Consider the following 56942-nt stretch of genomic DNA (forward strand, 5'->3'; position numbering starts at 1 on the left):
TGGTATAATCAGCACCGTATAAAAATCTCACTGGGCGGCGTAAGTCCCACGGAATACCGCCGGAACCTTGGAATTGCAGCATAAACAGTCCAAGATTTTGTCCGCACCTCCAAGGGGTCAATGTTCGGTGCTGATTGACATGTTCCATGACAATACGCCAACCTCGAAGAATATTGGCGACTACATCGACATAATCCAGGAAACCCTCAAGAAGGCAGGATGCATCGCAGTCTATCCTGAGACCAGGGACGGGGTTGAGCGTGGTTTGCTCGCAGTGCTGGGCAAAGGGCAATTTGGAACCTGCACTTGCGTAGAGAAACCGGCGCCTTAATCGCATTGGTCAGAGGCGATCTTGCAATTGACTGATCGTGTGATGACGACCGGCGCGGAAGCTCATTTAACGTCTCTCGCGAGGAGGCGGGTCCGGTACGATCTCCATTTACGGGATTTGAGAGCATGTTAGCTTGTATGTCATGATCAACGTCCATACCCTCATCGCGCGGGAAGAGACGCTGTCCTATCCGGATATTGTTGAGATCATCCGCCGCCGCATGTCGAGATCGAATAATGGTAGCCCTAAGAAATCAGCCAGTTTATCCGGTGTGGAGCGACGTGCCGTTGAACTCGATACGATCGCATCTGTCCTGCCGATCGACCGTCGCGACGAACTCGCGGAGCTGCTGGCCGACCGGGATATCGAGACGCTACGCCACCTAGTCAACCAGGGCATGGGCGCCAACACGCTGAGAGCACTGACCTCGGATCTCGCCTATCTCGAAGCCTGGGGATTGGGCGCGATCGACCACTCTCTGCCCTGGCCGGCGACCGAAGCACTGCTCCTGAAATTTGTCGCGCAGCATCTGTGGGATCAGCAGCAGAGGGAAACTGATCCCGACCATGGTATGCCGGCGAATGTCTCTCGTTGGAGGCCTTTGACACGGCGTGAGCTTTTGTGAGGGGAAATGGCCATCATTATAATCGTACTAGCCGCTATTGGGGTCATGATGAATACCGACCTCGGGCAAGAAGCTTTACTTGTGAGCGCCTCCACGGGGGCGGGTGCCCTATCCACTATCACTGGCGTCGTTCTTCTCGCAGCGGTTGCCTTTGTGTGTCTGGAAGCGCTGGCGAAGGCAGAATGGAATTCATTGGCAAGCAGGATAGTAACAAGTGGCTTTCTTGCCCTTGTGATTGTTGCGTGTTTTCAGACGGGCGGAGAGTGGCAATTCTTGGCGGGGCTGGCGTTGATCTTCGGCGCACTCGTTCCGTGGTTTCGGAACTTGCGGCCATTTCCTCTGCCCGCGCTTCTTGGTCGTTTCCGAAGTTCTCCGCTCAAAATTTTAGCAGCCGCGGCGTCAGTCTATCTAATCGTAGGCATATTCGCCTTTCCAATCGGAAGAACTTTGGGCCCAATATCCTCGTTGATGGTGGTCGGCATGATTCTGGCCGTTGTCACCACCGCTATCGCTAGCATATCGCACCGGAAAACTATTACGTGGGCGATCGCTCTCTTCACCGTAGTTGGTTTCGTCTTCTATCGTTCTTCACCTATCCGGGAACTCCCCGACAAAACTCTATATTCTAGTCCCGTAGCCATAGATTGCGTCGATGCCGCTGCACCTGCTGGCCTAATGCTGGTGGAACGGACCTTCAAATGCTGGCTGGATGCGAACAAGGACAAAGGTGGCCGAGCGACGATGTATTTGGTTGGAGCGGCAGGAGGGGGCGTCCGCGCGGCAGAATGGACGGCAACGGTGCTCTCCGAGCTTGACCGACAAGTCCCGGACTTTTCGAAGAAACTTTTTGCAATCTCGGCTGTCTCGGGTGGATCGTTGGGAGCATCTGTCTATCTGGGTGAAATAACGGAGCGCCAGCGAAGAGGAGATTGCCGTCCAAGCCAAGAAGGCGGATTGTCACCATGCGCGCGGGATATGTTGGACGGAGAGATTCTTGGGCCGGTCATCCTGTCTGCGCTGACCTCCGATGTAATCAGTTCCGTCGCTTTCCCTATCACCGGATACCTTGATGACCGGGGTGTTGCGCTTGAACGGAGCCTCGAACGCAACTGGGAAAATGCCTACGGTTCAAACCTTTTCGGAACCTCCCTCAGCGGATTATGGCCGAAAGAACCTTGGCCCGCTCTAATACTCAATGCGACAATGGTCTATAGGGGCCGAATTGCATCTACATCAAACTTGGGCGACATCGACGGTGACGGTCAGATTTTCAATGTTGGGCAGCCAACCACGAGGGTAAGTACGGCAGTCGTGAATTCAGCAAGGTTTCCCGGCATTACGCCAGGCGGCCGATATGTCCTGCCGTGGACAAAATATGAGGGGCGCGACGTCCCTGTATCGCCAAGTGAGGCAGCGAAGTCGGACAAGAAATTTGACTACAGGTATTTCGACACGCTGGTGGATGGTGGGTATATTGATAACTATGGAGCGGCTTCGCTCTTGGCCCTTATCGGTCAGCTAGATGAGATCCAGTGCGATATGCTTCAGGATCAAGATTCGGAACTGCATAAGCAGCCGTGCTGGCAGATCCTGCAAACGAAGAGGTTTGTCAGATACGCGGTGGTCCAGATAACGTCCGATCCACTTATTCCAGGCAAATGTGACATGCCGCTGGAGATAGATCCAGGAATCGACAGCGTAATATCGGACGCACCCGACCTCGTCTCTCCTCTGTTGACACTCATGAACACCCGTTCTCTCGCCGGAATTGATCTAGCTAAAAGGCTTAAGGAACATGTGCATTCCATCGACCTGAACGACAGGCAGTCGCGTACACATGGAATATTCGCGAAGGGTGACCATCCGCTGAATTTCAGCTATTTCCATTTCGGTTTGGGACCACTCCTCGAGCTTCCTCAATTTGGTTCAGAGGACACCTTCGCGGAGCTGAGAAAGTACATCGAGTTGCAACAGAGCGGCGCGTCAGAAGAAGAGCTCAGCAAGCTCTCAAGGCAACAAATGGAGGCTTCGTTCAAGAAGGAAGCGACACGTTTGATTAAGAAACCGACCTTTGACGGGCGCATGCCTCCGCTGAGCTGGGGCCTTTCAGAGGACTCGAAGTCAGCCATCGCCAAGCACTTCAAACTTTGCGGCTCATGGGCGGTGAAACATCTCCGCCGAATTTCTCAGGAAGGACTTTTTTACGCGCGCGACGAGGCGAGATGACGGCTCGCAAGCTGGCGCCTTCATTGTGGCGGCAGTTCTCGGGTCTGCTTCTGGTGGAGAGGGATAGAGCTTAAAGCTTACGCGAACTTTGAACCGATCATAAGAGCGTGGATTAATTCAACGGACGAATATTTTCGTAGGAGAGCAGGGATCTGCGGATCGTAGGCCGGACGTGCCTGACAGAAAGACTGGAGGTTCACGCGCTTACGCATCAACGGGCGAAGATCTGTCTGAATGATAAGTCCGTATGTCCTTCTTCGTGGCTGAGGTGGCTCGCCCTACACTGGTCTTCCGAGGGTTGCTCGGATAGGCCGAGCCGATCCTCACGACAGGAGGACGAGCCGTGGCAGATTATAGAGAAGCTTTTGTCGGAATCGATGTTGCCAAGCTGAAGAATGCGTTTGCGATTGCGAATCTGGCCGGAACGTAGAGATCCGTTATATCTGCGAGGTGGAGGGTGGAGGCAGGCAACGGATGCCAGCATGCGCCGCATTATCGAGCGTATAGCCGGAAAGTTTGATCACGTGCATTTCTGTTACGAGGCCGGCCCCACGGGTTACGGCCTCCACCGGCTCATCAAGTCGCTGGGCCATGACTGTAAGGTTGTCGCTCCGTCGCTAATCCCGAGAAAGCCTGGTGACCGCGTCAGACGAACAGTGTGAACATTACTCGCAGGCACTTGAGGGACAGTTTCTGGTTTCTGGGGCGGGCGTCGGTGCGATATCCGTCGGATCGAACACACGATCGCGGTGCGGTTCACGATGAGCGTCGAAACATTCGACATCAGAGTAGACACCGGGACTCCCGTTGATCTTAGCTACGATAAGCCGGACCAGTTCGCAGGAACGATCAAGAAGGTTGCCATCGATATAAAGCCGCACTGATCATCACCGTAGTTCATGACGTCTACTTGTCGTCCGTGGCAGCGCATGCGAGATGCCGCAGCTCCGCTTCGATCCGTTCAGGAGGTGATAAAACAGCGAAGCGAAAGGACTGTCTTCAGGAGCTTCAACGGCTGTTGCGAACGACCGAATTGAAGGCGCAAAGCTGACGCTCAGCCAGCTAATGTTCCCTCTGTGATTGAGTGCCTTTGTGAAATTTGAGCGATGGTCGCCTTAAAAAGATCTGAACCTACGGCCATACGATCTCAAAATGTGCTGCGTTGGTGTGAGTACTTCGGGAAGTGGACATCACGGTGCCCTCGCTTGATTTCATTCTTGCCACGGGTCAAGGACGATCGCACCGGTATCATAGAAGTCTTGAATGTTATGAGTGACCACAGTTAAGCCGTGGACCAGCGCGGTGGCGGCGATCAAGGCATCAGCCTCGTTGCGGCGGTCTGGAATATGTAAGTGGGCACAACGCGTCGCTACCGCGTCATCGACTGGTAAAATTCGCTCGGCGAATTCGGGGCGAACGCGGCTATCCATCCAACCTCGCAAACGAGACCCTTGGGCAGCATCGCGTCGCTGGATGCTTAATATTCCGCGCTCTATTTCCAGGATCGTAATCGCGGAAATGAACAAATCATTAGAATTTTGGCCACTAACCCACTTCGTCACATTGGCATCTGCTTTACCGTCTCCAACTTTGCGAAGCTCGGAGACAACGTTCGTGTCTAGCAGGTACTTCAAGATAGATCGACCTCGCGGGATGCAATTTCGGCTCTCGGTGGATCCAATTCGATCCCCGACAAACCAGGCATTGAAAGAGCATCCACGAGATTCCCGCGCCTGCCGGTGAGGCGCTCAAATTCGCTATACGTCATCAAAACATGGGATGGCTTCCCGCGATCTGTGATGACGACGGGTCCTTTCTGGGCAGCCTTCTTTGCTCTACCGACGTCATGGTTCAACTCCCGACTGGACAAACTTGTCACACTCATAGAATGCCTCCTTGTAGAAAAGTACCTACATATACGACATTGTGCTCTTTGGAGCAATGTCCAAGGTGGCTTTCGCCTTGACGGGAATCGAACTAATTCTCATCTGAATGCCGAATTGCAGAGTGATTGGACTCGCTGCAATTCGTGTTTAATGACAGCGAATCAAGCTCAGCCTAGTAAGCCTTCCGGTCGGCGAGGCTGGATATTCCCATTCGCTGATGTGGACCTGGCATTGCAGCCGCCAGGCAACGACGGCTGCGTAAAAAGCATGTCGAACTCGTCCACCTGGGAACGATTACAGAACCCATCCTCCATCGATCGTCAGGCTCGACCCGGTCATGTAGGAAGATCGTGGGCCAGCGAGATAAGACACGAGTTCGGCGATCTCTGCCGGATCGGCGACCCTCTTCAAGGGACTGCGGTCGCTGAGAAATTCGATCGTCCCGGCGTTCATATCTGTATTCGTCGGTCCGGGCTGGACGTTGTTGACGGTGATCTGTCTCGGAGCGAGATCGAGCGCCAGTCCCTTTACCATGGCGGCGACCGCAGCCTTCGTGAACTGATAGACGCTGCTGCCCTGGAAGCCGGTTCTCTCAGCCGTATTGGAACCGATCGTGATCACGCGGCCACCGTCTTTCATCTGTGCAACCGCAGCCTGGATCGCAAGGAAGACCCCGCGGATATTAACGTCGATCATGAGATCGAGTTCTTCAAGAGCAACCGCCTCCACTTTATTGATGCGCAGGATGCCGGCGTTCACCACGACGACGTCGAGTGCGCCGAGTTCATCCACCGCGTTGCGGACGGCCTCAGTAATGGCCTCGGGATCAGCACTGTCAGCCTGGATCGGGAGAACCTTGCGTCCTACCTTCTGGATCGAGGAAGCCAGCTCGGACGCGCTATCGGGCCGTGACACGTAAGTAAACGCAACGTCAAAGCCGTCCTCGGCTAACCTGCGTACAGACGCCGCACCAATGCCGCGCGCGCCTCCGAATACAAGGGCGGTCTTCCGTTCATTGATCGTCATGATTATCTCCTTTTTTGACAGATCAGTCCATAATTAAACAAATGAAAACCCGCCCTGTGAGCGGGCCCTTTAGTTCTTGAGCCGTTCCGTCGCGAAGCGGGCCATCGCTTTGAGGTGCGCGCTCGACGCTCCGCCGCGCGCTGCAACTTGGAGACCGCTCATCATCATAAGCACGAATGCCGCGGCCTCGCCTGGATCAAGGGTCTGGGCTATGCTTCCCTGCTGCTGCCCTTCTCGAATCCTGGCTGTGATTCCTCGGGAAAGCAGCTCGCCGAAGACCTTTCTGCGTTCATTGAGCTCAGCATCCGTCACGCCAAACTCGCCGACGGATCCGACGCCCATGCATCCAAGCGCTCGCTCTTCATCGTCTTCCGCAACGACTCCGGCAAGCAGGCTTTCAATTCCTTCTATCGGATCACCCTCGGACAACCTCCTAAGATGTCCGGATGTCGTCCTTCGCTGGTACGTATTAAGCGCCTCAAGATATAGCTTTCGCTTGTCGCCAAATGCCCCGTAAAGGCTCTGACGGCCAATTCCCATTGCTTCTCGCAGATCGTCGGTGGATGTCGCCGCGAAACCTTTCGCCCAGAACAGCCTCAGAGCTTTTTGCAGCGCCGCATCGCGGTCGAATTCTCTCGGTCTTGCCATGAATACGATCTATCAATTATGGACCGATCAGTCAATAATATTCATAACCCGCCGAAGATTCGCCACGCATGCGGTTGCAGGACCTAGAGTTCGGAGGCGTCGATAATCATCGAGCGGGCCAAGGACACTGTAAATCAAACACAGCGATCAAAGCTGCGCGGATGGGTGCCAGCGCCTCCGGTTCTTTAGTATCTTAGCGGCTCCGCCGACAAGCGCTTCCAACGATTCGCTATAAGAGCCATTCAAGCCTGAGGTGGAACGGCCACCAGGCCGTCCCATAGTGGAATTCACCGCGGGGTCATCACGCCGACAAGCCCGGCGAGTGCCGAGGGTTCACTCGATGTCGAGTCATAAACGCAAGGGGCTGCAAATAGCGACACGCTTGTGAATAGAACCAGGAGAAACCGCATTTCGATGCTCCTAGATCGCGCGGAGTTCCACATTGATATTCCCGCGCGTCGCCTTCGAGTAAGGGCATATCTGATGGGCCTCGTCGACGATCGCCTGCGCGGTGTCCCTGTCCACGCCGGGAATGCTGACATTCAGACGGGCCTGAAGAAAGAACTGGTTTTCGGTCGTTCCGAGATCCACTTCTGCATAGACTGAAGTGTCCGCAGGCAGACGCAACTGCCGCTTCCCGGCAGCTCGGGTCATGGCGCCGATGAAGCAGGCCGACCAGCCGGCGGCGAACAACTGCTCCGGGTTCGTTCCGGCCCCTCCGCTTCCCGGAGGAGAAAGCTTTACCTCCAGTGCAGCATCGTCGCTGCGCGCAAAACCGTCTCGGCCGCCCGTGGTGTGGGTCCGCCCGGTGTAGAGAACATTGTCGATATTGGGCATGAGATGCTCCTTGTGCTAGGGCCAGCGTTATTCGCTGACAGGGAGGTTTTTCGCCCGCTGGAGTATCTCCACTGTTTCAAAAAAGCCGGTGAAGTGTATCAAAAGGTAGGAACGCTCTGGCAGACTTGGCAGGAGCGACCCCGCTATCGCCATCAACGCAATGTCAGTTCCACGGCAAGCCCGCCGCCATCACGGTTGTAGAGCCTGACCTTGCCGCCAAGAGCAGCGGCAAGCTGCTGTGCGATGGCAAGGCCCAACCCTGTGCCGCCAGTCTCGCGATTGCGGGATTGTTCCAGCCGCACGAACGGCTGCATGGCGGCCTCCAGCATCTCATCGGGGATCCCCGGACCGCGATCAAGAACGGTTAAGACCGTTTCGCCATCCTCCTTGCGCTCGACGCTCAACTCCGCCGCGCCGGCAAACTTGATCGCGTTGTCTATGGCATTTGTCAGAATGCGCCTCAGTGCATGCGGCTTCGTCGAGAGGGTGCCATGCACAGGGCCGATGACCGACACCGCCTTGCCGATATCTTGGTAATCATAGGCAATGCTGTCGATGAATGACGAGAGGTCGATGCGCGAGGTCTTCTCGCCATTGCCGTGCGAACTGCGCGCATAGGCAATCCCATCCTTCACCAACATTTCGATTTCGCGCAGGTCACTGACCAGTTTGTCGCGTTCCGGACTTTCCTCCGCCATCTCGACACGCAGCCGCATGCGCGCAATCGGTGTCTGCAGGTCATGGGAGATAGCCGCAAGGATTTGCACCCGTTCCTCAAGATGATGGGCGATGCGGTCGCGCATGGCGTTGAAGGCCCGCGCCGCATGGGCGACCTCCCGGGGACCGCTCTCGCTGATCGGCTCGCTCTTGGCATTGGGATCAAGCGCATCGGCGGCCGCGGCGAGATCGCCAAGGGGGCGAAATGCCTGCCGCACGACAAGCCAAGTGCAGGCCACAAGCAGCAGCATCTGGACCGCAAAGACATAAGGCAGCCAGCTCGCCAGCGGCATCACGCCCCGCGGAGTCACGTCGATCGTCAGCGGTGATCCATCGGAGAGTGTCAGATGCCCCTGTAATCTGCCGTTCCCGCCGGGAATGGCCTCGACCGTCAGCGGAAATTGATGCCCCACCGCCTCCTCGATCCGGGCAGCAATCTCGGGTCCGTGTCCCGACATGTCGGGAATGCCGGGAATTCCTGGCCCGAGCTCCAGACGATAATTGCCGCGACTGAGGCGATCGAGCCACGCCGGCCGCTCGGCCGCCGGCAATCGGTCGATGACCGCAATCGAGGTTGCCAAATCGCTCTCGAGGGTACCCAGCATAACGGCCTTGGCCGAGGTGTAACGCTCGAAAAACAGGATGCTGAAGGAAAGGCCGTATGCGATCACAAGGCCCAAAAACAGGATGAGAAAGAGGCGCGCGCGCAGCGTACTTGGCCAGAAACTGAAACGCTGGCTCACTCTGTGCGCTGCCAGGTTCTTCATATCCTTGGCTCCGAAATTTCCACGGGCACGGCGAAAACATAACCCTCAGCTCGAACCGTCTTGATATAGGTCGGTTCGCGTGCGTCGTCGCCAAGTCGTTGGCGCAGACGGCTAACGAGAAGATCGATCGAGCGGTCGAACACTTCGGCATCACGCCCCTGGGTCAGATTCAACAACTGGTCGCGATTGAGAACCCGCTGCGGATGATCGATGAAGACACGCAGGAGGCGATACTCCGCTCCGCTCAGAGCAATCTCAGTGCCGTCGGCGTCAAGAAGATGCCGGCCCACTGTGTCCAGCCGCCATGTTCCAAAGGAAAGGATCTGACCTGCTTCGCTGATCTGCAAATTCGGTGGCAGCATTCTGGTACGGCGCAGGACGGCCTTGATTCGGGCCAGAAGCTCGCGTGCGGCAAAAGGCTTTGCCAGATAATCGTCGGCACCCATTTCGAGCCCGATAACGCGATCCATCTCATCATCGCGTGCGGTGAGCATGAGGATGGGCGTTGCCTTGTGCTTGCCGGATCGCAATTCTCGACAGAGAACCAGACCGTCATCGCCGGGCATCATCACGTCGAGCACGATCAAATCTACCACATTGGCATCCAGAAAACTGCGCATCTGGCGGCCGTCGGCGGCGGTGCTCGTGCGAAGACCGTTCTTCTTCAGATAAGCCGACACCAGTTCGCGGATCTCGCGATCGTCATCAACGATCAGGACATGATCGATATGCTCCATGTCGGGTCCTCGCATCCTCTGTTTCTGCGTGTCGAACCATCATCGTTTAGCGCTTGATGCAATCGCCGCGAAGCCGAGAAATGCTTCGCGGCAGCCTGATACCGAATTTGGTCGCTCTTAGAATTTCGCGACGTCGAGTACGGCCCGCGCGAACTCCGCCGGCGCTTCCTGAGGCAGGTTATGGCCGATACCGCCGCCAATCGTGCGGTGCTCGTAGTGTCCCGTGAATTTGGACGCATAGGCGGACGGATCCGGATGCGGGGCGCCGTTGGCATCGCCCTCCATGGTGATGGTGGGAATGGTCACGACAGGCGCCTTGGCAAGGCGCGCCTCATATGCATCGTATTTTGCCTCGCCTTCGGCCAGTCCAAGCCTCCATCGATAATTATGGATGGTGATGTCCACATGGTCGGGATTGTCGAAGGCCGTGGCGGAGCGGTTGAACGTTTCGTCGTCGAACTTCCAGGTCGGCGATGCGGTCTGCCAGATGAGCCGCGCAAAATCATGGGTATTGGCAGCGTAACCGGCGCGGCCGCGTTCAGTCGCAAAGTAGAATTGATACCACCAGGCAAGTTCTGCCTTGGGCGGAAGCGGCGCGCGGTTTGCGGCCTGACTGCCGATCAGGTAGCCGCTGACCGACACGAGCGCCTTGAAACGCTGAGGCCAAAGCACGGCCAAGATGTCCGCCGTCCGCGCACCCCAATCGTAACCGGCCACGATCGCAGTCTCGATCTTCAACGCATCCATCAGTGCGATCATATCGACCGCCAGAGCGGCCTGCTGACCGTTACGCGGAGTCTTGGACGAGAGAAACCGCGTCGTGCCGTAGCCCCGCAGATAGGGAATGATGACCCGGTAGCCGGCATCCGCCAGGATCGGTGCTACGTCGACATAGCTGTGAATGTCGTATGGCCAGCCATGCAGAAGCAGGACGACGGGACCGTTTGCCGGGCCGGCTTCCGCATAGCCGACATTCAGGACGCCGGCGTGAATCTGCCTCAGGGCAGCAAATTGCGTATGGCCCGACTTTTTTGCCGTATCGCCGGATGATCCGGCCGCCGCAGCGGTCGATTGAGCATTGGCCAGCGAGGTGGCACCGAGCTCGACGGCGGCAGCGGTCATGGCTGCCAAGCCAAAGAAGTGGCGGCGCTGAAGTTGAAACTTTTCGCTCATTGTTTTTCTCCGGTCCGTGTTGATGACTAAACCAAGAAAACGCTGCGCTTGTATCCTCTATATGTCCTGCATCCTGTTCAATTGCATGGCGATGTAGCAGAAGTGGCTACAGATACACTCTGATACAAAAGTCACTGGTCCGCTCCCGCAAAGGCCTCCGGCCCGGCAATCGACCCGGTCCGATTGAATCTCTCTGTAGCGAGCGGGGGTTTCTCTACACTCCGTTACATTTCTCCCTGCAGCCGGACACATCCACGACACTTGCGCGCAATCAGATTGGCGCAGTTGCCGGCCGAGCCCGCGTCGGCGCACCCACTCCACATCCCGGGCTTCAGAGGACATGTTCATGACGCTTCTCGTCATTGCCTATCTCGGAGGGGCGCTCACCATCCTTAGCCCCTGCATCCTGCCGATCCTTCCGTTTGTCTTTGCCCGCGCAGGACAGCCATTCTTGCGCAGTACCCTGCCTATGCTGGCGGGGATGGCCGTTACATTTGCTTTGGTTGCCACCCTGGCTACGATCGGTGGAAGCTGGGCCATCCAGGCCAACGAATTCGGCCGGCTCGCCGCTCTGCTGCTGCTTGCGCTGTTCGGCCTTAGCCTCATTTCCCCCCGCATTGCCAACACGCTGAGCCAACCCGTGGTCGGGTTGGGCAACCGCCTGATGAATGCAGCTGGCAAGCCTGGCAGTGCCCCATCCGCCGCGGGTTCTCTCCTTCTGGGCATTGCGACCGGCCTGCTCTGGGCGCCATGTGCCGGTCCGATCCTCGGTCTCGTGCTGACCGGTGCTGCATTGCAGGGCGCCAATCTGCAGACGACAGTTTTGCTCGGTGCCTATGCTGCTGGAGCAGCAACCTCGCTTGCCCTTACACTTTGTGTCGGGGGCCGGCTCTTTACAATGATGAAGCGGTCTCTGGGGATCAGCGAACGTGTTCGTCAGTTTGCAGGCGCCACCGTCATTGCAGGTGTAGGCGTCATCGCGCTTGGCCTCGATACTGGCGCGCTCGCCCAACTTTCCTATACCAGCACCGCCTCCTTCGAACAGGCCGTTCTCGATCGCCTCAACGTCCGGCCGACTGAAGGCGGCATGGAAGTCGCAAGTGCGGACAAGTCTCTTCCCGCCGGCAGCGGCAAGCCCTATCGCGCCGATCTTCCCGTCGAAGGAACGGCGCCTTCGCTGACTGGCGCGGTGGAGTGGCTGAACTCCCCGCCCCTGGCGACCGAGCAGCTGCGCGGTAAGGTCGTGCTTGTCGACTTCTGGACCTATTCCTGCATCAACTGCATCAGGACCATTCCGTATGTCCGGGCATGGGCGGAGAAGTACAAGGATCAAGGTCTTGTCGTGATCGGCGTCCATTCGCCGGAATTCGCCTTCGAGAAGAAGATCGATAATGTCAAAAAGGCGGTCGGCGATTTCAAGATCGACTATCCCGTCGCCATCGACAACGACTACAGGATCTGGCGTGCCTTCGATAACAGCTACTGGCCTGCCAGCTACCTGATCGATGCCAAGGGCAATATCCGCTACCACCATTTCGGCGAAGGCAACTATGGCCAAACCGAACAAGCGATACAGGATCTCCTTCGTGAAGCCGGCAGCGACATAGCAGCAACCACCCTGGTCAATCCTGATGCGAAAGGTGCAGAAGCCAGTGCAGACCTGAAGGACATCGGTTCCGGCGAGACTTACGTTGGGTACAAGCAGTCGACAGGCTTCGCCTCGAAGGAAAGCCTCGGTGCCGACACGTCCCGTACCTATTCCGTCGACAAGCCCTCTTTGAATCAATGGGGTCTTAGCGGGACATGGACGGTCGGTCCGGAAGAAGCAACGCTCGACAAGAGCGATGGCAGCATCACATACCGCTTCAAAGCCCGCGACCTGCATCTCGTTCTTGGGCCGGATAGTTCCGGCAAGCCAGTCCGCTTCCAAGTAACAATTGACGGCCAATCACCCGGTCCCGATCATGGGACGGATACCGATGCCGACGGTAATGGCACGGTCACCTCCACCCGACTTTACCAGCTCGTCCGCCAGTCGGGCGGTGTCCAGGATAAGACCTTCACGATCCGCTTTTTCGATCCGGGCGTGCAGGCCTATGCCTTCACCTTCGGCTGAAACCTTAGCCCCCAAACATCCAAAACCACTAGGAGCATGACATGAACCGCTGTCTTATTTCGCTAGCAGCAATTGCCTTCGCCACCAGCACCATTGCCTTCGCCGCGCAGGCCGCGGAGGTGAAGAACATCGTCATCGTGCATGGCGCGCTCGCCGATGGCTCCGGCTGGCGCAAGGCAACCGAGATCCTCGAAGGCCGAGGATATAACGTCACCATCGTGCAGGAGCCGATCACTTCGCTTGCCGATGATGTTGCCGCCACCAATCGCGTCATCGACCTGCAGGATGGCCCGTCGCTTCTTGTCGGCCACAGCTATGGCGGGATGGTCATCACCGAGGCCGGCAACAATCCTCATGTCGCGGGCCTCGTCTATGTCGCAGCGTTTCAGCCCCAGGCGGGTGAAAGCCTGTTGGATCTTGCAAGCTCCAAGCCCGCCGGCAGCATGGACATCCGAGAGACCAAGGACGGGAAATATCTCTATCTCGACCCGGCCGCGTTCGCAAATGACTTTGCTGGCGACCTTCCGAAAGAAGAGACCCGCTTCATGGCGAGGTCGCAGGTCTTTGCCGCCAAGCAAGCCTTTGCGGCAAAGATCACCGATCCCGCATGGAAGACAAAGAAGAGCTGGGCCATCGTCGCCACTCATGACCGGTCGATCAATCCCGATCTCGAACGGGACATGGCAAAGCGCGCCAACAGCGACGTGAGCGAGATCGCCGCAAGCCACGCTGTCTTCGCCTCCCAGCCGGAGAGGGTCGCAGACGTCATAGAAAAGGCTGCAAAGGCCCTCTCACGATAGCGCGTTTCGACCGTTGATTTCGCAGAAGGCCGCGCCTGACAAGCGCGGCCTTTCGTATGTCCGGTTCTGTTCGCGCAGATCGAGACGCCGGCTGATACCGATCCCCTCCAGAAAGGCCTCGTCATGGCTGACGACGAGCATTGCGCCGTCATAGGCTCTCAGCCCGGCCTCCACGATCGCGATGGAATCAACATCGAGGTGATTGGTCGGTTCGTCGAGAATAAGAAGCTGCGGCGGATCCTGGCTTCCGAGGACGCAAGCAAGGCCCGCGCGCAGCATCTCGCCCCCCGACAGATGCTGCACCTCCCGCAAACCGGCATCGCCCCGAAACAGAAAACGCGCGAGGGCAGCCTGACAGGCATTCTCACCGGATCCAGAATTGAGGCGCATGAAATTGTCACGGATGGAAAGTTCAGGTCGAAGCAGGCTGACCTTCTGGTCGAGGAACGCGTATGCGACCTCAACCCGGACCGATCCTGAAAATGGCGCGAGGGTCCCGGTAATGACGGAGAGTAGCGTTCTTGCCCGATCCGTTCGGCCCTGCCAGCGCAATCCGTTCCGGCCCCGTTATTGTAAGCGACAGATCGGACAGGACCGGCGCATCGCGTTCGTAACCTGCTGTAATCTGTTCAAGCCGTAAAACTATCTTCGATGCCACGAGTCCGGTGGACGGCAGGGATAGCTTGAATGGTTCGAGAACCTCGATACGGCGCTGTGCCTCCGCCACGCCCGCCTTGGCCTCCTCCGTCATTCGACGTGCGGTGGCGGCATTTTCGCCGCCTGTCTGCTCGGCACGGATGGCACGCCCCCCGGCCGCGATCCGTGGCATTCCTCCCGCTGCCGCCTTCTTTTTGCCTGCGCCATCGCGACGAGCCTGCCGCTCGGCCGTCTCTTGCGCCTTGCGCCCAATCACACCCAGGCGTTTCTCCGCCTCGTCCAGATCATGCTGGGCACCGGCAAGTTCTAACGCTTTGCGTTCGCGGTAATGGCTCCAGTTGCCGCCATAGCGGCTGATACTAAGGGAGGTGAGTTCGGCAATGCTGTCCACCGTTTCCAGCAATTCGCGATCGTGGCTGACAATGATCGCGCCCTGTCGCCATCCATCAAGAAGCTCGATCACAGCAGCCCGGCCGTCGCGATCGAGGTTGTTGGTGGGTTCGTCGAGGATCAGGAACTCAGGCGCACGATAGACTTGAGCAGCAAGCGATGCGCGCGTGCGCTAGCATGCAACACGATCATTTGGGCAGCGGGCGTCAAAGCCTCAGACGCCGCTGCATGGCTAGAAACGCCTGCTGACCGCGCGGGGCGAGCCATCGTTCAGTCCGATCTAACGATCCAGGACGCGCCAAATATCTACGTCATCGGTGATACCGCATCAGTCCAGTGGAAAGATGGCACGACGGTGCCAGCTATCGCCCCGGCGGCCAAACAGCAGGGAACGTTCGTCGCGCAACGAATACGGCATCAACTTACGGGTAGAACAGTGCCGCTCTCGTTTCGATACAGACATCTAGGAAATCTCGCGACGATTGGGCGCAACGAACCTTTTCTCGGAAATTCTGTGTAAGGCGGCACAGTAGCCCTCGTAGCCAAAGCGAGTAATGTCCCAACAGTCCGGTAGGTCAGAATTCATCCATCCTAGATTGCATCCCGATGACCATCGGATAGAATGAACGTAGACTATCCTAATGCAGGAGGCCGAGACCAAATCGATAGAGGCTTATTATCGTAGCTTGGCCCGTCGCGGTGATTGTGGGATTTGTGGGTAGGCAAATCCTACAGCTGAACTCATGGTTCAACGGTGATCCTGAGCCGCGGTGCCAACTGTACCACCGACTTATGTCCCGTCAGCACTGGCCGGGCTTTTTATATGGGTGGAAAAAGAGAGACCCGTTAGTGGATCAGCGAGCCTCCCAGTATCCCGAAGCATCTAAGGGAGGGTCGAGGGAAGCGCTTCGGGCACCGGCGAACAGGTCAAGACGCTGATCGTTCCGAAATGCTCTACCGTATAGAAAGTGCGTTGTGCCGACGGCAAGAACGACATACGGTTGTTCCAGCATACGCAAGACCAACCGGAGGACACTGCTATGAGTGCAAGACAAGCCTTTACGCCTGAACAGATTGCCGCTCTATCCGCAGCGGTAAAACAGATATGTGCCGAGCGTGGCATCCAACCGACAAGTAAAGACGGTCGGGAAATCGCGATGCGTTTGGTCGAAGAGTATACGGGCGGCGAAACGATCGCGCAGATGCAGAGACGGTTGACCCTGCACTAGTAAACAACAGATTGGGTGCGACGCCTAGATTATGATCGAACCGGGTCGTAACGCCAGGGTCTACACTTCATTCCAGAGGGTCGAACAGCCAGTATCATTCGCCGAACGACAGTTCTTCGCCCGTTTCGCTGTCGCCGCCTTCCGAAGCGGCGATTTATTTTTGAACTGCATGTCGGCTGAGCAGGCCCGCATCTTCGAGCGCTTCAATGTTCGGAAGGTCGCGCAGCGTTCTCCATGCCGAAGGCCGAGAGGAAATGTGGTGTCGCCACATAGGCATAAGATTGCGCCGGGCGTCGGGCTGCTCGGTCCGGAGCCTGTAAAACCCGCCCGTCGAGGTGCGGCGATCGTGTCACGGCTAACCTCGTTTGCCAAAAATCTTCGACAGTTCGCTGCGGTTGACCGGCTGCAAGTATCCCCGCCATCAGCACCATCGCCTCGAACTCGGAGAGTGCCGCTGCCCCTCCCCTTGTCGGCGCCGAAGAGCGCGAATCGTCCCGGCGAACCGCGGTCGGGTGGGATGCTGCCAGCCGCCGGCGACCGACACCAACTCATAGGGGCGGTCTCGCAGTACGGAAATCCCTTGATGATTTGATCCGCGCCGAGCCGCCGTGGCTCGGCTACTGGCGCGATCGCCTTGCCTTTAAATCGGCCGCCGTTGCCGCCAAAATGATCGGCCGCAGTGAGGGCGAACGCGTGTTGCGTGAAGCCATCCTTCTGACGATAGCGGACGACGATCTCGGCCAGGCCGGTAAGCTGTTTTTCGCCACACGAATGCTGACGCGGCGAAGGGGGACAGTTCCCACGCCCGTCGTCAAGGAGCTTGCCGACCTATTTGGAATTCGCTGGGACGACGGCCTTGCGCCGGTCCCCGATGTGGTCGATACAGTTATTCAGTCCGGGCGAGCAGCACCCTTCGCGGTGGCGGACCTGATAACGGCGATCTCTGCCGTTCGCCCGGACGCCGAGGCGATGGCCCTAGGTCTCGCCGAGGTGGTGCTGGCGCAGAAGCTGAAATAGCCAAAACCCGTGCCGCTGCTGCCCGAGCGTTTCGGGTCTGCCTTCCGCATCATCGGTGGCCGCGGTGGGGTTCGACCGGGCGAGCCGGCTTATCCGAAAGCGATCGCCTGGCGCTGGTCGACGGCGTCGAGATGGCGCTGCGATGTGGTGAGATCGATAGGCGGGCAGCTCATCTGCTCGCCGTGGCGCCGAGACTGCGAACCATGGGCGCCGAGCCGGTGATACGTAAGCTTCTGAACGAGGATGCGATCGCAGCCTTGGCGCCGGGTTGTGATCTATCGCGCTGGGCAGCCAACCGCCTTTTCGATCGGCTCGAGAGTTTCGAGGCGGTGCGTGAGCTTGCGATACCGGCGGCAAAGGCAGCATCGGGTTTGCTGATCTCGTGAGTTCGCGGGCGCGCCCAGCTTGGCAAGCGCGGTGGCCAGACAGACGTTGTTGGTTGGCGTGGGGAGCGAATCCATTCGGTCGAGCATAATGGAGATGCGCGGTTTACGACGAGCATTTCAGCTTAAACCGCACAGCACGTCAGTCACCTAGAACGTCCGATAATCTTGCATTATCGGACGTTAGGTCCACAATAGAAAAAGCGGTGCAAACCGCGAAACAAACCCGCTCAAACGGTGGAATTTGGGCTTTCACTCGACGTGACTATATCCCTAGACAGCCTAGCCAGTTTGGAGCCAACGGATGGAACGGCAGCTGCAGGACGCAAAGAACCAGTTCTCTAAAGTGGTGCAGAAGGCGAGACACGAGGGGCCGCAGGCGATTACTGTCCGCGGCGAGCGCACCGCGGTCGTCCTGCCCGCCCGTGACTATGACCCCTTGGGCGCCGGCCGACCAACACTGGTCGACGATCTGCTCGGCGGACCAGCCTGGGACGACGCGTTTGCCGAGGCGGTCGATGCGCGCACCAATACCTCCAGCCGCGATGTAGCTTTCTGATGTGTCTCGTCGACACCAACATCGTCTCGGAGGCCCGGCGCGGCACACCGCAGGCCGCTGCCTGGTTGCTCTCGGTCGATCCGTTCAGCATGCATCTCAGCGCATTGACGCTTGGCGAAATCATGCGCGGAATCGCTCTGAAGCAAAAGTCGGATCACAAGACCGCAGCGCACCTCACCGAATGGCTGCGCAAGCTGCGCCATGACCATCGCGATCGAATTCTGCCCGTGACTGACGAGATAGCGGTGGAATGGGGCCGCATTGCCGCTGTCCGCCCGCGCATTGGCGGCTTGATCGCCGCGACCGCAATAGTCCATGACCTGATCCTGGTCACCCGCAACGTCCGCGATTTTGAAGACACGGATGCGGTAGTGGTCAATCCATGGGAGGCGTAAGCATGATCCGCGCGACGACGCAACCGGAGGCGTCGGATGTCTCCCTCCCTTCCGGTGTCGAAGCCCTCTCCCCTGCCCCGCTGCCGGCGCCCAGCCTGCCGAGCCGGCCATCTGCAGGATCTCACCGATCGCGCGCGGGGTTATGTGGAGGCTGCCACGTCCGTCAACACCCGCCGCGCCTACGAGCGGCTGGATGTTATTCCGGCGCAGTTCCGTGTTATCGTGACCGCGTTGTGCAGGCTCCCCCAGTAGCAGGTGTAGTATGCACATGCCGTGCCGTCAACGGTGGTCTCCTCCGCACGTTCTAATGGAGCACCGTGCATTTGGCCTTTGCCGATAGCCGTTCAACGTAGGGCTGAGCGAGCATGTGGAGAGAGTCGTCAGAGGGAGAGAGAACGTCATCGACGGTTTTGAATCGGTGGGGCACAACCGATTCATTTTAGTGATGTTTTGCTGCCGGGCGCGAGGCTTTCAAACCAGGCAACACGCCGCGTGGTTGGATGCCTATCCTTCGAGCTTTTCCCTGCAGATCTGCTCGACAAGGTTTTGGAGCACCTGGATCCGTTCGACCAGCCAGCGGAGCTCTTCCTCAGTAATTTCGTAGTGCGGTGAATATCGCGCATCCACATATGCGCGGTCGAGGCGCTCAAAGCAGCGGCGCGTGAACTTCGTGTCCCGTGGCCATGCCTCGATAAGGCGGGGCTCTAGTCTTTCCGCGGATGAGCGCAGTGATTTCAGCCGATGCGATTTCGGGCTGTAGAGGGTGAGCACGAGCAGGACGCAATGATAGAAACACTCCGAAGCTTGATGGAGAAGAAACGAAGCTTGATTTCGGTCGTCCTCGGCGAGGTAGAATTTCGCCCCTTTCACGAACTTCAAAGCGTTTGGAAACCACCGCTCGTAGTAGCTCATTGCCTCTTCCCGCGCCGCTTGCTCATCGAGCGGCTTCGGCGTCACAAACGGATGCCCTTCTTTCTCATAGAGCATTATGCCGTCACGGATGATGTCAATAAAGAACGGCCTTCCTCGTGCCAGCTGGTCGTTTACCTCCTGCAGCGCGTGGACAATGACATTGACCGGCGTCTCGATCGTCTTCGTCACCAGCAGTTCACGCAGGAAGTGATCGGAAACGTCATGCCACAGCTCGTTTTCCTCTCCGACACTGTGTATATTGACGACGACTAAAATATCGTAGTCGGAGCGGTAACCGCTCTTGTGATCCTCAACCCAGCCGCCGCGGCTATACGAACCGAACAAGATCACCTTAAGGATCCGGCCGGCCTTTTGTTTTTCCGATAGTTTGGACTGCTGCGCGGCATCAAACTCCTCAAAAATGATCTTCAAGGCGCGGAAAAGCTCCCGACGCTTTCGCTCCGGAAGATGGTGCAAGTCTTCGTTTTCAGTCACGCCGCCGCTCGTATCCATTCGTCGTGCCGTATCCTTGCTAAACACTGCTCGCAAACCAGTGCCTGAATGCCCGCAAATCATCATCCTCAGTTTGATCCGTTAAGGATATATAACCGGAAGACCGCGCCCGCCAGCAGGTTTACGATACGGTTGTCGACTTGGCGAAGCTTGTGGCCTGTCATGTCAGATTGGTCTAAGGCAGCCGTTCAGCTCGCATCAGCGGCTACATGAACTAAATGCGGCTAAACAGCGCGCCAATGAGTAACGACATCATGTTTCGATGCTCGGGAAGATATTAAAGCCGGCATCGCTCGATAATTAATGATTTCTCTAACCGCATCGTCAACAGCATTCGGCCGACCAGCATTTCCGTCGAGGCCAGCGCGATAGACGGGCCCAGCTTCCCTATTCCCGCAAGACTGGACGCCGGTTCAAATCAGAGTTTGGCACCCCCGAGTTCTTCGCCGAACTTGAAGTGATCGGCGCCGAAAGCCACGGTAAAAAGGCAAGGGCTGACGTGCCCATGTCGGTACCACCCCCGGCGCCCGGTATTGATGCCTTGGCAGGCGAACCGAAACATCCAGCGGCCACACTTACACTTTGCACAAATAGCTTCGGAAGGCCGTGGACCGTTTCCGGATTCCGGGCCTCATGGCGGCCGATACGCATGAAGCTGGAGGAGGAAGGAAAGGTGCAGCCCGATCTCACGCTCAAAGAACTGAGGCATACCGTTGCAATGATCCTCGTGAGATGGGCAAGGAATATTCCACCATCGCAGACAGGCTTGGTCAAAAGACTGAGGCGATGGCCAAGCACTATTCGCGTAGAGCGAACATGTCCAAAAAGATGGCCGAAACTTTAGGCGATCTCGAGACAGAAGCGAACAGAAGGAAAACCAACGCCGTTTAGAAAGCGCAATATAACTGTCTAGAGGGAAAAAGCTGCGCAAAGAAAAAGTTGCTAATAAACTAGGCGCGACAATGCATTAGAATGGTGCCCGGAGGCGGATTTGAACCACCGACACGCGGATTTTCAATCCGCTGCTCTACCAACTGAGCTATCCGGGCATCGAGGCCTCTAGAGCCTTCCGGCCGAGGCCGGCGGGGGCGTTTCCCCCGGAGCGAGCGGGGTTATAACATCTTGTTCGGCCATGTCCAGCGCCAGAACCCACTTTTTTGACAGGTTTGCGAAAATCGTAATTTCCTCAACAAAAACAGGTACGGCCTCGCCCGGCTCAGTCCTCCGTGCCGTCAGCCTTCGTCTGGTCTTCCGAAACGGGAATGGCGTAGGAGCCATTCAGCCATCGCGACAGGTCGAGCGTCCGGCAACGGTCGGAGCAGAACGGGTAGTGTTCGCGCGATGACGGCTTGCCGCATTCAGGGCAGGGCCTCGTTTTCCGCAGAGGCTCGACCTTGCCGCCAGTCTTGATCGGTTCGGATGTCATGTTTGAAATACTCCTTAGTTTGCGCCCGGCGCATCCCATGGCGGAATAATGCCGATAGGCCGCCAATGCGGCCCATACGGCCTGCAGCGCCTCCTCAGCCTGCAATCGGGCAGTCAGCCCTCGGGCCAGGCCGCAGCCACGTCAAAACCTTCGCCCGCCAGGAGCCCGGTCACCTCGAACAGCGGCAGGCCGACGACATTGGTGTAGGAGCCGACGAGTTTCTGGACGAAGGATCCGGCAATACCCTGGATCGCATAGGCGCCCGCCTTGCCGCGCCACTGCCCCGACGCGATGTAGTTTTCGATCTCGCGGGTGGAAAGCCTTTTGAAGCGCACCTTGGTCTGCACGACCTTCTGGCGGAACTGGCCGCCGGGGGTGATCAGGCAGATGCCGGTATAGACCCAGTGGCCGCGCCCGGAGAGCAGGTGCAGCGCCGACGAGGCTTCCTGCGTATATTCGGTCTTTTCGAGAATGCGGCGGCCGACCGCGACGACCGTGTCGGCCGAAAGGATATAGCTGTGCCGCCAGGCCGGATCGTTGCGGATGGCGTTGAGCGCCGCCTCGGCCTTTTCGGTGGAAAGCCTGCGGGCGAGCGAGCGCGGGTGTTCGGATTTCTTCGGTGTCTCGTCGATATCCATCGGCATCAGCCGCGCCGGCGCGATGCCGGCCTGGTTGAGGAGGTCGAGACGGCGCGGAGAACCCGAGGCCAGTATCAGCTTTTGTTCCAGCGCCATGAGAGCCCGCCGCGGATGATAGGAATTACTTGAAGCGGTAGGTGATGCGGCCCTTGGTGAGGTCATAGGGCGTCATTTCGACGAGCACCTTGTCGCCGGCGAGAACGCGGATGCGGTTCTTGCGCATGCGCCCGGCGGTATGGGCAATGATCTCGTGTTCGTTTTCGAGCTTCACGCGGAACGTTGCGTTGGGCAGGAGTTCGGTCACGACGCCCGGAAATTCGAGGACTTCTTCTTTAGCCATCTATAGGTTTTCTTCCTGTGTTGGGTTTGGGCCGGCAGCGCTTTCTGGCGCCCGCCCGGAAATTTGCGCGGAAACTACACAATCATGTCCGCTTTGTGAACCTCGCTTGCGCGCTATTCTCAATGTCGTTTCAAGCCGTCCCCGGCAAGGGCTTTCAGGCGGTCTCGGCCGGATGCCGGCGAATGCCCGAAAGACGCTCCTCGATCAGCCGCCAGAGATGATCGCGAACCTCGCGATAGGCATCGAGCATCTGGTCGCGGGTCCCGGTCGCGGCGGTCGGATCCATGGTCGGCCAGTAGACCACGTCCACGGCATTGGCGCGGGTCAGTTCCAGCGCGGCATGGTGGGCTTCCGGCGTCAGCGTGACGATCAGGTCGAAAAAATCGTCCTCGAGTTCTTCGAGCGTCCGTGGCTGGTGGCGGCCGATCGAAAGCCCGACCTCCTCCAGCACCGCATCCACGAAGGGATCCCGCTCGCCGGAGCGCACGCCGGCCGACTGGATGTAGATATCGGGTGGCAGCAGCCGCTTTGCAATGGCCTCGGCAAGCGGCGAGCGGATGGCGTTGAATCCGCACATGAATAGGATGGCGCCCGGTCGCTTGGCGTGCGTCTCGATCGTCGTCTGAGGGGCGCGTTCTGCCTCCATGCTCAGCCGCGCCAATAGAGCACGCAGACCAGCGTGAAGAGCCGCCGGGCGGTGTCGAAATCGACGCGGATCTTGCCGTCGAGGCGGTCCATCAGCGTCTGCGAACCCTCGTTGTGGACGCCGCGCCGACCCATGTCGATCGCCTCGATGCGGCTGGGGGTCGAGGAGCGGATCGCCTCGTAATAACTTTCGCAGATCATGAAGTAGTCCTTGATGATCCGCCGGAAGGGTGTGAGCGACAAGATATGGGTCGCGACCTGCTCGTCCTTTTCGGTGGTGATGCCGAGCACCAGCTTGGCATCGACGAGCGAGAGTTTCAGCTTATAGGGGCCACCGGCATGGCCGAGCGGCTCGAACGTATTTTCCTCGACCAGATCGAAGATGGCGACCGCCCGCTCGTGCTCCACATCGGGCGTGGAACGCCCGATCGAGTCGTCCAGAACGACGTCGTAGAGCCGGTAGACCGCCGCCCCCATCCCTCAACCCTCGTCATCGAGGGCTAAGCCGTTCAGGCGGATGGCGACGGAACGGGCATGGGCATCGAGCCCTTCGGAATGGGCAAGCGTGATCGCCGCCGGGGCGAGCTGACGGAGCTGGTCCGGGCCGAGCCGCAGGATCGAGGTGCGCTTGACGAAATCGAGCACCGAAAGGCCGGAGGAGAAACGGGCCGAACGGGCGGTCGGCAGCACGTGGTTGGAGCCGCCGACATAATCGCCGATCACCTCCGGCGTATGGCGGCCGATGAAGATCGCACCGGCATTGCGGATGCCGGGCAAAAGCGCGTCGGGATCCGCAACCGCCAGCTCCAGATGCTCGGCGGCGATGCGGTTGGCGAGCGGCAGCGAGGCCTTCAGGTCCGGCACCAGGATGACGGCGCCGAAATCGCGCCAGCTCGCGGCGGCGGTTTCCGAGCGCGACAGGGTCTTCAGCTGGCGCTCGACGGCCGCTTCCACCGCGCGGCCGAATTCGGCATCGTCGGTGACGAGGATGGACTGGGCGCCGGCATCGTGTTCGGCCTGGGCAAGCAGGTCGGCGGCCAGCCAGTCCGGATCGTTCTCGCTATCGGCGATGACCAGGACCTCGGACGGGCCGGCAATCATGTCGATGCCGACCGTGCCGAAGACATGCCGCTTGGCGGCCGCCACATAGGCATTGCCGGGGCCGACGATCTTGGCGACCGGGGCGATCGTCTGAGTGCCATAGGCGAGCGCCGCCACGGCCTGGGCGCCGCCGATGCGGTAGATCTCTGTGACGCCGGCAATACGGGCGGCGGCGAGCACGGCCGGATTGATCTTGCCGCCGCCTGCCGGCACGACCATGACGACGCGCGGCACGCCGGCGACCCTTGCCGGCACCGCATTCATCAGCACCGAGCTCGGATAACTCGCGGTACCGCCCGGAACATAGAGCCCGACCGCTTCGATCGCCGTCCAGCGGGAGCCGAGGCCGACGCCGATCGCGTCCTCGTAGATATCGTCCTTCGGCATCTGCCGGGCATGGTGGCGCTCGATGCGTTCGGCGGCGAGCTTCAGGGCATCGATGACCTTCCGATCGGTCTCCGCAAAGGCGGCGTCGATCTCGGCTTCGGTGACCCTTATCCCGACCTTGGCGAGGTCGATGCCGTCGAAACGGCGGGAATAATCGATCAGCGCCTGGTCGCCGCGGGCGCGCACGTCGTCGATGATGGCGCGCACCACGGCATTCACATCTTCCGAGACCTCCCGCTTGGTCGAGAGAAATGCGGAAAACTTCGCCTCAAAATCCTGCGACGCCTGATCCAACCAGATTGCCAAGCGGATATCCCTTCCAGCTCAAAAAACGATGTTATCCCGGTCGGGCCGTTCGGGCAAAGGGGCCAGATCAGGGATGACGGGGCTTGGATGCCGTTTCCCATGCGCCGCCGACATCCGCAAGAGCAACTTCGATGCATTCGACATCGAGCGCAATCGTCGATTTGCCGGAAAGGATCAGTTCGATCGTGCCCTCCGGACCGTTCCCCTTCTGCGAGAAGGTGATCGCGAGCAGCGACTGGACTTCGTCCTTGCGGCCGCGGTTGATGCCGGTCGAGCGCACCGCTTGGACGCGCTTGAAGACGATCGCCGCGCGGCGGCGTTCGAAACCCTTGCGCTGCCTGGCCGCGGCGTTTTCCCAGACAAAGCGGTTGGCGGCGAGTGAGAAGTTCTGCCCGGGCTGCGACCAGCGCACATCGCCCACCTTGAAGACGGCATCCTGCATATGGGCGGAAATGACGCCCAGATCGACGGTGTCGAGGGCAAGCAGTTTCAAGTCGGTCATCGCTTCCAATATCCGTTAAGAGGCGCGCGTTCACGCGGATGTTCCTGGGACTTGAGATAGGATGCGGCGGGCCAAGAAGCAACGGCGGCGTGCAGGACGGAACGCAGCTTTATCCGCGCCGACTGACGCGCGGCACGGTTCGAGAAGGGGAATGGGGCAGGCAGGGGCATGGGTAATGATGTGAGGTAGGTTTCCGCCTGCCCCGATCGCCTTTTCGGTTGCGGAGGATTTCCAGGCCCTCCTCACCGCCTCGACGACCATCACCGGAACCGGGCACTTTCGAACCTTGGTGAAGGCAGCCGGTTCGCGAACCCGGTTCCCATCCGATGATGCGGCTATTATTGCCGGCGCCCTGGCTGCGGGGATGCCGGCGGATAAGAAATCCGCCAAGTGCTTGACGGAACACGGAAGTAAATGCCGATCAACTGTATTTCATCCCCGCGCGCGAAGGATCGCGCGCAATGGACCGTCCGGGCTGCGGCCTCTCTCTCTGGCGGAGACAGAGGCTCCTGTCGGCATTCGCGCTGTCATCGGACAGTCGGGACCCTGAACCGGACTGTCGTTCGACGGAAAGCTAAGCCTTCCGATCGGTCGCCTAGTCCGAATGCTTCATTGACGGTGTGCGGCCCCGGCGTAGAATCGCGGCGGGTGAGATATCGGGCTGGGGCGGCGTAGCTATGGAGGATGCCATGCAGGAACCTGACATGCAGAAACTCGATGCACTCGTCGGCCGTCTGGTCGGCGATCTCGGCGCCGGCGTCTCCGGCGTTCTCGTCGTGCTTGGCGATCATCTCGGCCTGTTTCGGGCGATGATGGACGGCCGGCCGCGATCCTCGATGGAGCTGGCGGAAACGACGGGGCTTACCGAACGCAACGTGCGCGAATGGCTCGCCGCCATGGCCGCCGCCGATTACATTTCCTATCATGAGGATTCGAACAAGTTCGCCATGACGCCCGAGCAGACCATGGTGTTTGCCAGTGAAGACAGCTCCGCCTTTTTCGGGGGCGCTTTTGAAATCATCCAGTCGATGTGGATGGACGAACCCAAGGTGGAAGAAGCCTTTCGCACGGGCCGCGGCCTCGGATGGCATGAGCACAGCACCTGTCTGTTCCGGGGCACGGAACGTTTCTTCCGACCCGGCTACAACAGCCATCTGGTCGATGAATGGATCCCCGCCCTCCAGGGCGTCCATGAAAAGCTGGAACGCGGAGCGGAAGTGGCCGACGTAGGCTGTGGCCATGGCGCCTCGACCATCCTCATGGCCAAGGCCTTTCCGAATTCGCATTTCCACGGGTTCGACTACCACGTCCCTTCCATTGAGCGCGCAAAGCGCGCGGCGCAGGAGGCGGGTGTGGACGACCGGGTTACCTTCCACCAGGCTTCGGCGAAGGAATTCCCTGCAGGCAACTACGATCTCGTCGCCATGTTCGACTGCCTCCACGATATGGGCGATCCGGTCGGCGCCGGTCGTCATATCCGCGAGACGATGGCGAAGGACGGCACCTGGATGATCGTCGAACCTTTCGCACATGACGGCCTGAAGGACAATCTCAACCCGGTCGGCCGTGTTTATTATGGCGCCTCGACCATGATCTGCACTCCCGCCTCGATGGCTCAGGAAGTGGGCCTTGGCCTCGGAGCGCAGGCCGGGGAGATGAAGCTTCGCAAAGTGGCCCTCGACGCCGGCTATTCGCATTTCCGGCGGGCGAGCGAGACGCCATTCAACATGATATTCGAAGTGCGGGCCTGAAGCGCCGCCGGCTGTCGTTCTGGCCTCGGCTTGTAGATTTCGGAGGTTTCGGGCCGCGGCATGTCGCTGCAATCGCGACGCCTGCCGCCACCTCATGGGCGACCAGCATGAAGGAGCCCGGGATGTCGGGGCCGTCCGGCCCCGGTGCTCGTCGAGCCTTGCTATCGTAAACCTGGCCTGCGCGATGAACGCATCTATCGGATGCTGCCATGACCGCCAAGGAGGCGGGAGCCCCGCCCCGCCATTCTCTTCAGCTCGGAAAATCGGCCGAGAGGCTGATCTCCTCCCAGAGTTCGATCTGGCCAAGCCGCTCCTTCAGCTTTTGCGTGACAGCGTTATAGGCGATAGCGCCGAGCACGAGATGGCGGGGCGCCTCGGTCGCCTCGGTGGCGGCGATCATCGCCTCGCCGGCCCGCACCGGATCCCCCGGCTGCCTGCCGCTATAGCCGGAAGTCGCGCCCATGCGGGCGGCGGCAGTTTCGGCATAGTCCTCGATCCGGCTCGGCGTCTGCTTCAGCGAGCGGCCGGCCCAGTCGGTGCGGAAGGGGCCTGGCTCCACGCAGGTGACCTTGATGCCAAGAGGCGCGCCCTCGAGGCTGAGCGCATCTGAAAAACCTTCCACCGCATGCTTGCTCGCCGCATAATAGCCGGAACTCGGAAGCCCCATGAAGCCGGCCATGGAGGTGATGTTGAGGATATGGCCCTTGCGCCGCGCCCGCATGCCCGGCAGCACGGCGCGGGTCATGGCGAACAGCCCGAAGACATTGGCATCGAACATCGCCCGGATCTCGCCCTCCTCGCCTTCCTCGATCGAGGCCTGGTAACCGTAACCGGCATTGTTGACCAGCACGTCGATGCGGCCGAACGTCTCTTCGGCGGCCGCGACCGCATCGGAAACCTGTTTCAGGTCCGTCACGTCGAGATCGAGCGCCAGAACATGATCCTTGCCGTCGGCGAGATCGGCAACGCGATCCCGGCCGCGGGCGGTTACCACGGTCGGCCAGCCGCGCTCGATCGTCAGTTTGGCGAGCTCGCGGCCGAAGCCTGTGGAGCAGCCGGTGATGAACCAGACGGGGGATTGAATATCGGTCATGGGAAAATCTCCGTGGATGCCGGATCAAACAATGTGAGGCGGGATCAAAGGTGGGCGCATGCAAAAGATAGAAATGCAAAAAGGGACGGCAAGGGCAATTCCCCCGCCGTCCCTTGCGAAATATCAGCTTTAAGGCTCGATCAGTCGCTGACGCGTTCGACCACCGCACCGCAGCGGGTGAGCTTCTCTTCCAGCCGCTCGAAACCGCGATCGAGGTGATAGACGCGGCTGACCATGGTTTCGCCTTCGGCGGCCAGGCCGGCGATGACCAGCGAAACGGAGGCGCGCAGATCGGTCGCCATGACCGGAGCCCCCTTCAGCCGCGGCACCCCTTCGACACGGGCCTTCTGGCCGGACAGCGAGATCCTGGCGCCGAGGCGCGCGAGTTCCTGCACGTGCATGAAGCGGTTTTCGAAAATCGTCTCGGTGATGTTCGAGACGCCGGAAGACCGGGTCATCAGCGCCATGAACTGCGCCTGCAGGTCGGTCGGGAACCCCGGGAAAGGCTCGGTGGTGACGTCGACCGGCTGGATGCCGTTGCCGTTGCGCACCACGCGCAGGCCGCTCTTCGTCTCGGTGATATGAGCGCCGGCCAGCCGCAGCGTATCGAGCGCGTTGTCGAGCAGCGCGGCTTCGGTGCCTTCGAGCACGACATCGCCGCCGGCCATGGCGACCGCCATGGCATAGGTGCCGGTCTCGATACGATCGGGCAGGACGCGGTGGCGGGCGCCGGAGAGCGAGGTGACGCCCTCGACGGTGATGGTCTTGGTGCCGGCGCCCGAAATCTTGGCGCCCATGGCGGTGAGGCATTTTGCGAGGTCGACGACCTCCGGCTCACGCGCGGCGTTTTCGATCACCGTGGTGCCACGGGCAAGCGTCGCCGCCATCATCATCACGTGGGTGGCCCCGACCGAGACTTTCGGGAAGACGTAGGTGGCGCCGATCAGGCCGCCCTTCGGGGCCGTCGCGTTCACGTAACCGCCATCGACCTCGAGCGTGGCGCCGAGCGCCTGGAGGCCTTCCAGGAAGAGATCGACCGGACGCGTGCCGATCGCGCAGCCGCCCGGCAGCGAAACCCGCGCCTGGCCTTCGCGGGCCAGCAGCGGGCCGATGACCCAGAAGCTGGCGCGCATCTTCGAGACCAGCTCGTAAGGGGCGGTCGTATCGACGATGGTGCGGCAGGTGAAATTGATGGTGCGGGAATAGCTTTCCTCCTGACGCTCGCGTCGGCCGTTGACGGCGACATCGACCCCATGATTGCCGAGGATGCGCAGCAGCTGTTCCACGTCGGCCAGATGCGGCACGTTTTCGAGCGTCAGCGTATCGCTCGTCAAAAGGGAAGCGATCATCAGCGGCAGGGCGGCATTTTTCGCTCCCGAGATCGGAATGGTGCCCTTGAGTTCATTGCCGCCCAAAATTCTGATGCGATCCATAAGTTGTAACTCTTCCTTCTGAGAGCGCGAAAGGAGGCGTCCTTAGACGAAATCCGCCGCTGCTTCAATGATTGCTAAAATGGTCTGCCGGAATGGCCTGACTGTCAGGCTGTCTTGGCGCATAAGTTACAATGATTCGTCCGTTTTTGCGGCAGGCAGCCCTTGTGTCGAATCCTCTTCGCCCGCCCGGCGGGCGCGGGCCTGCGTCTTGCGGCGCATCAGATTCTCGCGAAGCTTGGCCGCGGCCTTCGCCTTGCGCTGCGCCTCGCGGGCCTGAACCGCCCTGCGGTGCCGCTCGCCGCGGCCTTCGCCGGTATCCCCACCTTCTAGATCATGCCGTTCTTCGTCATTCGCCATGGCTCTCCATACCCAAAAACCGGGATTCTTGGAAGCGGAAGCGACGTTTTCCCCATTCCTCGACAAAGAACTTGGAATTTGCGGCTTGCACTGCCGGTGAACCTATGGCAATAGGCCGCTGCCGACGACGCGGATCTATCGCGCCGGCTGACGCTGCTATAGCTCAGGGGTAGAGCACTCCCTTGGTAAGGGAGAGGCCGAGAGTTCAAATCTCTCTAGCAGCACCATTCCACCCCCCGGAAAACACTCATTTTTTGAGCTTAAGGCTTTTTGCACCGTTCTTTTGGTACACCAGACCGGTACACTAGCATGGTTCTGAGAATGGCCCGCCCCTACTTGAATGGCAGCGTTTGGTGGCTCCGCAAAAAGGTGCCGCTCGACCTCCGTGGCGCTGTCGGCGTAACAGAATGGAAAAGATCGCTTGATACCCGCGACCGTGGCGAAGCCCGTATCCGGTTCGCAAAGCTGAATGCTGAACTTGAAGAACAGTGGGCGGGTCTGAGGGCCGGTGAACGGCCGCTTTCTCATAAGCAGATCGTCGCGCTGTCGGGCGAACTCTGTCGAGAGTTTATTGCAGAACATGAGGAGAATCCGGCGCACACACCGGGGCATGAGCTTGCACTCTTTTTCTCGCTCTACGCTGATGGAAAGCGATCAGCGGCAGACATTGTGGGCGAGCCGAGTGATGAACAGGCGACGCTCATCAAAAAGTTCTCGGATGACGCTCGACGCAATGACCGGCTTATTGCTGATTTTCTGCTCCGACGTGGCATGCGGCTTAATGAGCAGACCATGTCTCGTTTTCGCAATGAAGTTGTTGCCGCAATGCGTATCGCTCGCGAGCAACTGTATAGAATGCAGCGGAGTAACTACGAAAAGCATCCAGAGCTTGAGCGCTTTCCCGACCTCTTGGTTCGGAAGGTCACCTCAGGCAACTCACCTGATGAAATTACGTTGTCCGTCGCGATTGCCGCGTGGGTCAAGGAGAAAACCCGCAAAGATGGCGATTGGGTCGATAGCAGCGCAGCGTCGAACGAACTTTGGGCGCGTCGTTTTCAGGAACTTGTCGGGGACAAGCCCCTCCATGAATACAAAAAGGCCGACGCCAGGAAATTTAAAGAGGCGATTATGTCGCTTCCTCCAAACTTCCTTCAGAAGGAAGACTTCAAAAAACTAGACTTTGTTAAAGCAGCAGAGAAAGCAAAGAATACCGAAATCGAACGGATGTCCGACCGCAATGTAAACAAAATTCTTGGCTTCGTTCGCGCGTTCTGGAACTGGGCCGAGGGCCAATATGGCGATGTTCCAAGCAATCCGTTCGGCAAGATGAACCTGCGTATCAGAACCAAAGCTCGTGACGAACGCGATCCATTCTCATCCGAGCAGCTTCAGGCAATTTTCACCGCGCCGTTGTACATCGGATGCAAGTCAGGAAAATCCTATATCAGGTCCGGTTCTCACATACCGTCTGACGAAGGTATTTATTGGGTACCTTTGATCGGCCTTTTCACTGGTGCGCGATCAGGTGAGATAATTCAGCTTCTGTGTGACGACGTGAAGTCAGAAGCTGGAATTCGATACTTCGACATCAAGGATGACGGCGAACGGAAAAAGACCGATCTGAAACAAGGGATCAAAACCGACTCCTCCGCGCGGACGATCCCCGTTCATCCGACGTTGGAACAGTTAGGCTTCGCAGCATTTGTCGAGCGCCAGCGGAGAAAAGGACAGCGACTGTTCCCTGATTTCCCGAAAGCGGCTGACGGTTACTACTCGACAGCATACAGCCCGCGTTTCAAGCGGTTCCTTGAGAGCATTGAGGTGAAGACTGGAAAGGTCTCGTTTCACAGCTTCCGACATTCATTTGAAGATGCCTGCAAGAACAGCAGGATTCCGCTGGAATTCATCAATGCGCTGCAAGGCCACTCGGATGGGGGCATGGCGGACCGGTACGGCACAGGTATGGTGCGAGTCCGGTTGCTCAAGGAAGAGATGGACAAGCTTGAGTACGACGGCCTCGATTTCTCGCGCCTATTCGCAGCGCGGAAAGACCTGACGGCGGGTTGATCACCGGTCGCCGCCTGTGATCCGGTCAAAGGCGCGGATGCCATCCCGCTGGATTTCCTTTTTCAGTTCCGCCGCCGCCCCGGGCAATCGACTCTTGCGAACCAATGTCTTCTCTGTGCTTCCATGCGCTTGGGTATAGATCGCTGCGACGTAGCAGAGAACGCCCCCGTTTTGATCCGTCTGGCAGACCTCAACAACCTCGATATTAACCGTCAAACCTCGGATTCTAGTGATTGTCCGCCTCATCGAAAATCCTCATTTCTATCTGATTTCATTGAGAAATTTATAACAGAAATGGGGATTTATGAGAATCCTTGCGGCAGGAAAAATGTCGGATATGGGATGGTGTCCGTAAACGGAAGTGGTCGGATTTTAATAAGTTTGGGAAGGGATCGTCCGTGATTTTGTGCGTGGACAGAGCGGGAGGCGGGTCAGGAAAAATCGACGCGAGTAGTGCGGGAGCGAAGCGACACGGTCGTGTCTATTTTTCTTGACGCGACGGAGCGACCCAATCCTAACGCACCGGAGCAGGACAAGGAGGCCAAAGGCCGTAATGCCCTGCTCCGGACTAGATCAGTCGGATCATGCCGATCAGAGGGTAGCAGAGCGAAGCGTCGCGAGGAGGCAGAGCCTCCTTAGTTCCTCGTGGAAAGGAGCGAGACTACCCCTCTCGGGACGACAAGATAGGTCAAACGATCACAACAAATGACAGGTTAAAACTTATAGGTTTTCGATACTCTTGCGGAAACTTTAATTTCCGTTATGTGCTCTGAATGGCCTTCGATAGATTTTCTAACAAGACGGAATTTTTCGGCATTTAACGGAACGATTTTCTGTCTGTTGCGAGTAATGTTGACATTTTCGCCACCTTAGAACGTGCACACGATATTAAATTTTCAGCGCCATGTATTGAACAATGCCAGAAGTTGCTTCATCTTACCTCCATCAGCACACGGGCCGCCGGAAGCTGATTGCCCTGCAAACGCAGGGGGCGCGGTAGACATGACGTCTGTAAGTCCGCAACCGCTCATTACCTGCTTCGGCGGCTAATGGCCGGAAAGAGGATTACCCGGCCCTCCGGGGTTGGGGATTCCCAATGGTCCGCTGAACAAGCGGCTCTGAAAATGATTTGCGACACACATGCCGCAAGTTTCTTAACCGCCGAACAGGTGGCTCTGAACAGCTCCTCCGGGAGTCTCCGCTGCATAAGCGGCTCTGCTTTCGGTCCGCCGAAAGTTTTCGGTCATCACTGTCGATGATCACCCTCCCTTGCATTTCGCAAGCTGTCGGAGGGCGCTGAACTGCGCCCTCCGACCTTCGCCCACGTTACTTTGAAAGGATTCCGTAATGACCGGAACATACGTTAAGCAGACTATAGTTAAACGCGACGGTGACCGCGATATTAAGTTTATCGGCGAACTTTTGGCCGAGGCTGATAATATCGATAGCCTTGTCTACTCAAACTCTGGAAATTCCTGGACTGAATTGCGACTTTATCGAATGAAGGGCGGCAAATATGTCTGCCAGCGCGTCGAACGTAACTCTTGGAGTAACGTTCAAAACGAATATGAGGCCTGCGTTTGTGAAGATGTTGACCGGGTGGTGGATTTCTTCGGGCATGGTCCTCTCGCGAAAGAACTGTTTCGCGCCGCCGAAATTTCGGCTGTACTTGAAGTCGAATAGACCAGCAGCTTGCCTCTGTTCATAGAACCGACAATCTGACTGACGCCGATATCATCGCCATCAGAAAGCAGCGCCAAGAATTCCTTTCCGCTCACTGAGCGGAAAACACCCCTCCTAACAATCCGGCAATTTTGCTTTCGCTTGGGAAGAACGCCGAAGCTTTGCCAAATATAGAAAGACGCCTTATGACCGACCTTAAAAATGAGATTACTGTCGACCTCAAAAAATCCCTGCCACTAGATCGCGATCTTGCATTTGATATCGCGCTGCGGCTCAATGGGCTCATCCGCGATCAGTATCGGCTTCAGGAGGAAAACAGCGGTTCGCCGAGCAGCGTGTGCCGCACGACAGCCGAGATCGCGACGCTTAAGTTTATGGCTGAGTACCTGGTAGAAGGTACAGCATTCCGGCGCAATTTACTTACGAAAGACTGGGAGTTCCTTGCTGCGGAGGGATACACCGCCCTGGCAAAGAATGGGTTTCGCGTTCCTGAGAGTGCGCCAGTCGTCAACAAGGGGACTGCTCAATGAACCATTTGCTTCGTAAGCGTCTTCGCCAAAAACGGATCGAAAAATGCCGTGTGGAGCTGGAAATGTATCCTCACAGGCTCCTCGATATTTTCGGCAGGATGGGAGAAATCGAGCGTCAAACGAATTTCGATATCAAGGTGCCTTGCGAACCCTACCTGGCACTGTTGGATGAACGCGAAAGGTTGGCTCTCGATAGCGAGATCGTAAGAGCCGAGATTGAAGTTCTGAGCATCGAGGAACACGACCTCCATTCGGCGCGGCAGGAGATTCAAAGTCGGAAGGACGCCGCTGTGGCTTGGTTTGATAGGGTAAAGGACGCACCGACCCTGGATGCAAGTACAGTAGCAGAGCTAAGCAGGTTTCCGTCAGAGCTTCGGCGAGCCGATGCTAAGCTCAAGATTATAGACCAGATGCTGCGATCAATTCCACGCGCTTAGTCTTGACGCCTGTTCCGCCTGCCATGAGCATACAAAAAGCCGCCTTTCGGGCTAGAGCCCTCGGCGGCTTTTAGAATGTATTCCATGGTTACTGACGGTCACATGACAATGCTTGAATAAGGACCGTTCGTAGGCCTGTATGAAGAATGGCACTGACCCAGACTTCCTGTCATGTATCTGACCGGAAATTTATCGTAAGTTGAGAGCTGGGTCCCATGTCATTCTTGAAACGCATGCTCAAGCGGCCATTCACGTCGGCCGAGCTTCACGCCATGGTGGCGCATCATCTGACCAAGCCTCCCCTCCCAGAGGCGATGTACGAGGCGGCGGCCACGATGGTAGGCAAAAGAGGCGTTTCTCTGCTCGACCACTGGCGCTCGATGTTCTCGATCCAGCTCGATGAGATTGCCGGTGAAAAGACCTGGCAGGGTCAGAGAGCAAAATTGCTTAAGATCGTCCTGCTCGAAGAAGGATGGACAGATATCTTCCGGTGCACCAACGAGATCAGCTCTCCCGACGTGTGGGCACATCTCGTGGCTGAGCTAGACTTTCTCCAGGCGGTTCCACGGGAGCATTGGAAGGGTCTTGTCCTGCAGCGCTACATCATGGGTCTGCTGAACGCCGCATGCCTCATGGAACTCGGCATCAAAAACTACGGCATCGACAGCCTCAAAAAGCTCGAAATCCGTCTCCATGGCGAATACTATCGCGAAATCCTCAACCTTGATCTTCAGATTGGTCAAATGATCCGTGAGATGATCGACAACTACGATGACGAGGATGCGCTGAGTGCTGCCGGTTTGAAGGACGACATCATAAATCCCATCATTGCAGAGCAGTACAAGGTTTTGGCATTGGTGGCGGAGCAGATTGCGAACAGCCGTGTCGATATCGAAAGCGTTAAAGGTAAGATGGCTGCGCTCGACGCTAAGAAGCGTGAGATCGGTGAAGCTTTGATCGCAGCGCGATCCACTGCGGCGGGATAATATTTAGCTAGCCTAAAACAAACACATATCGTGTCTATGGGGGTTCACCAGTTGCGAATCCCGCAACATCACTCTACCGTTTTATTACCGATGTGGGCGAAGCCCTGGGTCTTCAACCAGCCCGTCCGTAAACCACAGACTAGCCCCTTCGGTCGCGCTCTTAGCCCTTCTTGAACTTTGGCACCGCGTTCCAGCGGTTGAGCTTCTTCTTTTGCCAGCAGTTGCCCGTGATATCCGGCCAGCCGGTCATTTCGAACGCCAGTTCAGCCAGCTTTTTCTTGGTGTCGCTGATGCCCTCTTTCTCGTGCCTGCCGTTCCGGTAAGCCGCCAGGGCTCCCAAGGTGCAATCGAGTAGCTGCAGCATTGGCTCTCGCTCTGAGGATCGCGGTTGAACCAGCTTCACGATATCGGACGCTTTGCACATCCTGCGGCCGACGAAATTCAACGCGCCCATCTGATTGACCAGCTCGCTCGTGCAATCGCCGTCGTCAGGGTGGATATACAGGTCAGCGTCGGCACCATAGAACGCGACGGGCCGGTGTAATAGCAGCTGGAAGAATGCCTTGCTGACGGTGTCGATCTTCCTGCGAGGACCAGATCGCTTGTGATCGTATTCATCCATTCGCGAAAAGCGCACATGGAAATGGAGACGACCTTCGTCGACCAGGGCGAACAGGAGCCTGATATAAGCTTCGTGAACGATACCTGATCTGCTCTTGGCGTTCTTCCACTTGACCTCGCCCTTTTTCCCGAATTTCTCCCGGATTTCCTTCATCTGGCCGACGATAACAGGGATCGCCTCTCTCGCTACCGCAATACCGGCCACAGCCATGTATGTGTCGCCGTCCTGGCTGCTCTCGTCGCAGAAATACAGGATTTTGGGACGCGGCTTGTTATCCTGTGCTGGCTCGACGGCCTCGGGTTCGGGTGCGGGCAGATAAATGGTCGTGGTCTCCAGCGATTCACATGACCACTCTACAGTAACATGGTTGTTTTCTGATTTCCGTGCTCTCCCCAGCTTATCAAGTTCTTGTTTTGTTCCGTTTCCGCCCACAGACAATGATTGTAGAAGTAAAATGCGATTTTGGGAGATCGCGATAATCTGTCCTCCCGTTCATGAAGCGGCCGCCAATATTCCCGGGCAGCTTGGACGCTGAGGAATTGGGAGACTTGCGGATGCAACCGAAAAGCGTAGTGTTCCGTTGTTCGATCCTCGGGGCACTTTATGGCTGCTTTTACTGGTAATAATGACACTCTCTTCGCCGAGAGAATGCTTGAGCATGGGTATTTCCCTGAGAACATTCCGCCCGTCTTCGCGATAACAAATTTGCATGAGGCAGCAATAAAACCGCTGAAATCTGGCGAGTACATTACAGACAAACCGACAGAAGGCTGCCGTTATAACGTCTCAAAACGAGGTGGTCAGCGCCGCGTTTTTACGATGCCAAATCCAATCTTCATGGTCGACGCGGCTACGTTCTTCATAAGTCGCAAAAATGAAATTGATGAGCATCTTCAGGTTTCAACCGACTCAAGTTCCTACCCCATATTTTCGGAGGCTGAGGGTCGTCCGATCTCAATTTCGACCTTCCCAGAGTTCCATAAGCGCCGTCGACGCGATTTAGCCTTGTCGAGATATACGGTCCGCACGGATATTTCCCGGTTCTACCATTCTATATATACGCATGCCCTGCCGTGGGCGCTCCATGGAAAATCCGAGTCGAAAAAGGATCGGAAATTCGAATCCACAACCATATTCGGAAATCGGCTCGATTGGCTGGTCAGACAGGCTCAGGACGGCCAGACGGTGGGGATTCCGGTAGGCCCGGATTTTTCACGAATAATCTCGGAAATCATCGGATCAGCAATCGACAAAAATTTCCGAGCAGTTTACGGGCACGAAATCCCAATGCTGCGGATGGTTGACGATATCTATATTGGCAGCGACAACCTCGATGAAGCTCAGAGATACTTGAGTGGAATTCGTGACGCGATCCGGTCCTTTGAACTCGACATTAACGAGGCGAAAACCGTCATACTGAGTTCAAGCGCCGATTTGGAACCTTACTGGCCGGTAGAGGTGCGCCGAGAAATCGAACGCTATGCGGAGGGTGGGACGAAGAAGGGGCAGAGGAAAGGAGACTTCATCCATTTTTTGGATCAAATCCTGAGGCAGGCCTCCGATCAAAGGGACGAAGGAATTGTCAAATTCGCCGTTAGAAAGATCGATGAACTTGAGGTTTGGTCTACGTACTGGGAGCTGCTCGAACCATTTCTCGTTCGCGTAGCCATTAGTTTCCCCCACTGCTGGGATTATGTCGCGCGAGTAGTGGCCTGGCGCAACAAAGTGAAGACCGTCGATAAGGCACTGTGGGGCAATGTCGTTCACCGCGCGATTAAGCAGAATGGTGATTCAGGCCACGATTCTGAGATCGCGTGGGCTCTATGGCTTTTAAAAGAGTTGAGGGAACCACTGGAAGCACAAGCTTTCGAGCTTGTTCTTCGTCGTTGCGGTCCATTTAATTGCCTACTGGCGCTCGATGTCCATGCGAGCACGAAGGCAACATACAAAGTCCCTAAGGAAGCGCTGCTTGATCGACTGGGTGAACGACCTATGCTGGGGGCGAACTGGCTCCTCGCATTTGAGGGCGACAGACAATTCGGGCTGAAGATCAAATCAAGAAACCTCCAGGGGAACCCTTTCTTCAAGCAACTTTATGACGACGATGTGAGTTTTTATAATCGTGATGCCAAGCTTTTCGTCTTTGAAGATGTCGAAGACATTGACGATGTGAAGTCGGCGATTGAGAGCCCGATTAGCAGCTATGACGATGTCTACAATGACGAAGACGACGTCGACGATGACGGCATTGAATTTTGACCGGTTGACGCCGATCCATTCTTCGATGAGCATTGAAAAAGACGCCATCTTCGGGGCTGGAACCCCTCCGGCGTCTTTTCAACCATTGTTTAGTAAAGATGAACGATCTTATGCTTACTGTAAAGCTCCCATTGACAATTGAGTGACCCCGGCGTTGGGAGATATCCCAGCCGAGCAAACGCCGCATTCTGTCACAAAAAAATGTCAACATAGTTCGCCTTCAGGTAGTGCCAAGGCGAAAAATAAAACTTCCTTCAAACTCCTATTCGCCGATCCAGCAAATGCGCCTGCCATCGATCCGTATGCGCATGGTGAGCGGCGCGTTCGTGCTGCGGTTTCCGCTCGTACAAACGCCGGTTCCGCAAGGCCGCAGGCCGCGCAGAGGACGCCCGAAGCAGCGGCCCTCGGAAGTGGAGGAGCTACGGTTCCGCATAGCGGGAACGTAGCTCCTCCACTTCCTCTTTCTTCTCTTCCTTTTTCCGAGCCCAATCAATTCGGAGGATCGTCAACGGTCCGTAGATGGTCGCTCCTTCCTAAAATTCAGAGGCTTTGCAAACCAGAGCGTGAAGATGAACGAGGCCCTGCCGTCTGCGCCTGCGGTATGCCTGCCGACGGCGTATCGGACGTCAATATTCATCTTCATCAGGGCGAGCATACCGGCCAGCTTCGTGCTGGTGTGTCAGGAGTTCTCCGTTGCGGTTCGCCTTGGCTTTGCCCGACCTGCGCTCCGCGTAAGGCTCTGGAGCGAGCTGAGAAAGTCCAGGAAGCGGCTGACGCGACTTTTAAGCGGGGCGGGAATTGTGCTCTCGTGGTGCTCACTGCTTCGCACAGCGCGAAGATGACGTTGGAATTTGTCGAGAGCTTTATAAAAACCGCGTCGAGCGATGCTCGCAAGACCCGTGCATGGCATAAAGCAAAGGAGAAATATCAGATACTTGGCGTTATTTGCGGACAAGAAGTTACTTATAGCATCAAAAACGGCTGGCACTATCACCAGCATCTTTCTGTTCTCGTTGACGGTCCTGACGCTTTTGAGAGGATTGCCGCAAACGGCAATGCTGAGAAGCTTAAGGAGATGGTCGCCGAGCGCACGCAGGCCGCAGGTGACTGGCTGGCTGAAGCTTACAAGGAAAAAATTCGTTGCGCGGGCGGTGTAGTCGACGACAAGCACGGCTGCAAGGTCCGTGTCGCTCACGATGCCGAAGACGCCAGCAATTACACGGCCAAGGGGTCTATGGCCTGGGAAGTTGCCGGGGGATATAAGGACGAGACTAAGGGTGAAAGCTCGCTGACGCCCTGGGATATCGCCAACCTTGCCGCAGATGGCGACAAGTATATGTACGCCCGCTGGAGAGAGTACATGTCCGTCATGCCCGGCAAGCGGTCGTGCGTGCGCAGTGCCGCGCTTTACAAAAAGCTGGGGATCGTGTCGGACAGTGAGGAAGGCGGCGACGAACAAGCGTATCTCGAAAACGACGGTGTCGTCGGTCGTGTCGTCGCTCCGCTGTGGAAGCGCTGGATGCGCCACGGGCTGGCCAGCACTTTCCTTCTGCGCGTCGAATGCGGTGGTGAAGCCGGGTTTTCCGATGCTGTCAAGCGGACGAACAACGATTCGGACATGATCGGCAGGGAACGGAAAGAGAATGAAACCGTCGCCGAGCTGCTGGCTCGGCTCGACGTCGAACGCGACGGTGAAACCATAGGGCGGCTGAAGCGCATCGAACAGGAGGCCGTTGAGTGGCGGGAGGCAGTTCGGCGCGAACGTGAAGCGGCGAGAGCATGTCAACATCGGTTCGATATGACGGCAACAGCCGAGAACGTCGAGCAGATCGCAGGTGAACGCATCCGGCAACGCGCCAACGCGATGGGGCAGCGAGCGGTGGTGGCGGACATCGTTGACGAGCTGGCGGAGAGCTACGGGGTGCAGATCGCTGAAGCCGATGCTCTGCGGGCCGCGAATGCCGCGCAGGACTGGATGCGCGAGATCGAGGCGATCATGCCGGGTCGCTGGCTGCCGGACGACGAGAGTGCCGTTCTTCTTCGGATGGCAGCATAGCCCGTCCGTATGTGACCACCCCGGTCACGGAGGGGGCAGTCGGCAGACCCTCAACGGAGTTGCCTCCATGGAATGGCCGACGATTGCTTGCAATCAGTAGTCGGTCACTACTAATTTGTTTCGGGTGCCCTTTTTCGCTATCCGCCGAGCGCTTTTGCTCCAACAATAAAAGGAGGGTTTTCCTTTTGAGAGCGATACAATGCAAGAATACGAACGGCCAATTACCATCATCAATCAAGGCCTTCCAGCCAAGGCCGCGTTGAAGGTGATCCGCCTGCCAACTTCTTGGTACGCTGTGATCTGGGAGAGACGCGAGCGTTATTCCGCCTTTTCGCAGGATCGTACCGACCATAACGGCGGGCACGAGCACATGAGCGATGACGAATTTCTCAGCCGCGTGCAATTGGTCTCTTCATTCGTGCAAGGGGTCGATTTCCTGTTTGACGCCTTCGAGCCCACTGGAAAGAAAAAGCGGCGGATGCGGCGCACGAGTACCGATGTGCATAATCGCTCATGAAAGAGCCTGTCTGCTTTCGGCCCCGTTGCGGTCATACCTTGCTCAGCAAGTCTATGAGGCCGTCAGGAAAAACGGTGTCGCTTGTCTCTCGAAGCTCTTGCTCAGACCACCAGCGATGATCGGCCATCACTTCTCGCTCATTTTCGGTCCAACCCGTGTCGGAGATGGGACCGCGTTTGGCTCGGACGCCAAAGAACCTCTCCTCCGCCCAAACAATCTCGCCGCTCGTCAGAGGAAGTTCAAAGGAGCGTCGGCCAACCTCGCCGGTTAAATCGAGACCAACAAGGCCAGTTTCCTCTTCCAACTCACGCAATGCCGCCGCCTCAAAAGTTTCGCCCTCGTCGACGGCACCACCCGGCGTTGCCCAGTATGTTTTACCAATCAACGGGCCCGAGGCATGAGAAAATTTGAAAAGCAGAACGCAACCGAATTGGTCGATGACCAGTATTCGGGAAGATGGCCGTGACCGCATGAAAAATCTCCTTTCAATAATGCGTGTTATAGAGCATCAAAAGACGCTCGACATGTCCGCCATTGGCGCAAAGCCGCAAAAGCCGCCCGGCCCATTTTTGCCATGGAGCCCCCAGCGGTAGTGCTTGATACGGTCCCACGCTCCTGGTCAATATGCTAAGAAGACATGTTTACTCCTCAGGGCCGGTCATGGCCTACCGGCACCAATCCACGACCGAAGCTCCACCAAACTGTATGGCCTCAACTTGTCCGGCGATCTGTGCGCACGTCGATGGCAGGTGGGGCATAGGATCAGTAGGTGCTCGACCCGCGTGATCCTCTTTCCCACAAGCAAAGGGGTGATGTGATGGGCATCGAACATCGCGCTATCGGAGCTGGTCAAATTGCAGGCCTCACAGGTGTAGTTTCCATGACGATGGAAATTATCCCGCTTGGCGGCGACGCGTAACCCAGCATCTCTCTCGGCCTCCTGTTGAAACTTCCAGACCCGGTCTCCTTCCTCTTTCTGTTTTGCCGAAATAAACGGGAGTCTCGTCCCTACGCGTCGCGGCTTGCCGCTGTCGTAGAAGTTTGCGGGTGGCGGCAATTTGGCGAGGGTGACCGGCCAATTTCGTAAGCTCTCCCATAGAAGCGAAATCTTCGCGGCTGGGCGGATGATACCATCCTGAGAACCACCTAAAATCGTCTTATCGGGCATCAGTAGATCACGCACGAGATGGGGCTTCCCATTTAGGTGCCAAACCTCCAGGAGATTTACCGATACCGGCCAGCGAGCGAGCCGTCTAACTTCGTCTTCATCTTGTAGAAGCAGGCTGGTGGGACCAAAGACAGTTCCAACTCGCGCGATGCTGACGACGCACCCATCAGCAGCGGACTCAACCTCATCTCCACCCCCAATGGCAATGATGAACGGCCGTTCGACAGCGGCCTTCGCCGCATTTGCTGCTTGATAGTCGAAGCTCGAAGAATTCGGCTCGCCCCGGCCAGCGAAACAAAGGACATATGAGGACAGGGAGCCGAAGACCGCCTTGACGCCTTGGACCATTTCCAAGCTGGGGCATATGTCTTGCAATAACAGTTTCTGTGGCTGACCTTTAGTTCGCTCTTCTTGTATGATCCTCAGGAGGCTTTCCTCCACGCTCGGCCCAACGTGCTCGGCTGGTTTATACCCTTTGATCCAAGGCTCCCCTAGCTTCTGTAGGACCGACGAGATGTTTTGCATCCGGAACTCGACCGAGCCGTCCGTCCTATTTAAAAGTTCTCGGCCGATCAACTGACGTCTGAACTCCGCCTTTACGTATGGTTCTTCACGAAGCTCTAAATCCAACATCTGGAAATATGCTCGAACGGCCGAACGAAGTTCGTTATCTGTCCAATCTAAATCGTCATCCTTAGGCAAGACCTATTTCCCCAATCGCATACAACCTAGAATGCATACCGGCAACACAGTTACACTGCCCTTAACCGGAAGCAGCGAATTCCGGCCTGGTAGTTTGCATGACTGCGCTGAAATCTTTTCCAGAGGAAGGGAGATCAGAGAGTGGGCTATCAATTTGTGCATTTGGAGTCGTACAGCCGCAAAGCTGATGCTAACGGTCGTTCTACGGATTTCATATTTTCGGAGGCGTCGCGCAAGCCAGAGGCGTCCGTTCATGTTTCCACCCCTTTGCCGCCCGTCGTTGTCTACGGCGTCAGCGTCGAGGCAATGCAGGAAATGCACGATGCCGCTGCCGCCGCTGCGACCATCGCCGTCAAAGGTGGGCACGTTCGAAAGGTGGCGAAGGACAAAAAGACGCTACATACGGTGGTCGCCTCGTATCCAGCGACCATGGATGAAATCCGCGCCGATCCGGCTAAACGAGCGGAAGCGGAAGAGTGGGAAAAGCGAACCATTGCATGGCTTCAGACACAATACGGGCAGGACCTCAAGTCCGTGATTAGGCACGAAGACGAGGAATTTTTTCACATTCACGCATACGTCGTACTGCTCAACGAACCGGGGATGTCCGCGCTCAAGTACCATCCTGGCACCATGGCGAAGCGTGCCGTCATGGACAGCGGCAAGGAAGGTGAGGACAAGAAGGCGCTCTCAAAAAAAGCGGATGCCGCCTACAAACAGGCAATGCGAGAGTGGCAGGATAACTATCATGAAGCCGTCGCTATCCCATCGGGTTTGACGCGCCTCGGTCCACAACGCCGTCGCTTGACCCGCGCCGAATGGCAGCGTGAACAAGTACAGGCGCAAGCTCTGCAAACGACCCTTGAACGTGCACGGCAGGTCAAATCTTCAGGAGAAGATTTCATTCAGCGAACGAAGGCCGAGGCCGAGACGATCCGCACCGCCGCCAATAAAGAAAAGCAGGAAGCGGCCAGGGCGGCGCAGGCTGCCCTGGCTGCGGAGAGGCGGGCTCAGAAAGCGCAAGAAGCTGCCGCAGAGACCATTACACAAGCTGAGCGGTATTCCGGCCTCGGCGGCGGCTTGAGGGCCTTGTGGGACGCCCTTGGGGAATCCAAGATAGCAAGGAAAATTGGACAAGAATTTGCCGCCGAGATCGCCCGTGTCCATGCCTTCGCCAAGTCCGTTCAGGAACGATTGAAGACCGAGGAAAAGCGTCGTCACGAGGCTGAACGCAAAGCCCACGAAGCTGCACGGGATGCCGAACGGGCAAGGGATGCGGCACTGAAGATGCAGCTTGAACGTGATCGCGCACTTTCCTTCCTACCGCCTGAAAAGCGGCAGGAATTTGCAGCGCCGGGTCCGGCGATGATGATGACCTTGCGCCCGGTCGCGCGGAAGGATCGGAAATGATGGGTTGCTTGCAAGGTGGCGTAATCTCATGCCTCCATCACTTGCTGAGACCCGTCACAATGCCAACCTCCACCACTCTCCTTCTTGCTCTTGCTCTCGTCTCTCCGGTTTCCGCCGGTCAAATTGTCTGGAGAGCGCCAACGGCTGGAGTGTTGAGAATATCGGAGCCGCCGCCTCCAGAGCTTGAAGTCGGTCCCGCCCCCGCTGCGGACTTCGGAACATCTTACGGGACGACGCGAGTACGATCCGGCACCAACCTGTCCATAAGCCCAATCTGCTCGACCGGTAGCTCGAAAACGGGATTATTCTTTTTCGAGTCCTGACCTGCCGTCATTCCTCACGCTGGATATATCCAGCGGCTTGGTCCGTGGCCGGATATCCGTCGCGGGAACTTATGATTTTTCCGTCGCGATTTCCGATGGCGCGGGGCGGTCGCAGACTGTGTTGGTCACAATCGTCGTTGAGCAGCCTGGCGGACTGGCTATCTGGCAGGCTGGAGATGATCGGGCAGTCACGAAATTGACCGCCGGATCATCTCTCAATCTATTGCAGGCGGGCAGCCGCTCCGCCCCGAGTTGGAAGCCTGATCGGGTTCGCGTATGATGAAATTAGCTTCTGCAAAAATTCACGGTCGAACTTGAAAAACTCGATCACGCCATCGCTTTGCGCTTCGTCTTCGCTGGCTACTATGAACAGGTCATAGACCGCGTTCGGCGACTCGTCTCGGCTCGGCGTTGCGAAGACGCTAAATTGCTCGCCCTCATGTCTCGCCATGATCGGGGTGGTCCCTTTCTCAACTTCCTCGAAATACATTTTGATCGCCCCTGTCAGGTCGATCATGGAATAATTGTTCACGTTGCGGGAAAAATATAGGTTCATCGCTCTCTCCTGTTTAATGCCATCACAATAAATCACCCCAAAATCCGAAAAGCAACGCAGATATTTTCATGACAAATTCGAAGTTATATTGACAAGGAAATGTATATAAAAGACTTATGCGAATTCGGCGAGATTAATATTTGGCAATTTCCTGCATCAACAATTATATTCTGCGATTTCCTTAGTCTCCGCCGGGTGGCTTCGGTCCATTATTTTCCGGCGTTTCCTTGGCTTCGCGCTTACGTTCCTCCCCTTCCCGGCGCTGCTCCTCTCTCCACAAAGCCGCCGCGCGTGGAAATGCGGCTATCGTCATGTCTGGTGTTCGCCCACGACAATAACAAAGCTGTTTCCAGCCGTTTGTAGTCGCCGCACATGCGTCGATCCAAGGATGCGCGTCTCCGTCAACAAGGAGTTTCAATGCCGTAATTGCATCTTTACGAAGGAAATCATGCTTGAGGTGGTCGAGAAGCGTCCAGACGTGCAACGGCTCGTCAATGTACCGCTTCGGCGTACCGGGGACCGGAACGGACGCCGGGAAAAGCCAAGGTCGATGAACCTTGTTGTACGCAATTATATCATTCCAAGTCAGGCCGTCGTAAACTTCCTGACTCTCTTCTCCGTAACGCGGTGAGTAGTCCGAGAGATATCTGCGGTCGTCTTCGCTACGCGGATCGTCGCGGTTGTCGAACTCGTCTTTTTTCTGAGATTTCCTTGGCGGTTTCGGCTGTCGCTTTTGCTGGGGCGGATCCGCCTCGGCAAAAGCGACAGGGAAAAATGTCGGCGTGGGGATCGATTCGAGGATCGTCAGCCACAGCATTATCAGCCAGAGCAGCCGCTTTCTGCGGTCGCGGTCAGCCTGTTCGCGGCGACGGCGGAGTTCTGCAAGGTGGCGTTGCCAGCGTTCTGCGGCGCGGCGGCGCTTGCGTTGTTTTTCTCTTTCGAGTTGTGCGGCGGCGGGCTGCATGTCCATGTCTCTGTGGCGGTCAAGAGAATGATCGCAACAGAGGACGCAAGATTCAAACACACAGGCCGCAGACGCGCGGCAAAGCAGGCCGGAACGACGTCGGCTGCATTGTGCTTATGATAAGTCACTGAACATCGACGCACGCGCCGCCAAACGTATTGGCAACAAGCGTATATAAATCAGCCTCGTTATATGTTAACAATCCCGCTGTATTTTCTTCCAACGCTGGAATAATGTTTTTTACCAACAGTTGACTGCTTGACTCCTTGAAAATCGCGTCCAACTCTCCGCCAACAATCCAATCCCGCAAAGAGTAAGATGACCGCCCCTCACGAATTAGAAGAAAAAATCCAAGCTTTCATTGTTGAGAAAGTTTCTTATCACTGGGCGAACACTGGAACGGCGTACCTCCTAAGTCGGCTAGGGTATGAGATCAAAAGAGCTTTCCCGAATTATTTATCGGTGATGCCCAAAGGAATCAAAAATTACGTTCGGGAATGGCCTTCCGTAGTACAAGTTGAATTCCCAGGCGTCCCGGAGAAAGCCGGGTTGGTCCCCCTTGATGCTAAACTTCCGGCAGACATCACTGCTGCTTTTCAATCCCGTTCTGATAACATCAGCAAAGGGCCAGTTTACGAGAATGCATTTTGGGACGCCTTCACACGCAAAATGGAAGATAAGCGGTATATTTCCCTAGACCTTGATGAAAATATCGTTGTGTCTGAGAAGTACCCTCCGGACAGTATGGCCAAGACCTGGGAGCTGACGGACAACGATATAATCGTTCATCCACCCGGAACACCGATCCCAGAAAAAGTCAGGACCACTCACCAAAAAATTGATGAATGGCTGTCACGCCACGAGATCGAGCGAACCCATTTTTTGAAGGTCAGGAACAACCATCCTCTACGCTCTTCGAGCAGTAGTATGCTGGAGGCCTTGTTTTCTCGCCTGTCGCAAGAGGAGCAATCTCGCGTGGTTATTCCCATGGATATTCTACTGAAGCTCATCGCGGCTAAATGACAACGACTCACTATCTCGTATTTATCGGAGCCACCCCTTCGCTGTCATCGGAGTTGAACCGCTTAATAAAGCGGGTCAAAGACCTTATTGTGGTTGCACCGGCTATGCCTAAATCGGCACGCGGCTTGACTGACGCTGCTGTGAGTGCGGCCTTAGAAATGGCGTATGGTTCACTAGGAAAAGCGGCGTCACATTCAGAACCCGCACGTTTTTCAGTTTGGTCGTTCTCTCCGCTGAACGAAAGGGAATTAGAGGTTGTATGGAAGTCTTTTGGAAAATCTGCGTGGATTGAGTTCATTCCATCACAGCTAAGGGATAAAGACGGTCCTACTCGAACATATATCGAGACGCGAATTCAGGGGTTAACTCCCGTTCTGCACGAGATTTCGTCCTCCGTTTTCGCAAGTAGGAAAACGTCCCCCTTCACGTTGCCATTGGAAAACTTCAGGTCTCCGGTCACTTCGTCACTACAGCGCATGTGGTACCGCGACCTCAAAGTGGACGAGATTAAAAAGGTGATCCAAAAAAACACCGTCCTCCACAAGCAGCGACGGAATGAGGGCCACAGCCACTACGAAGACGACCGCAATCTCCTCTTTGCTCCCGCGAAAGATACGGAGTGCCACGGCAAAGCTCATCCAACGGGATCGGTTGCCCCAGCCTTTCTCGGTGGGCGCTTCCGCTTCGGCGTGGCTCTGTATCCTGGATTTCACTATGATGTTCGCCCGTCCAAGGCGAAAACCCTTCAAAGCGTCTTAGTCGACAGCAGTGGTAACGAGCGAGCAATGAAGCCTGAAAAGAGGGAATATATCAACATATTCCCAAACGACTTTTTACTCCCAGAAAAGTAAAAGCGGGGTACGTTGCCGTAACCCGCTTATAGTGCCGTTAAGCTAAATTTTTCCTGAGCACCTGCCACGGAATAGACTACTACGTAATCTCTCGCCGGGTGCAGCAACCAGCCTTGTTAGGCCATAACTGGCGCGACACCTATGTGATCCCCTTCAACACGCTCTCTCAGGATTAACGGTTGCAAGCTTCTCACCGGACTAGGCAATGAATGCATAAATGATTTTTCTTACTGAAAAGTCAAGAGAGGATTTTTTCCAGGCAGACGCTTCCGGGTCCTGAATTTCGTCGACGACGTTACGCGCGAGAGCCTGACGGCGACCAGACCACAAACATCAGGCGCAAAGGAAGCGTGGAAATCACGCAGAACACTATCAGCCTCAATGATCTCCTTGAAAAATACCATGCTCCTGAGACAATCGATTTCATCAGCATGGATACCGAAGGAAATGAGCCCGACATCGTGTCCTCCTTCGACTTCGACCGGTATGCAGTTCGTCTTTTCTGCATCGAACACAACTATACAGAGGCAAATGTGAAACTTGACGAGATCATGTTTCGGAAAGGCTATGAGCGGGTGTACCGCAAATGGTCTAGGTTCGATGCCTGGTATAGGAAGACCTGATCTCGATCGATTTCCAATACCCTTTTGATAGGATGTGCCTGGAGACACAGGGAGATTCCGGAATCCGAGCTATCCGAATTTCAGTGATACAGGCTTTTAAGTGAAGGCCCCAACAAGCATGTGTGGCCGAATTTTCCCCTCGATGGGCCTTTCAGCGCGTCGTTGACCACGGGTCAACACCATGACACAAGCCGACCAGCAGGACGCCTGTGTGTGGTGACGGAGGTTAGAGTGCCAGAAATTAGCATCGGGATGCCTGTTTATAATGGAGAGCATCATCTCCGGCTGGCTATTGACTCTATTTTAAAGCAGAACTTTTCGGATTTCGAACTCATTATCTCCGACAACGCATCAACCGATGCAACAGAACAGATCTGTCGGGAATTTGCGACTCGCGACAACAGAATAAGGTACTTCAGGCAGACAGAGAACATCGGCGTCGCCAACAATTTCCGTTTTGTTTTTGATCAGGCAGCCGCTCCGTTGTTCAAATGGATGGCCCATGATGATTGGATCGATGTGGATTGGCTTTCTGTCCTGGTGCCTGTCGCAAAGGCCCAACACGCTATCGTTTTCGGCCATCTGCAAATGGCGACCTATGACGGCCAGAATTTGGCTCATCAAGCCAATGGGCGGGAGATGCAATTTATCGGCCCGGCATGGTGGCGACGACTAGCATATGCCATCGAACCCGCAAACCTTGGAAAGGCAAATGTAATTTATGGCATTTTCCCAAGAAGTGCGGTTACCGAGGAAAGCCTCAGAACCTTTTCAGTCAACGGCGCCCCCGGCGATGTGATGATGCTGACCGAGTGCCTCGGTCGTGTGCCGATCGTTTTTGGGGGTCCCACTCGCCTGTTCAAAAGGTCATCGCCTCCACGTCCGCCGGGCACGCTCAAAGAGAAACGTGCGTCCATATTCGAACGCACCATGCTGCGCCAATTCCTATCTCTCGGGCCGACATCGTTTCGGATCGGCTACCTGCTGCTTTATCCGCTTGCTCTGGGGCGTATGAAATACGGGCGTAAGCTCCGTCGATTTCGCGCTCGCCTGGCAGGCAGATCGTTAGCGTGACGTCCGATCTGGGAGGAAATCATTCCGCTTCCATTCGGTGCCGACAGTAGTTCTAGGCAACAAGATCGAAGCTGCTGGTTTTGATGCGGAGCCTGGGTATTTCCCCCGGTGGAACATTGCATAGATCGCCCTAGTTTCTCCCTAGGCAAATGTCCTGGGATTAGACGGAATTTGTTGTGCTCCCGTTCATCTTGCCAGCGCTATAAGTGGGGTCCAACATTGGAGGAAAAAATGAAAGCGAAACAATTTGCTGTGCTGGCGGGCATGTCGGTCTTGCTTTTGGGGACGAGCATCCTGCCTGAACCGGCAGGGGCCCAGATGGAATTCGACCTGCGCGACGGCGGCGTTCGTATCGTGAGGCCGGACGATGACAGGCGATATTATCGCGACGACGACAGGCGATATTATCGAGAAGATCGGCGATATGAGCGCAGATATGCTCAACCCGGTTGCAGCCCTCGCCAGGCTTTGGCCGCCGCTTCGAGATATATCGACGATCCGCGCATAAGGTCGGTAAACCGCGCCTTTTATGATATCGACGGCTATGGGAAGCGTGGCAGCAAACGCGGGCGTCCCGACGGCGTTCGAATTTCAACTGCCCCAGATTGTGAACGATCCAACTAAGCCGTTTCATTGGCGCTGTTTAAGGGGTGCGCCAGTGACGGCGTAGTTCACATGGCTTAGACACATTGGCTTCCCAGCTCTGGTGCTCAAAGTGCTAGAGCTGGGAAGTCATGCATCCTCCAGCACACCAGCACATTCTGTGTGGTCCCACCTTCACCTCTCCTTCCAAGGTGTTTAGCGGTCGGAAGTTGCTTGCCTTGTCGAAGGAGGGCACAAGCCCTCTTTGGCTCGACGGGGTGACCGGCAGAGGCTCCGGTCGCCGCCTTCGCACTTGCGGGAATGCAACAGGCACTCCGAATCTTGTTTACAAAGGTGGCAAAATCAACGGCAAGCGTTTAATACCCCGCAAGTGCGCAAACTTCCGGTGAGATGCCGAAGCGGGAAACCCTATTGAACGCCAAGAAAAGTAAAAAGCACCACCTGGACTCGGGTACCGTAGCCAGCGTCCTCAAGCGGGTGATTGCCGAAAATGGCAAGGATCATGTCCGCGGCTACGTCTTTGCGATCTTCTGTCTTGTCGCGACAGCCATGTCCACCGCCTTTACGGCGTGGATCATGGAGTCTGTTGTCAACGAGGCGTTCGCCAACAAGCGTGCCGATATGGTCCTGGGGATCTGCGGGGCGATTTTTGCAGCCTTCGTGCTTCGCGGCCTCGCGACCTACGGTCAGGCTGTGACGCTTTCTAAGATAGGCAATAATATCGTTGCCCGTTATCAACAGCGCCTGTTCTCGCATCTCATGAAGCTCTCGGTGGGCTTTTTCGCGGAGGCGCGTTCTGCGCATCTTGCCGCACAGGTCAGCCAGAACATCGGTGGCATTAGGGATGTTCTCAACCTCATAATCACATCGACCGCCCGCGATCTGCTGACACTCGTCTCACTGATCGTCGTCATGGTTTCGAAGGACTGGGTGCTGTCGCTGATCGTATTTGCCGTGGCCCCCCCTCTGATCTTTGCGCTCCGCTACGTGTCGCAGCGGCTGCGTAGCGTGACGCGTGAAGCGGTCGAGGTGGGCAGCAAGGTGCTTGGCGCCATGCAGGAAACGATCCAAGGTATCACCGTGGTCAAGGCGTTCACGATGGAGCAGCAGCTGGAACAGAAGGTTCGGCGCATCATCGAGTCCTCCGAAAGGCAGAGCAACCGTATTGCCCGACTCTCCGAACGCACCGCGCCGCTTACCGAGACGTTTGCCGGCGTGGCGATTTCGAGCGTGATCGCCTACGCCGCCTTCCGCTCGATCTATGATAACGTTCCGCCCGGCGCCTTCTTTGCCTTCATCACGGCGCTTCTGATGGCTTACGATCCTGCGCGCCGGCTCGCCAGAATGCAGGTTCAGATCGAGCGCGCTGTCGTCAACGCGAGGATGATCTACAACTTGCTCGATATGCAGCCATTGCAGCGGGAAAAGCCGAACGCACCGGATCTCGTCATCACCAATGCGCAAATCGAACTGAAAGACGTCGCTTTCGCCTACGGAAACGGCGCACCTATCCTGCGTGGCGTGAGCCTGATCGCGGAAGGCGGCAAGACGACTGCGCTTGTGGGTCCGTCGGGTGCCGGAAAGTCCACGATCATCTCGCTGATACCGCGTTTCTACGATCCCATCGAAGGTCAGATTCTGATCGACGGACAGGATATAACCGATGTTACCAAGGCGTCGCTGCGACATGCCCTCGCCTATGTGACGCAACAGCCCTATCTGTTCGAAGGGACGATCCGCGACAACATCCGCTACGGCCGGCCGGAGGCCACCGATGCGGAAGTCGAGGAGGCCGCGCGACAGGCCTATGCGCATGACTTTATCCTTGCGCAGCCGATGGGTTACGACACGCCAGTCGGCGAAAACGGCATGACGCTTTCTGGCGGCCAGCGGCAGCGGCTTTCCATCGCCCGCGCACTGGTCCGCAACGCCCCTATCCTCCTTCTCGATGAAGCGACCTCCGCACTCGACAATGAATCCGAAGCTGCCGTGCAAAGAGCGCTCGATTCGACCATGCGGGGACGGACCGTCGTTGTCATCGCCCATCGCCTGTCGACGGTCGTCAATGCCGACAAGATCATTGTCATGCATGAAGGTCGTGCGGTCGAAGAAGGTACGCACGAGGAACTCGCAAAAAGCAAGGACGGCCTCTATGCCCGTCTGAACAACCTGCAATCGTCTGATACGCCTGTCGTGGAGTGAGCTGGAGCGACAACGCCTCTCGTCGCTTCGCGTGGCAGACAATTGTCCGATTAGCCCGGCCCGCATGCCGGGTTCACAAACGTTCCCAACTCACCGGGACGATATCCCTGTCATCCTTGTCCGGTGCGCGGAACCATTGCCTCGGGGCAATCACCTGTTTGTCCGGGCGGGGGTTGAGCCACGCGCCCCACCAACTGAACGAACTATTGGCGATGATGTGGGCGTGGCACGCGGCCATCAGGTGCATGTCTTCACCATCCCGCCCATCGTTTTGAGGTTTGATGAAAACCATCGGGCGCGATGATTGCAGATTGTCCCGTGCCCATTGCGGTTCGTCCGAAAAGACGAAGAATGAGGCGTCACCGGCACGGTCGAGCATGCGGCGCATCGCCTCGTGGTACCAGGGCGGCTCGCATGTGCCGTGGACTGCGTTTGCCGAAGGGTTGCTGACGTAGTCCCCCCGACGGACATGAATGGAAACCGGCGTGGTGGCGGCGCGGATCCGGGCGAGGACATCCTGCCGCGCCGGGCTTAATGGAGACCTCAGGCTGAAGTCGCTCCGCACGGCGTCAGCCGACGATGCGAAATATTGCTCGCTCTGCCAATAGCCGGAAAGATGCAGCGATCCGCGCAACGCGGGTACCCTGCTATCGAATCTGAGACCGTTCTCGACGATCCGCTTGCAGCTTGAGCGGTCGGGCTTGAAGGCCGACGTAAACTTGCGCAGGAGGCCCCTTTTTGGCTTGGCGGGGACCTCATGAGGCTGCGCGATCGCCGCCTGTATGTTGAACTGATCAAGGGCGAAGGGCCGCAGCTTGTAGGCGCCCATCTCGATGAGATCCAGCTTCAGTTCCGACTCATTGGCGATCGCTAGGGCACGGCCGGCAGCATACTGAAACATCTGGTTACCCAGGCCGCCGAGGATACGCGTGATGATCACAGGCTGTCCTTTCGCATCTCGGCACTTGCGTGCCACAAGGAAACTGGAACTTGGTTCAAGCCCGGTTCTGCCATCGCCCGATGTTGGGTAAATTGCAGACAAAGCGACCGATATCGTCCCCGGCGCGGTAGAGAGCCCTCAGCTTGCGGAAGCGTCGCGACTTGCGTTCGCGTTTGGCGCCTTGCCAGATTTCCGATTGCTCGGCAGTTTCTGCCGTGTGCGTCACCGGCAAGGGTGAAATGCCGTAGCTGCCGACACCATGCGTCCAGAAGCGGTCCAGGTGGCAATCCACCGGCTCGAACCACACGTTGGCCTTTGCCAGCAGCTTAGCAGCCGCCTTCGGGGACACCGCGTAACAGGAGGTGCCATGCGGCCCGATCTTGAACCGGATAATATCCGTGCCGGACTCGGATGTTTCACAGACACGGAAACTGCGCTGCTTGTGCCCGGAAAAACGAATGAGCCCGTATGTCCCGATTTTGTCCGCAGCATATCGGTATGCCTCGAGGAAGTTTCCGTTGATGGAGACATCGTCCTCGAAGATCAGCAGAGCCTTGTTGTCCCTGACACTCCGTTCCCAGAGCAGGTAATGGCTGGCATAACAACCCAGCTCGCCGGCATTCAGGATGAAACCACGCCTGATCTCTGCAAGCCGCGGATCGAATTTTTCAAAAAGCGGATGCCCATTCCGACCCTCCACGGCATTGAAAAAGCTGTATGGCAGGCCGAAGGGCGCAAGCGTCTCGATCATTTTGGCGCGACGGTCGGCGGAGCGCTCAAGATTGACGACGACGATTTCTAGCGCATTGTCTTCTGCCATATACCAGCCACCCGTTGCGATTTCAGGTTAGCTTTCTGCTTTCGGCGCATATCGTTGTCAATGCATCATGCTGCTGTGGCCCATTGCGTCGAGAATGGCTCACGGTCGGTCAGCAGGCCGATACAGTTACCTGAACAGGCCGGCGAGCTGTTGAAATCGTTTCCGGATCGAGTTCCGGAGCTTCAGCCCCTTCGGCCGAAACGATTTTTCGGGCTTCAGCGACGATATCCTGACAGGTGCGGCTCCATTACGTTGCCCGGCGACTTCCTTGGCAATTCCCGACAGGATTGCAAACAGATTGTGCTCGTTGAGAACCCGGCGACGTGATTCCTCCAGATAGGGCAAGGCGCGTTCTGCCGTGTCGGATTCGATCACGTGCTTGATCGCCCGAATGGCGTTCTCATGATCGAGGATGTCGATCCTCGTCAGGGCCTCCTCGGGGAAATATTCGAGTATGTTCCTGCTGCCGTGATAGATCGGATAGGTAAGCGTCAGAAACGGATCGGCAAGCTTTTCCGTCCAGTAATGGTCAAATGTCGAATTCTCGATCGCGATGTGGTAGCGATAATCCGAAAGCACATCCATCTTGTCGGTAAAGTCGTTGATCCCCCGCCCGAAGACATCGACCTCATTACCGAAATAGGCCTTTATGCGATCGACGAATGCAAGTCGCTCGCGATGCCCTTGCGTATAGGCCTTGTTCGACGAGACGATGGAAACCTGTTTCGTCTTGGCCGGGCGGAAGGTTTCGAACTCGGACCAGCCGACGCCTCGTGATTTCAGCTGCCCCGGCTTGTCCCAAACGCCGACATGCCATGGCAGCCCAACTTGTGAGAACCTGGCATTCGGATGCCGCGTACCGGTATCCGTCGTCAAAACAAGGTCAAACTGGGATAAAAATCCGGGAATATACGTTTTAACCGTGCTGGGTTCCGAAGCAACAAAGACGCGATACGCCGCTTTGACGACAGGTAGAGGCTTCGGCAGCACGTCGTAGACGAACAACACGTCACATTCCTGCCCGTCCCAGGCGAGGGAGAAACGTACCCCATCCCACTCCGGCACGAACAACGGAAACTGGCGCGACCAAATTTCCCCGTGGGGTGCCGCCGATACGAAGCCTGCGTTTATCAATTCAAAGATCCATGGTCCGTATCACCCGTGTAGATGCCTTAGCCACATCCTACCCTTCCGGCGGCAGTACTTACATCCACATGGAGATGAAAGTCCACCGCGTCGTCAACGACCAACTTCCGGCCCAAAATCAGGCCAGCCGATGCCTCGTAGTCCGAGTTACTCCGATTTATTCCAACTCCCACGGTAAAAGCAGACTCGCCGCTCGGGTTGCATCAAGCCTAGTGATGATCCCCCAATAATCCACCCCCGAATGCAACGCATCGGCCCCCTTGCGCGTTGCGGGCCATCGGCTCGCATGGTGCGGGTCATCGAAACGGCAGGCTGATGCGGCTCGGCGCAATTCTTGATCGGTGGAACGACCAGTCTCTGGCCAGGCAATTTCTGCTGGCGGGCGGGCTGGTTGCGTTTGCGGCCATGCTTCTGGTCGGCGCCTATGTGACGAGCCTCATCCAGGCGGCCGTTACCCGCAATTCGGCCGCCTCCACGGCGCTTTACGTCGACAGCATCATCGCCCCGCTGCTTCCCGACATGAAGACCAACCAGACGCTTGACGACGTCACCACCCGCGCCCTCGACGAGACCTTCGGCCAGGGCGCGCTCGGCGGCCAGGTCATATCCTTCAAGCTATGGCGCCGAGACGGCACGGTGCTCTATGCGACCGACAAGAGCATGGTGGGGCAGAAATACGGGCCGAGCGAGGGGTTAAAGACCGCGTTTTCCGGGCAGATGGTGGCGCGGTTCGGGCTTGCCGAAGACCCCGAAAGCAAGCTTGAACGATCGACCGGCATGCCGCTTCTCGAAATCTACAATCCCATCCTGCAGCCCTGGTCGGGTGAGGTCGTCGCGGTCTCGGAATTCTACGAGGTGGCCGGCGATTTCGAGCGCAGCCTCTATCAGGCTCAGCTTCGCAGCTGGGCGGCGGTCGCCGGCGTCACCTTCTTCTTCTTCCTGATCCTTTCGGCAATCGTTCTGCGCGGCAGCCGCACGATCGACAATCAGCGGCAGGCGCTGACGCAGCGGGTCGCGGAACTGTCCGACCTGCTTTCGCAGAACAAGGCGCTTCACGCGCGGGCGCAGCGGGCTTCACGCCGCGCCACCGCACTCAACGAGAGCTATCTGCGCCGGCTCGGCGCCGATCTGCATGACGGACCGGCCCAGCTGGTCGCCTATGCGGCACTCCGGGTCGACAGCCGGCTGCTGACCGATCCCGCCACGCCGCCAAAAGCGCGCGAGGAAGAGGTCACCACCATCAAGGCCCGGCTGGACGAGGCTATGGACGAGATCCGCAGCATCTGCAGCGGCCTCGTCCTGCCGCAGATCGAGACCGCGGAATTGCCGGACGTTCTGCGGCGCGCCGTCAACGCACACCGGCAACGAACCGGCCTCGATGTCGCGTTGTCGATGTCGAGCGGGTCCCGGCCGCTTTCGCCCTCGGCCAAGATCTGCATCTACCGGTTCGTGCAGGA

The 56942-nt window shown here is 57.2% G+C and carries 54 protein-coding genes, 2 tRNA genes and 7 pseudogenes (1 of these 63 running past the window's edge); 32 read left to right on the plus strand and 31 right to left on the minus strand.

Annotation, left to right across the window (positions count from 1 at the left end):
* From J2X76_RS31675 to J2X76_RS26760, 4 genes and pseudogenes are all read left to right on the plus strand, one after another.
* Positions 1–84 (plus strand): IS3 family transposase (locus tag J2X76_RS31675; RefSeq protein WP_405030106.1); only part of this gene is annotated, 84 nt, incomplete at its 5' end.
* Between the two features lie 467 nt (positions 85–551).
* Positions 552–917 (plus strand): annotated as a pseudogene (locus tag J2X76_RS26750) (integrase); the annotation flags it as partial.
* 45 nt (positions 918–962) lie between these two features.
* A complete protein-coding gene (locus J2X76_RS26755) occupies positions 963–3182 on the plus strand; it encodes a hypothetical protein (protein WP_310220599.1) in 2220 nt (739 codons plus the stop codon).
* Positions 3183–3525: 343 nt separating this feature from the next.
* Positions 3526–3832 (plus strand): annotated as a pseudogene (locus tag J2X76_RS26760) (IS110 family transposase); the annotation flags it as partial.
* 561 nt (positions 3833–4393) lie between these two features.
* Here J2X76_RS26760 and J2X76_RS26765 read toward each other — a convergent pair.
* The 8 genes from J2X76_RS26765 to J2X76_RS26800 form a co-directional block, all read right to left on the minus strand.
* Positions 4394–4816, minus strand: a complete 423-nt coding sequence (locus J2X76_RS26765; RefSeq protein WP_310220600.1) for a type II toxin-antitoxin system VapC family toxin — start codon at positions 4814–4816, stop codon at positions 4394–4396.
* Positions 4813–5067 carry a type II toxin-antitoxin system Phd/YefM family antitoxin gene (locus J2X76_RS26770; RefSeq protein WP_310220601.1) on the minus strand — a complete coding sequence of 85 codons (255 nt, stop codon included), beginning with the start codon at positions 5065–5067 and terminating at the stop codon, positions 4813–4815. The genes J2X76_RS26765 and J2X76_RS26770 overlap by 4 nt, the downstream gene beginning before the upstream one ends.
* A 295-nt stretch (positions 5068–5362) precedes the next feature.
* A complete protein-coding gene (locus tag J2X76_RS26775) occupies positions 5363–6094 on the minus strand; it encodes an SDR family oxidoreductase (protein WP_310220602.1) in 732 nt (243 codons plus the stop codon).
* 69 nt (positions 6095–6163) lie between these two features.
* Positions 6164–6742, minus strand: a complete 579-nt coding sequence (locus J2X76_RS26780; RefSeq protein ID WP_310220603.1) for a TetR/AcrR family transcriptional regulator — start codon at positions 6740–6742, stop codon at positions 6164–6166.
* A gap of 420 nt (positions 6743–7162) precedes the next feature.
* Entirely contained in the window at positions 7163–7579 is a 417-nt protein-coding gene (locus tag J2X76_RS26785; protein ID WP_310220605.1) for an organic hydroperoxide resistance protein, read from the minus strand.
* 152 nt (positions 7580–7731) lie between these two features.
* Positions 7732–9063 (minus strand): ATP-binding protein, encoded by a 1332-nt coding sequence (locus J2X76_RS26790; protein ID WP_310220606.1) that lies wholly within the window; start codon positions 9061–9063, stop codon positions 7732–7734.
* Positions 9060–9800, minus strand: a complete 741-nt coding sequence (locus tag J2X76_RS26795; protein ID WP_310220607.1) for a response regulator — start codon at positions 9798–9800, stop codon at positions 9060–9062. Before J2X76_RS26795 ends, J2X76_RS26790 begins: the two co-directional genes overlap by 4 nt.
* A gap of 117 nt (positions 9801–9917) precedes the next feature.
* A complete protein-coding gene (locus J2X76_RS26800; RefSeq protein ID WP_310220608.1) occupies positions 9918–10973 on the minus strand; it encodes an alpha/beta hydrolase in 1056 nt (351 codons plus the stop codon).
* A gap of 346 nt (positions 10974–11319) precedes the next feature.
* Here J2X76_RS26800 and J2X76_RS26805 point away from each other — a divergent pair, with 346 nt between their 5' ends.
* Both J2X76_RS26805 and J2X76_RS26810 read left to right on the plus strand, forming a co-directional pair.
* On the plus strand, positions 11320–13089 hold the full coding sequence (locus tag J2X76_RS26805) for a cytochrome c biogenesis protein DipZ (RefSeq protein ID WP_310220609.1): 1770 nt from the start codon (positions 11320–11322) through the stop codon (positions 13087–13089).
* A 41-nt stretch (positions 13090–13130) separates the two neighbouring features.
* Positions 13131–13889 carry an alpha/beta hydrolase gene (locus J2X76_RS26810; RefSeq protein ID WP_310220610.1) on the plus strand — a complete coding sequence of 253 codons (759 nt, stop codon included), beginning with the start codon at positions 13131–13133 and terminating at the stop codon, positions 13887–13889.
* On the opposite strand, the pseudogene J2X76_RS26815 reads toward J2X76_RS26810, so the two are convergent.
* Positions 13881–15108: pseudogene (locus J2X76_RS26815) on the minus strand (ATP-binding cassette domain-containing protein); the annotation flags it as partial. The gene J2X76_RS26810 and the pseudogene J2X76_RS26815 overlap by 9 nt on opposite strands.
* On the opposite strand from J2X76_RS26815, the gene J2X76_RS26820 reads away from it, so the two are divergent.
* Both J2X76_RS26820 and J2X76_RS26825 read left to right on the plus strand, forming a co-directional pair.
* The gene (locus J2X76_RS26820; protein WP_405030107.1) at positions 15082–15456 is read left to right on the plus strand and encodes an FAD-dependent oxidoreductase; all 375 of its coding nucleotides are present in this window, start codon (positions 15082–15084) and stop codon (positions 15454–15456) included. The pseudogene J2X76_RS26815 and the gene J2X76_RS26820 sit on opposite strands and share 27 nt — an antisense overlap.
* A 520-nt stretch (positions 15457–15976) precedes the next feature.
* Positions 15977–16165, plus strand: a complete 189-nt coding sequence (locus J2X76_RS26825) for a hypothetical protein (protein ID WP_310220611.1) — start codon at positions 15977–15979, stop codon at positions 16163–16165.
* 154 nt (positions 16166–16319) lie between these two features.
* Here J2X76_RS26825 and J2X76_RS26830 read toward each other — a convergent pair.
* Positions 16320–16733 (minus strand): annotated as a pseudogene (locus J2X76_RS26830) (SMC-Scp complex subunit ScpB); the annotation flags it as partial.
* Positions 16734–16735: 2 nt separating this feature from the next.
* On the opposite strand from J2X76_RS26830, the pseudogene J2X76_RS26835 reads away from it, so the two are divergent.
* From J2X76_RS26835 to J2X76_RS26855, 5 genes and pseudogenes are all read left to right on the plus strand, one after another.
* Positions 16736–17182: pseudogene (locus J2X76_RS26835) on the plus strand (DUF1403 family protein); the annotation flags it as partial.
* A gap of 131 nt (positions 17183–17313) precedes the next feature.
* On the plus strand, positions 17314–17568 hold the full coding sequence (locus tag J2X76_RS26840) for a DUF1403 family protein (RefSeq protein WP_405030097.1): 255 nt from the start codon (positions 17314–17316) through the stop codon (positions 17566–17568).
* A 301-nt stretch (positions 17569–17869) separates the two neighbouring features.
* Positions 17870–18124, plus strand: coding sequence for a type II toxin-antitoxin system Phd/YefM family antitoxin (locus J2X76_RS26845; RefSeq protein ID WP_310220613.1), 255 nt, complete (start codon positions 17870–17872; stop codon positions 18122–18124).
* Positions 18124–18519, plus strand: a complete 396-nt coding sequence (locus J2X76_RS26850) for a type II toxin-antitoxin system VapC family toxin (RefSeq protein ID WP_310220614.1) — start codon at positions 18124–18126, stop codon at positions 18517–18519. Before J2X76_RS26845 ends, J2X76_RS26850 begins: the two co-directional genes overlap by 1 nt.
* 36 nt (positions 18520–18555) lie before the next feature.
* A pseudogene (locus J2X76_RS26855) lies at positions 18556–18702 on the plus strand (integrase); the annotation flags it as partial.
* Positions 18703–19023: 321 nt separating this feature from the next.
* Here the strand turns inward: J2X76_RS26855 and J2X76_RS26860 are convergent.
* The 9 genes from J2X76_RS26860 to J2X76_RS26900 all read right to left on the minus strand — a co-directional run bounded on the left by J2X76_RS26860 (position 19024) and on the right by J2X76_RS26900 (position 25289).
* A complete protein-coding gene (locus J2X76_RS26860) occupies positions 19024–19944 on the minus strand; it encodes a HEPN domain-containing protein (protein ID WP_310220615.1) in 921 nt (306 codons plus the stop codon).
* Positions 19945–20917: 973 nt separating this feature from the next.
* A tRNA-Phe gene (locus J2X76_RS26865) sits at positions 20918–20993 on the minus strand.
* A gap of 167 nt (positions 20994–21160) precedes the next feature.
* Positions 21161–21370, minus strand: coding sequence for a DNA gyrase inhibitor YacG (gene yacG / locus J2X76_RS26870; RefSeq protein WP_113130467.1), 210 nt, complete (start codon positions 21368–21370; stop codon positions 21161–21163).
* A gap of 113 nt (positions 21371–21483) precedes the next feature.
* Positions 21484–22104 (minus strand): Maf-like protein, encoded by a 621-nt coding sequence (locus tag J2X76_RS26875; RefSeq protein ID WP_310220616.1) that lies wholly within the window; start codon positions 22102–22104, stop codon positions 21484–21486.
* Positions 22105–22129: 25 nt separating this feature from the next.
* Positions 22130–22348, minus strand: coding sequence for a translation initiation factor IF-1 (gene infA, locus J2X76_RS26880; RefSeq protein ID WP_004435948.1), 219 nt, complete (start codon positions 22346–22348; stop codon positions 22130–22132).
* Positions 22349–22502: 154 nt separating this feature from the next.
* Entirely contained in the window at positions 22503–22994 is a 492-nt protein-coding gene (locus J2X76_RS26885) for a low molecular weight phosphatase family protein (RefSeq protein ID WP_310220617.1), read from the minus strand.
* 2 nt (positions 22995–22996) lie between these two features.
* Positions 22997–23470 carry a UPF0262 family protein gene (locus tag J2X76_RS26890; RefSeq protein ID WP_310220618.1) on the minus strand — a complete coding sequence of 158 codons (474 nt, stop codon included), beginning with the start codon at positions 23468–23470 and terminating at the stop codon, positions 22997–22999.
* Positions 23471–23473: 3 nt separating this feature from the next.
* The gene (gene hisD / locus J2X76_RS26895) at positions 23474–24787 is read right to left on the minus strand and encodes a histidinol dehydrogenase (RefSeq protein WP_310220619.1); all 1314 of its coding nucleotides are present in this window, start codon (positions 24785–24787) and stop codon (positions 23474–23476) included.
* A 67-nt stretch (positions 24788–24854) separates the two neighbouring features.
* Positions 24855–25289 carry a DUF2948 family protein gene (locus J2X76_RS26900; RefSeq protein WP_310220621.1) on the minus strand — a complete coding sequence of 145 codons (435 nt, stop codon included), beginning with the start codon at positions 25287–25289 and terminating at the stop codon, positions 24855–24857.
* A gap of 689 nt (positions 25290–25978) precedes the next feature.
* Here J2X76_RS26900 and J2X76_RS26905 point away from each other — a divergent pair.
* The gene (locus J2X76_RS26905) at positions 25979–27040 is read left to right on the plus strand and encodes a class I SAM-dependent methyltransferase (RefSeq protein WP_310220622.1); all 1062 of its coding nucleotides are present in this window, start codon (positions 25979–25981) and stop codon (positions 27038–27040) included.
* Positions 27041–27290: 250 nt separating this feature from the next.
* Here the strand turns inward: J2X76_RS26905 and J2X76_RS26910 are convergent, their stop codons facing one another.
* The 3 genes from J2X76_RS26910 to J2X76_RS26920 all read right to left on the minus strand — a co-directional run bounded on the left by J2X76_RS26910 (position 27291) and on the right by J2X76_RS26920 (position 29923).
* On the minus strand, positions 27291–28133 hold the full coding sequence (locus J2X76_RS26910; protein WP_310220623.1) for an oxidoreductase: 843 nt from the start codon (positions 28131–28133) through the stop codon (positions 27291–27293).
* Between the two features lie 140 nt (positions 28134–28273).
* Complete coding sequence (gene murA / locus J2X76_RS26915) at positions 28274–29566, minus strand: UDP-N-acetylglucosamine 1-carboxyvinyltransferase (RefSeq protein WP_310220624.1); 1293 nt, start codon at positions 29564–29566, stop codon at positions 28274–28276.
* Between the two features lie 126 nt (positions 29567–29692).
* Entirely contained in the window at positions 29693–29923 is a 231-nt protein-coding gene (locus J2X76_RS26920; RefSeq protein ID WP_310220625.1) for a hypothetical protein, read from the minus strand.
* A gap of 152 nt (positions 29924–30075) precedes the next feature.
* Here J2X76_RS26920 and J2X76_RS26925 point away from each other — a divergent pair.
* Positions 30076–30150, plus strand: a tRNA-Thr gene (locus J2X76_RS26925).
* A 94-nt stretch (positions 30151–30244) separates the two neighbouring features.
* Positions 30245–31990, plus strand: coding sequence for a site-specific integrase (locus J2X76_RS26930; RefSeq protein ID WP_310220626.1), 1746 nt, complete (start codon positions 30245–30247; stop codon positions 31988–31990).
* Here the strand turns inward: J2X76_RS26930 and J2X76_RS26935 are convergent, their stop codons facing one another.
* Complete coding sequence (locus J2X76_RS26935; RefSeq protein ID WP_310220627.1) at positions 31991–32206, minus strand: hypothetical protein; 216 nt, start codon at positions 32204–32206, stop codon at positions 31991–31993.
* A gap of 1131 nt (positions 32207–33337) precedes the next feature.
* Here J2X76_RS26935 and J2X76_RS26940 point away from each other — a divergent pair.
* From J2X76_RS26940 to J2X76_RS26955, 4 genes are all read left to right on the plus strand, one after another.
* The gene (locus J2X76_RS26940) at positions 33338–33673 is read left to right on the plus strand and encodes a hypothetical protein (RefSeq protein ID WP_310220628.1); all 336 of its coding nucleotides are present in this window, start codon (positions 33338–33340) and stop codon (positions 33671–33673) included.
* Between the two features lie 185 nt (positions 33674–33858).
* On the plus strand, positions 33859–34203 hold the full coding sequence (locus J2X76_RS26945) for a hypothetical protein (protein WP_310220629.1): 345 nt from the start codon (positions 33859–33861) through the stop codon (positions 34201–34203).
* A complete protein-coding gene (locus J2X76_RS26950; RefSeq protein ID WP_310220630.1) occupies positions 34200–34640 on the plus strand; it encodes a hypothetical protein in 441 nt (146 codons plus the stop codon). The genes J2X76_RS26945 and J2X76_RS26950 overlap by 4 nt, the downstream gene beginning before the upstream one ends.
* Before the next feature lie 215 nt (positions 34641–34855).
* Positions 34856–35626 carry a hypothetical protein gene (locus J2X76_RS26955; protein WP_310220631.1) on the plus strand — a complete coding sequence of 257 codons (771 nt, stop codon included), beginning with the start codon at positions 34856–34858 and terminating at the stop codon, positions 35624–35626.
* 160 nt (positions 35627–35786) lie between these two features.
* On the opposite strand, the gene J2X76_RS26960 is transcribed toward J2X76_RS26955, so the two are convergent.
* Complete coding sequence (locus J2X76_RS26960; RefSeq protein ID WP_310220632.1) at positions 35787–36680, minus strand: DUF3800 domain-containing protein; 894 nt, start codon at positions 36678–36680, stop codon at positions 35787–35789.
* 171 nt (positions 36681–36851) lie between these two features.
* Here J2X76_RS26960 and J2X76_RS26965 point away from each other — a divergent pair, with 171 nt between their 5' ends.
* From J2X76_RS26965 to J2X76_RS26975, 3 genes are all read left to right on the plus strand, one after another.
* Entirely contained in the window at positions 36852–38507 is a 1656-nt protein-coding gene (locus tag J2X76_RS26965) for an RNA-directed DNA polymerase (protein ID WP_310220633.1), read from the plus strand.
* 844 nt (positions 38508–39351) lie between these two features.
* Positions 39352–40563, plus strand: coding sequence for a hypothetical protein (locus tag J2X76_RS26970; protein WP_310220634.1), 1212 nt, complete (start codon positions 39352–39354; stop codon positions 40561–40563).
* Between the two features lie 199 nt (positions 40564–40762).
* Positions 40763–41080: a hypothetical protein gene (locus J2X76_RS26975; RefSeq protein ID WP_310220635.1), complete on the plus strand. Its 318-nt coding sequence runs from the start codon at positions 40763–40765 to the stop codon at positions 41078–41080.
* Positions 41081–41111: 31 nt separating this feature from the next.
* Here the strand turns inward: J2X76_RS26975 and J2X76_RS26980 are convergent, their stop codons facing one another.
* Both J2X76_RS26980 and J2X76_RS26985 read right to left on the minus strand, forming a co-directional pair.
* On the minus strand, positions 41112–41552 hold the full coding sequence (locus J2X76_RS26980) for an NUDIX domain-containing protein (protein WP_310220636.1): 441 nt from the start codon (positions 41550–41552) through the stop codon (positions 41112–41114).
* A 186-nt stretch (positions 41553–41738) separates the two neighbouring features.
* Positions 41739–42950 carry an HNH endonuclease gene (locus tag J2X76_RS26985; protein ID WP_310220637.1) on the minus strand — a complete coding sequence of 404 codons (1212 nt, stop codon included), beginning with the start codon at positions 42948–42950 and terminating at the stop codon, positions 41739–41741.
* Between the two features lie 141 nt (positions 42951–43091).
* On the opposite strand from J2X76_RS26985, the gene J2X76_RS26990 reads away from it, so the two are divergent.
* Both J2X76_RS26990 and J2X76_RS31680 read left to right on the plus strand, forming a co-directional pair.
* A complete protein-coding gene (locus tag J2X76_RS26990) occupies positions 43092–44360 on the plus strand; it encodes a hypothetical protein (protein ID WP_310220638.1) in 1269 nt (422 codons plus the stop codon).
* Positions 44361–44669: 309 nt separating this feature from the next.
* Positions 44670–44963, plus strand: a pseudogene (locus J2X76_RS31680) (Ig domain-containing protein); the annotation flags it as partial.
* Here the strand turns inward: J2X76_RS31680 and J2X76_RS26995 are convergent.
* Both J2X76_RS26995 and J2X76_RS27000 read right to left on the minus strand, forming a co-directional pair.
* Complete coding sequence (locus tag J2X76_RS26995) at positions 44904–45239, minus strand: hypothetical protein (RefSeq protein WP_310220639.1); 336 nt, start codon at positions 45237–45239, stop codon at positions 44904–44906. The pseudogene J2X76_RS31680 and the gene J2X76_RS26995 sit on opposite strands and share 60 nt — an antisense overlap.
* Positions 45240–45420: 181 nt before the next feature.
* A complete protein-coding gene (locus J2X76_RS27000; RefSeq protein ID WP_310220640.1) occupies positions 45421–46203 on the minus strand; it encodes a hypothetical protein in 783 nt (260 codons plus the stop codon).
* A gap of 318 nt (positions 46204–46521) precedes the next feature.
* Here J2X76_RS27000 and J2X76_RS27005 point away from each other — a divergent pair, with 318 nt between their 5' ends.
* The 6 genes from J2X76_RS27005 (at position 46522) to J2X76_RS27030 (ending at position 52579) form a co-directional block, all read left to right on the plus strand.
* Positions 46522–47226 (plus strand): hypothetical protein, encoded by a 705-nt coding sequence (locus J2X76_RS27005; protein ID WP_310220641.1) that lies wholly within the window; start codon positions 46522–46524, stop codon positions 47224–47226.
* Positions 47223–48077 (plus strand): hypothetical protein, encoded by an 855-nt coding sequence (locus J2X76_RS27010; RefSeq protein ID WP_310220642.1) that lies wholly within the window; start codon positions 47223–47225, stop codon positions 48075–48077. Before J2X76_RS27005 ends, J2X76_RS27010 begins: the two co-directional genes overlap by 4 nt.
* Positions 48078–48325: 248 nt before the next feature.
* Positions 48326–48700 carry an FkbM family methyltransferase gene (locus J2X76_RS27015; protein WP_310220804.1) on the plus strand — a complete coding sequence of 125 codons (375 nt, stop codon included), beginning with the start codon at positions 48326–48328 and terminating at the stop codon, positions 48698–48700.
* Between the two features lie 231 nt (positions 48701–48931).
* Positions 48932–49774, plus strand: a complete 843-nt coding sequence (locus J2X76_RS27020; RefSeq protein ID WP_310220644.1) for a glycosyltransferase family 2 protein — start codon at positions 48932–48934, stop codon at positions 49772–49774.
* A 231-nt stretch (positions 49775–50005) separates the two neighbouring features.
* On the plus strand, positions 50006–50398 hold the full coding sequence (locus J2X76_RS27025) for a hypothetical protein (RefSeq protein WP_310220645.1): 393 nt from the start codon (positions 50006–50008) through the stop codon (positions 50396–50398).
* A 369-nt stretch (positions 50399–50767) separates the two neighbouring features.
* Complete coding sequence (locus J2X76_RS27030; RefSeq protein ID WP_405030098.1) at positions 50768–52579, plus strand: ABC transporter ATP-binding protein; 1812 nt, start codon at positions 50768–50770, stop codon at positions 52577–52579.
* A 73-nt stretch (positions 52580–52652) separates the two neighbouring features.
* Here the strand turns inward: J2X76_RS27030 and J2X76_RS27035 are convergent, their stop codons facing one another.
* From J2X76_RS27035 to J2X76_RS27045, 3 genes are all read right to left on the minus strand, one after another.
* Entirely contained in the window at positions 52653–53519 is an 867-nt protein-coding gene (locus J2X76_RS27035) for an alpha-1,2-fucosyltransferase (protein WP_310220647.1), read from the minus strand.
* Positions 53520–53574: 55 nt separating this feature from the next.
* The gene (locus J2X76_RS27040) at positions 53575–54339 is read right to left on the minus strand and encodes a glycosyltransferase family 25 protein (protein ID WP_310220648.1); all 765 of its coding nucleotides are present in this window, start codon (positions 54337–54339) and stop codon (positions 53575–53577) included.
* A 126-nt stretch (positions 54340–54465) separates the two neighbouring features.
* Positions 54466–55404: a glycosyltransferase family 10 domain-containing protein gene (locus tag J2X76_RS27045; protein WP_310220805.1), complete on the minus strand. Its 939-nt coding sequence runs from the start codon at positions 55402–55404 to the stop codon at positions 54466–54468.
* A gap of 396 nt (positions 55405–55800) precedes the next feature.
* On the opposite strand from J2X76_RS27045, the gene J2X76_RS27050 reads away from it, so the two are divergent.
* Positions 55801–56942, plus strand: the 5' portion of a protein-coding gene (locus J2X76_RS27050; RefSeq protein ID WP_310220649.1) for a sensor histidine kinase. 259 nt of this gene lie beyond the right edge of the window; only the first 1142 of its 1401 coding nucleotides appear in the window; it begins with the start codon at positions 55801–55803; the stop codon falls past the right edge of the window.

The organism is Neorhizobium sp. 2083 (assembly GCF_031455615.1).
Taxonomy (GTDB): Bacteria; Pseudomonadota; Alphaproteobacteria; order Rhizobiales; family Rhizobiaceae; genus Neorhizobium.

Bases quoted from the DNA above. Each gene is read 5' to 3' on its own strand.
- J2X76_RS26770 (WP_310220601.1), bottom strand. From the start codon at position 5,067: ATGAGTGTGACAAGTTTGTCCAGTCGGGAGTTGAACCATGACGTCGGT.
- J2X76_RS26755 (WP_310220599.1), top strand. From the start codon at position 963: ATGGCCATCATTATAATCGTACTAGCCGCTATTGGGGTCATGATGAAT.
- J2X76_RS27025 (WP_310220645.1), top strand. From the start codon at position 50,006: ATGAAAGCGAAACAATTTGCTGTGCTGGCGGGCATGTCGGTCTTGCTT.
- J2X76_RS27005 (WP_310220641.1), top strand. From the start codon at position 46,522: ATGACCGCCCCTCACGAATTAGAAGAAAAAATCCAAGCTTTCATTGTT.
- J2X76_RS26810 (WP_310220610.1), top strand. From the start codon at position 13,131: ATGAACCGCTGTCTTATTTCGCTAGCAGCAATTGCCTTCGCCACCAGC.
- J2X76_RS26875 (WP_310220616.1), bottom strand. From the start codon at position 22,104: ATGGCGCTGGAACAAAAGCTGATACTGGCCTCGGGTTCTCCGCGCCGT.
- J2X76_RS27000 (WP_310220640.1), bottom strand. From the start codon at position 46,203: ATGCAGCCCGCCGCCGCACAACTCGAAAGAGAAAAACAACGCAAGCGC.
- J2X76_RS26905 (WP_310220622.1), top strand. From the start codon at position 25,979: ATGCAGGAACCTGACATGCAGAAACTCGATGCACTCGTCGGCCGTCTG.
- J2X76_RS26940 (WP_310220628.1), top strand. From the start codon at position 33,338: ATGACCGGAACATACGTTAAGCAGACTATAGTTAAACGCGACGGTGAC.
- murA (WP_310220624.1), bottom strand. From the start codon at position 29,566: ATGGATCGCATCAGAATTTTGGGCGGCAATGAACTCAAGGGCACCATT.
- J2X76_RS26945 (WP_310220629.1), top strand. From the start codon at position 33,859: ATGACCGACCTTAAAAATGAGATTACTGTCGACCTCAAAAAATCCCTG.
- J2X76_RS26860 (WP_310220615.1), bottom strand. From the start codon at position 19,944: ATGGATACGAGCGGCGGCGTGACTGAAAACGAAGACTTGCACCATCTT.
- J2X76_RS27040 (WP_310220648.1), bottom strand. From the start codon at position 54,339: ATGGCAGAAGACAATGCGCTAGAAATCGTCGTCGTCAATCTTGAGCGC.
- J2X76_RS26965 (WP_310220633.1), top strand. From the start codon at position 36,852: ATGGCTGCTTTTACTGGTAATAATGACACTCTCTTCGCCGAGAGAATG.
- J2X76_RS26805 (WP_310220609.1), top strand. From the start codon at position 11,320: ATGACGCTTCTCGTCATTGCCTATCTCGGAGGGGCGCTCACCATCCTT.
- J2X76_RS26795 (WP_310220607.1), bottom strand. From the start codon at position 9,800: ATGGAGCATATCGATCATGTCCTGATCGTTGATGACGATCGCGAGATC.
- J2X76_RS26890 (WP_310220618.1), bottom strand. From the start codon at position 23,470: ATGGGGGCGGCGGTCTACCGGCTCTACGACGTCGTTCTGGACGACTCG.
- J2X76_RS26840 (WP_405030097.1), top strand. From the start codon at position 17,314: ATGGCGCTGCGATGTGGTGAGATCGATAGGCGGGCAGCTCATCTGCTC.
- J2X76_RS26900 (WP_310220621.1), bottom strand. From the start codon at position 25,289: ATGACCGACTTGAAACTGCTTGCCCTCGACACCGTCGATCTGGGCGTC.
- J2X76_RS26910 (WP_310220623.1), bottom strand. From the start codon at position 28,133: ATGACCGATATTCAATCCCCCGTCTGGTTCATCACCGGCTGCTCCACA.
- infA (WP_004435948.1), bottom strand. From the start codon at position 22,348: ATGGCTAAAGAAGAAGTCCTCGAATTTCCGGGCGTCGTGACCGAACTC.
- J2X76_RS27010 (WP_310220642.1), top strand. From the start codon at position 47,223: ATGACAACGACTCACTATCTCGTATTTATCGGAGCCACCCCTTCGCTG.
- J2X76_RS26975 (WP_310220635.1), top strand. From the start codon at position 40,763: ATGCAAGAATACGAACGGCCAATTACCATCATCAATCAAGGCCTTCCA.
- J2X76_RS26850 (WP_310220614.1), top strand. From the start codon at position 18,124: ATGTGTCTCGTCGACACCAACATCGTCTCGGAGGCCCGGCGCGGCACA.
- J2X76_RS26775 (WP_310220602.1), bottom strand. From the start codon at position 6,094: ATGACGATCAATGAACGGAAGACCGCCCTTGTATTCGGAGGCGCGCGC.
- J2X76_RS26785 (WP_310220605.1), bottom strand. From the start codon at position 7,579: ATGCCCAATATCGACAATGTTCTCTACACCGGGCGGACCCACACCACG.
- J2X76_RS26980 (WP_310220636.1), bottom strand. From the start codon at position 41,552: ATGCGGTCACGGCCATCTTCCCGAATACTGGTCATCGACCAATTCGGT.
- J2X76_RS26780 (WP_310220603.1), bottom strand. From the start codon at position 6,742: ATGGCAAGACCGAGAGAATTCGACCGCGATGCGGCGCTGCAAAAAGCT.
- J2X76_RS26930 (WP_310220626.1), top strand. From the start codon at position 30,245: ATGGCCCGCCCCTACTTGAATGGCAGCGTTTGGTGGCTCCGCAAAAAG.
- J2X76_RS26845 (WP_310220613.1), top strand. From the start codon at position 17,870: ATGGAACGGCAGCTGCAGGACGCAAAGAACCAGTTCTCTAAAGTGGTG.
- J2X76_RS26800 (WP_310220608.1), bottom strand. From the start codon at position 10,973: ATGAGCGAAAAGTTTCAACTTCAGCGCCGCCACTTCTTTGGCTTGGCA.
- J2X76_RS26790 (WP_310220606.1), bottom strand. From the start codon at position 9,063: ATGAAGAACCTGGCAGCGCACAGAGTGAGCCAGCGTTTCAGTTTCTGG.
- J2X76_RS26885 (WP_310220617.1), bottom strand. From the start codon at position 22,994: ATGGAGGCAGAACGCGCCCCTCAGACGACGATCGAGACGCACGCCAAG.
- yacG (WP_113130467.1), bottom strand. From the start codon at position 21,370: ATGACATCCGAACCGATCAAGACTGGCGGCAAGGTCGAGCCTCTGCGG.
- J2X76_RS26825 (WP_310220611.1), top strand. From the start codon at position 15,977: ATGAGTGCAAGACAAGCCTTTACGCCTGAACAGATTGCCGCTCTATCC.
- J2X76_RS27030 (WP_405030098.1), top strand. From the start codon at position 50,768: ATGCCGAAGCGGGAAACCCTATTGAACGCCAAGAAAAGTAAAAAGCAC.
- J2X76_RS26920 (WP_310220625.1), bottom strand. From the start codon at position 29,923: ATGGCGAATGACGAAGAACGGCATGATCTAGAAGGTGGGGATACCGGC.
- J2X76_RS26995 (WP_310220639.1), bottom strand. From the start codon at position 45,239: ATGAACCTATATTTTTCCCGCAACGTGAACAATTATTCCATGATCGAC.
- J2X76_RS26955 (WP_310220631.1), top strand. From the start codon at position 34,856: ATGTCATTCTTGAAACGCATGCTCAAGCGGCCATTCACGTCGGCCGAG.
- J2X76_RS26950 (WP_310220630.1), top strand. From the start codon at position 34,200: ATGAACCATTTGCTTCGTAAGCGTCTTCGCCAAAAACGGATCGAAAAA.